The organism is Viridibacillus soli (assembly GCF_016612995.1).
GTDB lineage: Bacteria > Bacillota > Bacilli > Bacillales_A > Planococcaceae > Viridibacillus > Viridibacillus soli.
On the sequence record NZ_JAEOAH010000009.1, the window covers coordinates 1 to 57671 of the forward strand.

The window sequence follows — 57671 nt, forward strand, 5'->3', positions numbered from 1 at the left end:
TGAGTTTACAACAAACTAGTACGCGACCTAATACCACAAGTCATTGAAAACTCAGGCAGCAAATTCACTACACGCACCCTAGATCTTACAGAACACTTAACCGAAATAAAGAAAAAACATAAGAGGAAGTACAGGGATTTCAAGAAACATGATAATGACTTGTTGATTCTAAAACAACAGGTGGTTTCATCCCTGTTTGACGTGACGTTCTAAATCTAGTAAATAAGAGTGTAAGTCTTCAAGTCCATCCACCGTATGTTCAATCTTCACACTGTTTTTATAGGGCATCTTTTTATCCAAGAACATTTGAACCTGATTTTCACCTTTTGCGACAACCATGGATTGACCGGTATCCTCCATCTAGCTTGTTATTCATATCTTCGCGCTTTTTATACGGGATCTCTTTGTCCCAACCAACCTAATCATGCGTTAACAAGTAGAGGGCGGACTGTTTAGTTGTCGGGATCAAGTCCCACGGGCAGGTCCGTTCTACCCCGGCTACTATCAATCTATAAATTGAATAAAAAATAGTCAACCAGATTTCTGGCTGACCTTATAATACGAACGGAGCAGGTTTGTTGAAGAGTGCTGTTTGATCTTTATTCAACAATTGGGCATTTAATGGAGTAACACTTCTTATGAGATGGATATTTAAATTGTATGGTGAAGAACTGTAATTAAACAACTGGAGTTGAATAAGAAACGTGCTAAAAATAAAAAAACATACAAAGAGCTTATAAATTTAACTAGTGTGTTGATCCAAGGAGGATTAATGCGCTTTTTTGTTGAAAAACAGTTTAAATTTCTATAATGGTTCAAACTACTATTATATGACTTTAGCTTGTTAAGATTGCATGATAAACGATTTGAATATTACGGGGAAGAAGCATTTGAAAAAAACAAGAGAAAAACCGGATAGTTTTCCAGCGCCTACACTATTTTCTCCGTTCGCGCCATTTCTATTGCTTCTTCACGGTTGTTGACGTCGAGCTTCGAGTAGAGATTCGAGCAGTAATTTCGGATCGTTCCCTCCGATAAAAATAGCTTGGCGGCGATCGACTTGTAGCGCAACCCGTTTGACAGATGCTCCAGAATCTCCATCTCGCGTTTCGTAAGCCCGTACGGGTAGTTTTCCTTACTTGAGCCAATCTTCTCCAACTGCTCGCGTTGACGCCTCATCTCTTCGAAAACACGCGTAGCGACCGATTGGTCGATCCAGGTTCCTCCGTTATAAATAAGTTTCAAGGCTTCCTTCATCTCCCGCGGATGAATCGACTTCAGCATGTAGCCTTCCGCCCCGCGCTCCAATGCAGTTGCTGCCTGCAAGGTATCCTCAAACGTTGACATGAGCACAATCTTCATATCAGGCCATCGCTGTTTCATCTCAAGTAAAGCTTCAAGCCCGTCCATTCCCTGCATGCGAATATCCATTAGCACGATATCCGGCTGCGACAGCTCACAATGTTCTAATGCTTCGCACCCGTCCCCCGCCTTACCAACGACGGTAAAATCAGCATGCTGATCCAAAAGTTGCTCCAAACTGTCGGTAATGATCGCCTGGTCATCAACAATCAGCAGGCGGATCGTGTCATGTACTGGCTCTGTCCGCAACAGAATATTACATATGACGAAAGTTCCTTGCTCAGACCCGGAATGAACGGACAGCGTGCCGTGAAATAGTTCAAGCCGTTCCTTCACCCCATTGAGCCCGAATCCGAATTGGATTTCTTCCATTCCGATGCCGTTATCTTCAATCTGTAACCGGAGCTGCTGACTATCGAAATGCAGTTGAACGGATATCACGCTCGCCTGGCCGTGCCGAACCGCGTTGGTTAGAGACTCTTGAAGGCAGCGATACAGACAAAATTTTATTTTTTGCATAACGAAAGTCTCATTGCCGATCACACGAAATTTGACCGTTATACCTGTCGACTTCATAAACTTTTCGGTTAATTGCCGCAGCGATTCACTTAACGAATGGCTTAACGGAGTATGAGAAAGCTGGTGCAGATGCTTTCGGATATCATCCAGACTGTGCTGGGCAATACCAACAAGCGAATCAATCCTCTCGATCTGCGAATCCGGCACGGACGATCGTAGCGATTCGACGCCAACGATGAGCGAGGTAAGCGCATGGCCAATCGTGTCATGCAGCTCATGTGAAAGCCGGCTGCGCTCCTCTATCAGTGTAAGCTCCTCAATCCGCTTAATATGCTGCTCTAGCAACAGCTTCTGCTCTTGAATAATTCGGGCTTGCTTATGGGACTGAATTAATATACTGAACGCGATGCCGATAGCAAAACCAAGGCTGCAGCTAACGATAAACTCATACGGGAGACGATCAGCGATCCAACCGTTCAATGCAGGGAATACGATTCCACAGAGGATACCTGTCCAGATATAGGTTTTTCGACCGCTCTCCAAGCCGATAATCATCACGAGTAAAACGAAAGACCAAAGCAATTCCGGCGCTGCGTAGGCTAAATAAAGATGAAAAAAGCCCGCTGCCGTGACATCGACTGCAAGATACCGGTCTTCTTTCCTATAGCGGACGATTAATGGAACGAGGTAAACGACAAAAGTAAGAGAAAGAACAATCCAAAGCGACGCATCGATTAATGACGGATTGATAAAATCAGCGCTTGTGATTATGACCAGCCAAAGCGTTCGTATCGCCACAAATATCCAATCATACCAGAACCATTTTTTCATTATGGAGAACACGGATTATGAACACCTACTTGTAATTTTTTTCAAACCAATTGCCGAATGAATCAGAGCTATCATGCACCATTACTTCCCGATCCGTCAAGCTAATGAGGAGGGATGGTTAGAATTTAGCTTAGAAAGTACGTCATATATGACAGTTGACAGTTTGTCATGCGTTATAAGTGACAGGTCCAAATAAGATGTCATCAAAAGCTTAGCGGTTTTATCACTGTTCGATTTTACAATTCCGGAGGTAAGATGAGGGGGTAAATCAGAACAACATTCTAAAATAATAGGAGCGATGCATTATGAAATCATTCACCATTCAAAAAAGAGTTGCACTTACTTTAACAGCTATATTGGCGGGTCCACTGGCTTTCGATGCTTATGGAACTGTCCACGCAAAAGATCAGACGGCAACCTATCAAGCTATCGATAAAGTTGGCAATAACGAGAAAGAAAAGAAAAGAAAGCATCGGGAAGAAGTCAAACTCGTCATGGATCAAGTAGTTACCACCAAAGGAGTCCCAAGTGTCATAGCTGGCGGGCTACAGGACGGGAAAAGCTGGTCTTACGCTACAGGTACAGCAAGTTACGAAGTACCACGCCCGGTGGAGTCCGATTTCTCATTCCGTATTGGAAGCATTTCGAAGACGTTCACCGCCTCCGTTGTATTGCAGTTGGCTGACGAGAAAAAATTGAATCTGGATGATTCGGTCGAAAAATGGCTGCCAGGGGTCATAAAAGGTAAAGGGTATGACGGCAATAAAATTACGATACGTCAGTTATTGAATCATACAAGTGGGCTTGCTAGCTATACAGATTTGGATTTCCGAGATATTACTTTGCCTCAAAATCCATACCGTTACTATTCCGTCGATGAGCTTATCGGCATGGGACTTTCAAAGCCGCCTGTATTTGCGCCAGGGAAGGGCTGGGACTATTCCAACATGAATACTGTACTAGCCGGTCAAATTATTCAGAAGGTAACAGGAGAAACGTATGCGGAGCAGATCAGGAAACGTTTCATCATACCTCTTGGGATGACAGGAACATTTGTGATGGGAAATAGTCACGAAATTTCGGGTAAGCATGCCACAGGATATAATATGGACAGATCGGGTCATTTGTATGATCTTACAGAAATGAATCAATCATGGGCAAATGCAGCCGGAGATATAGTCTCAACAACCATAGATTTGACTACCTTCTTCAGTGCGCTGTTAGGCGGGGAGCTTCTATCTCAAGAGATGATGGACCAGATGCACACAACCGTAGATGGACCTTTTGGTAAAGTCGGACTAGGAATTTATGAATTTAAAACAGCGGACGGGCAATCCTACTGGGGGCATGCCGGCGGTACTTTCGGATATGAATCGAGAGCCGTTGGATCTCTAGACGGGAAGCATATTTTGGTAACGGCCATCAACGCGGTAGGCCCGGTAGTGTCGTCGGCTCACGATAAAATAATCAATAAGGAGTTTGGCCGTTAAGTTTAAAGCCGACATCGCTCCCTTTATTTGAGAGCGGTGTCGGTTTTCTTGCTGAGATTGCAGTCTCTTCATGTAAGGGGTACTGCCAACATTTCGGGAATTTTGTAAAGTAAGCAAATTTAACCTTAAAAAAAGCCGTTAAGGAATCAACCTTTTATTTTTCTTGTTGAAGCTTTCAATGTCTGTGGGGAATAGCCTTCCATTCGTTTGTCAGATTCAAATGCTTGAGGATTATTGCTAACTCTATCGAAATATAGACATATTGATATTTTACTAACGAGGCAAGTTAGTAAAATAAGAAGGAATATTTACAAGAATGTTGAAGTAGCAAATAGTATATCGTTCATCTAAGAAGAATTTAACTAACTTATTTAATAATAGGGAATGTCTAGTTGATAAGGGGGAGCAATATGAGGAACAAAATGATTATGTTGATTTCTTTGCTAATTTTAATGACACTTGTCGGCTGTAAAAATATTGATACGAATGAAACTCGGGAGGTAAGTTCTACTTTTTCATTACCCGTTACTTTTGGGTTGGGACAGAAGGTGAGTATTTGCTGATTGGTGAAGAAGGGAAAATTGGTTTTTTGGTCGGATCGGGTAAAAAGATGAGGCAGTAGAAGAAACGATTATTGCTAATAAAGCAGATAAGTATATGTGGTATTTTTGGGGAGCGAAAGATAGTATTATTGGTGATTTTAAAGTAGTTGGAACTGACAAAGAAGGGAAAGAACATCACGTGTTGGTATCTGGTAATGATACAGTATGGCAATATCCCAATATTTCCATTAGCCCTAATAAAGGTGCCGATTCCCATATCCCATCTTATATGGTGTTCCCTACAAGTGGATGATGGAAATTAGAAATATATTTTAATGAGAAATTGTTTGAGGAAATAGTTATAAACGTTGAAGATAGTTAAATTATCTTCAACAAACGAGGGCTTTACTTGAAGATAATTGTAGTTGCATATGCAGCTCTTTTTTTATTGTACTAACGGGGCTGTTTAATACAACAAAAGACAAAAAAAAATGATACCTAGATTGATACGTTAAAATTACTGAGGAATATTCATGTTATCTGATTTAGAATTGATGGAACATCATGTGAATGTTTTACATAAACACGATGCTGAAAATCGAGTAACAGTCGTGAATGAACCACCATACGATGTTGCACCAAGAATTTTCGTTGGTGGTACCCACCTGGGGAGTGTAGTAAGGTAGTCAAATACATTGGATGCGAGCCTTGTGGAGAAGTTAGAACAGGTTATAGGTACAAATCCTGGTGCTTATCTAGGAGAATTAATCAGTGTTTTAAGTATAGATCGTCAATTAATTAATTTATGGATAGGCCCAGCGTATGTGTTTCCAGATGTAAGGGATAGGGCTCATACACAAGCAAAACAAGTTACTCATGAAAACAAAGAGCTTTTAAAGCTTTATTTTCCATATACATTTGAGGATTTTGAGTATAAGCAACCTTGTTTTGTAATAGTTGAAGACAATATTCCTGTTTCGATTTGTTGCAGTGCAAGGAGTTCCACAAAAGCAGACGAAGCAAGTGTATTCACACATGAAGATTATCGTGGAAGAGGATACGGTATAGATGTTACAAATGCTTGGGCAGCGGAGGTACAAAAACAAGGACGAATTGCACTATATAGCACTTCGTGGGATAACTTTGCATCCCAATCTGTGGCAAGGAAACTAAAATTACTTCAGTATGGAACAGACATTCATATGAGTTAAAGTAACTGTAAAATACAAGACTCCCTCTTCAAAATCGGGGGAGTTACTTAAAGAAGATTACCGCTTTTACTTAGTGTAACCAATTCAACTGGTAGAGTATGAGGATCAAATTTTTAAAACATATAGAGTATACAATGAAATAGCTATAATGCTACGGGCGACGATTTATATAAATGGGGTGAGTATATTAATTGGTAAATAAAAACGGCTTGTGATTATTGTAGTAATCAACAAGCCGATTTTTATCTAAATTTTATTAGATATTATCAATTTTTCACAATACTTGATGTTAGTTTGTTAAATCAATTTACTTTCTTTGAGTAAATCATAGATTATTGTTTCCTTCGTTTTGTGAATACCAAATTTACCTATTTGTTTTAGGATAAATGGAGCATCTACATCTGTTAATTTTTTACCATCTAGTAAGCGAGCGGTTGAAGCTAATAAAGTACGAATATCATAAGTAGATGCAAATACTTCTGGAACACCTCGATCAATATCTAACAATTGATAAACAGCTTCCATCGCTGTTCTTACTGAATACTCAGTTGTAAATACTGTGTCTCTTTCAGTTTCACTAAAGTTCCCCATGAAGGCTAAGTTAACAGATCCATTAGGGACAACTAAAGGACGATCTCCCATTGCTCTAGGCATGAAGTAAGATGTTATATAAGGCATGTAACACGGAATTGTATTACAAGAATTCTGTGCTAAATCCGGTATTTCGTCTACAGGCACACCCATATGGTACAACCACTCTTGCGCGATCTCACTTCCAGAACATTCAGTAATACTTTTTTTAATAAAATCACCTGGTTTATTAGATAGTAAACCATAAATCCAAACGACTAATTGGTCTTTTGGTTGATCTTTAAAATGAGGTTGTCGGTTCAACGTATAGCTTAGCATCCAATTAGAATCTGTAGCAGTTACAATACCACCAGTAACTACCTTACCAGCGTATGGATCTCTTTTGCTTATTTTTTCAATATATGGAGCTACTTTAGCATCCAATGTAGTTAGTGTTGCTGAAACAAACCAACTTTCTTCCGGAAGATCATCGCAGAATTTTTCTGGTCTACCGAACTCAGAATCTTGGGAAGCGATGTTTTTCCAAAGTGACCAGCTTCCACCTAAATCAGTACTTATAGGGGCTGGCGTATTATTATCGCCGTATGTTGTACTCTCCGTAATACTACCATTTGTAACAAATACCAACTCATTTTCCGTTAGCTCTATATTTTTTTTCTCACCATTCTGTTTTAACACCAAAGTATGAGCTACCTTTTTGTCGCCAACTCTATCAACTAAAACATTCTCTACAACTGTATTATACTGAAAATCAACATTATGCTTTTCTAAATAGTTAATCATAGGAAGTACCAAAGATTCATATTGGTTATACTTTGTAAACTTCAAAGCAGATAAATCAGGTAATCCACCAATATGATGAATAAAACGTACAATGTAACGACGCATTTCCATTGCAGAATGCCATTTTTCAAAAGCAAACATCGTGGACCAATATAGCCAAAAATTCGATTCAAAGAATTCTTCAGAGAAAACATCCGTAATTTTTTTATCCTCTAATTTCTCTTCAGGAGTAAAAAATAATTTAATCATTTCTTCAGATGATTTATCAGATAATGTGAATTTTCCATCATCCTCAAGTCTTTGTCCTCTTTTTTCAATCAATCTACATTTAGAGTAATTAGGATCTTCTTTATTTAACCAATAAAACTCATCTAAAACAGAAGCATTTTCTATTTCTAAAGATGGGATTGAACGAAATAAATCCCATAAGCATTCAAAATGATCTTCCATTTCTCGACCACCACGAATAATAAAACCCCTTGTCGGATTTAGAATACCATCAAGACTACCTCCTGAGATATCTAACTCTTCGAGAATATGAATATTCTCTCCTTTCATTTGGCCATCACGAATTAAAAAACATGCGGCTGAAAGTGAGGCTAGTCCCGAACCAATAAGATATGCTGATTTCTCATCAACACCCTCAGGTTTTTTAGGACGTGCGAAAGCTTCATAATTACCATTACTGTAATACATAATACCGCCTCCATAAATTATTATTCCGATATAGAATACCATAAATTTACATGATAATGGTAAAACGGGGTAAGAATTAACAAAATATTCAATTTTAAAGTTAAACTGTAGATATACATATCCTTCTCATTTGACATAACAATTCATTGCATTTTTATTAATTATTTATCGATATCTTTTTCATCAATGGAATTATGCGATATCTGGAAATTAGGTTGCTCTTGTAGCGGTTAACCTGTACCAAACTAAAGAGCAGGAATTAATTGTATGATATCCATTTTACGGAATTAACCACAAGGCTTTTGGTTAAAGTATGCAATCTTATTGTACGAATGAAGGGTTATTGTTTTTATCGTATCAAAAATAAATGACTTTATTATTTCTCCACAGTTAAATTATTACTATAGATAGGGGGATTTACAACCAGCAACGGTATGTGTAACTGCAACAAAACGTGCTAATTTTGTTGTAAAACTTTTGAATAAAATTAAGACTTAAAATTGATATAGCTTTAAGTTGTAATAACGAATATACTTTATATTAGGAAAACTTTTTTTATTTGCACAAAAAATTACATATAGTATTGGAATAGGTGTGTTCGTTTAATAGCGAATACTTAAAAGGGAAGTCGGTGGAAATCCGACATGGTCCCGCCGCTGTAAAGGGGAGTCTTATGCAAAAAAGTCACTGGATATTATCTGGGAAGACGCATGGAGATGATGAACCTAAGTCAGAAGACCTGCCTGTTCTAGAAATGCTGATAAACCTACGGGAGATAGGGAGGTGTTAGAGTGCGAGGAGACAAATTTGTTTTTAAATTATAAGCATTGCTGACCTTTTTAATTGGGTTAGGAATGCTTTTTTGTATGCCAATATTTTATGCGTAGTGAAATTTTATAGTTGAAGGTGAGAAAAAATGTTATTCAAACGATCAAAATTATTAAGTCTTCTCTTTGTACTATTATTAATGTTCGTAACGGGTTGCAGCAATACGCCCAAAGGTTCAGAAAATACTTCACCTAAAGATAATGAGAAAGTAGTTACTTTTTCCATGACTGGAGATATAGGTGACTTAAATCCACATACATATTTTCCAAATGAGTTTTTTTCACAGGCTATGGTATACGAATCTCTTGTTAATTACGGTGAAGGCGGAGAAATTCAGCCATGGCTAGCAGAGAGTTGGGATGTATCGAAAGATGGTAAAGAATATGTATTCCATCTGAGAGAAGGCGTTAAATTTTCAGATGGTTCACAATTTAATGCTGCTATCGTCAAGAAAAACTTTGATACCATTTTAGATAATCGCAAACAACATGACTGGGTTGAATTAATTAACCAAATCAAAGGTACTGAAGTAGTGGATGACTATACATTTAAACTTACATTGCACAATTCGTATTATCCAACGCTTCAAGAATTAGCATACATCAGACCTTTGAGATTTGTAGGAGAAGCGGCTTTTCCTGCTAGTCAAGACACATTTAAGGATGGACTCAAGTCTCAGATTGGTACAGGCCCGTGGGTACTTAGTGAATATAAGAAAAATGAGTTTGCTGTATTTGAAAGAAATGAGCAGTATTGGGGCACTAAACCTCAAGTAGATAAGGTAATTGTTAAAGTCATTACTGACGGTGAATCTAGAGTATTAGCTTTTGAGAAAAAGGAACTTGATTTTATTTTTGGTAACGGGGTTATTAGCCAAGATTCATTCCAGTTTTTAAAGGATTCAGGGAAATATGAAACTAAGTTGTCAGAGCCTACAGCTACAAGAACGCTGCTTTTTAACACAAATAAAGAGGCAACTAAAGACCATAAAGTACGTTTAGCGCTCAACTATGCATTTAATAAAAAAGCTGTGATCGATAATATTTTTTATGGTATGGAACAAAAAGCTGATACTTTGTTTCCACCTGTTCTGGATTACACGAAGATTAATATAGATCCTTATGAATATGATACAGAAAAAGCAGAACAATTATTAGATGAAGCGGGATGGAAAAAAGTTGAGGGGAAACCGTTTAGAGAAAAAGACGGAAAAGAATTGCAACTGGAATTCCTATTTAATAGTACAGACAACATCCAAAAGTCAATTGCAGAATTTGTCCAAGGTGATTTTAGAAAACTAGGGATAGATATTAAGTTGACTAGTCAAGAAACAACTACTTTTTGGACAACGGCATTCCAAGGTAAGTATGATTTATTATTTACATCAACATGGGCTGTGCCTTTTGACCCGCATTCTTATTTAGCCTCTATTACGACAGATTCAGAAAATGGAGGTCCAGATTACACCGCGCTATTAGGTCTTCCAGAAAAGAAAGAAATAGACAAGAAGATTAAGAAAGTATTATTAACGACAGACGAAAAAGAAAGAAAAAAGCTGTATACAGATATATTAACGACGTTACATGATCAAGCTGTTTACTTACCAATATCCTTCCAGTCTAATATAGCTGTTTATCATAAAAATATTAGCGGCGTAGATTTTTTACCTCAAGAAGCTGAGGTGCCTTTAACTACAATTGATGTTAATTGAAGCAAGGAATATTAAAAACAACTTAGAGGAGTACTACATGGGTTGGTTTATTATTAAACGTCTCACAAGTTTAATTCCAATATTATTAGGAATATCCCTCATCACTTTTATCTTGTTGCACTTAATCCCTGGAGATCCAGCGGTAGCTTATTTAAGGATGTCACATATTCCACCTACGGATGAGGCTGTGGCAGCCCTTCGACTTGAGCTTGGATTAAATAAGCCTTTATATATCCAGTATTTTGAATGGTTAGGAAATGTGATGCAATTAGATTTAGGGATGTCTTATGTTTCCAAAAATGCCGTCTGGGACGAAATGTTGTTGCATTTGGTTCCTACAATCCAGCTCACATTTGCTGCGCTGATCTTTATTGTTGTTATTAGCTTACCTATGGGAATGATTTCTGCAATTTATAAGGGGAAATGGGTTGATCAGTTTAGCAGAGTAGTAGCTTTTGTCAGTGTTTCTATGCCTACATTCTGGTTTGGGTTTCTTTTGATTTATTTTTTATCTGTAAAATTAGATTTATTTCCTGTTTTGGGGAGGGGAACACTGGCTCATCTTGTGCTTCCTTCTTTAACACTTGCTTTTGGTTATATAGGTACGAATATGCGATTGCTTCGAGCTAGTATGCTGGAAAATTTAAATGAGCCATTTGTTGTATATGCTAGAGCGAGGGGGGTAAGCGAAAGAAGAATCGTTAGCAGACATGTGTTAAAAAAGTCCTTACTACCTGTTGTAACTGGGCTTGGTATGAGCCTCGGGAACATGTTAGGAGGAGCAGTTATTGTTGAGACCATTTTTGCTTGGCCTGGCATGGGACAATTATTCGTCTCCTCTATTATAAATCAAGATTATCCAATGATTCAGGGCTGTGTTTTGTTTATGAGTGTGATTTTTGTGGTCTGTAATCTCTTTGTAGATCTTACATATTCCTTCCTAGATCCCCGTATACGATTGGAGGGAGGGAAATGAGACAGATACAAAACATGAAACGAAAGCTATTGTCACATAAACTTATGATGATCAGCAGCAGCATTATTTTCTTCATGATAGTATTAGCTCTTTTTGCTTCTTTTTTTGCTCCTAATGATCCGAACTTGGTTGATATCGCTCAGAAGCTGCATGGGCCTTCTTCTCAGTTTCCTTTGGGGACGGATCATTTAGGGAGATGTATATTATCGCGATTAATCTTTGGAACACAGACCTCGCTCGGAACAGCTTTCCTTGTCATGGGCTTAATGATGATGATTAGTATCTCTCTTGGTATTTTTGCAGGCTATACAGGTGGTAAGGTTGATTATATTTTCATGAGAATCTGTGACATCCTTATGGCATTTCCCAGTTTTCTTCTTTCATTAGCGTTAGTTGGCATTTTAGGACCGGGTCTTGTTAATCTGATTTTGGCGATGGTGCTTGTCCAATGGGTTTTTTATGCTCGTGTTATTCGAGGAATGGTGCTTAGTGTAAAGGAACAAAATTTTGTGTTAGCAGCTAAAATATGTGGAACACCAAAGTTAGTCATTATTATCAAGCATATTTTACCTGCCATTATCTCTCAAGTTGTTGTATTAATTTTTATGGATATTGGAGGCATTATTTTAGCTATTTCCAGTCTCTCCTTTCTTGGTCTTGGCATACAGCCACCAGAAGCAGAGTGGGGAATGATGATTAATGATAGTAAGCCATTTTTTAGAAATTATCCTTCATTAATGCTGTACCCGGGGATGATAATCTTCATCGTTGTCATTGCCTTTAATTTGTTTGGCGAAGCTTTAAGAGATGCTCTTCATATAAAAAAGGAATAGAAGGGAGGACGTGAGATGCGACAACAACCCCTTCTAATTGTGGATAATTTAAATGTAGCCGTATCAACACCCCATGGAATGAATCACACGGTTCATAATGTCAATTTAAAGTTAGAGGCTGGGAAAGTACTGGGTCTTGTCGGTGAGAGTGGATCTGGGAAAACGATGACATGCATGTCTTTATTAAATCTTTTACCTGAAAAGGCAGAAGTGATGCAAGGGAACATCAAGTTTAAAGATATAGACCTTCTAAATTGTCCAACAGAAGACATGAGGAAAGTGCGGGGCAGTGAGATTGCATTGATTATGCAAAACCCGATGATTGCCTTTAATCCTGTCCGGACGATTGAGCGGCATTTTATTGAAACACTCAGAACTCATTTGACTGTCACTAAGCGGCAAGCGCGGAAAATAGCTGTGGATTTTTTAGGGGAAATGGACTTGCCTAATCCAGAGAGTGTACTGAAGCAATACCCATTTCAGTTAAGTGGCGGGATGTTGCAACGAGTAATGATCGCGATTACTATGTCTTTAAATCCTTCTGTTCTCATTGCTGATGAGCCGACAACTGCACTTGATGCGACAAATCAACTTCAAGTATTGAAACAGTTGGATAAGTTAAGAAAGGAATACAATACAGGCATTTTATTAGTATCCCATGATCTAGGCGTAATTGCTCAGCTAGCTGACGAAGTAGCTGTGATGTATGGCGGCTATATCGTCGAGCAGGCACCGGTGTTGGAGTTGTTCAATCACCCTAAGCACCCCTATACGCGAGTTTTGTTAGAATCCAGACTTGGATTAACAAGACGAAAGATGAAAAGTGAAAAACAGGTTAATGTTTCGCGTCCTAATTTAATACATAGTGAAAATGCTTGTCCATTTATAGAAAGATGTGGGGATGCAGATCACACTTGTTTAAGTTACAATCTTGAATTTATAGAGTATAAAAAAGATCATCTAGTACGATGTGTAAAATCACGATAAAGAGTAGGTGAATGAAAAGTGAGCTTACTTGAGTTGAGAGCTATAAAGAAAACATACTTGCTCGGGAACTCTATTTTTGGAAAGCGAAAAACTGTTGAAGCCGTTAAAAGTGTCACACTTACTTTGGAATCAGGAGTTTGTTTAGGCATCGTAGGAGAAAGTGGATCGGGCAAGAGTACACTTGGCAAAATTATTCTGGGACTGGAAAAGCCAGATCAGGGAGAGGTTTTGTTTCAGGGGAAGAATCTCCATAGTTTTAAAGCAAAAGAATTAAAGGAGTTACGGCGAAATCTACAGGTGGTTTTTCAAGATTGTTATAGCGCTGTTAACCCAAGACTAACGATCGGTGAAATTATTGCAGAGCCTTTAAGAAATTATGAAAGACTCACATCCTCTGAAGAGCAAAAGCAAGTACAGGGGCTCTTGGAGTTGGTCGGGTTAAATCCGGAAGATATGTATAGATACCCTTCTCAATTCAGCGGGGGACAGCTACAAAGAATCAATATTGCAAGAGCAATTGCTTTAAAGCCAAAACTAATAATTCTTGATGAAGCTGTCAGTGCTTTAGATGCTCTTGTTCAAGTACAAATTTTAAATCTTTTGGCACAATTAAAAGAAGAGTTTCAGCTATCGTATCTCTTTATTTCTCATGATTTACAGGCGGTCAATTATATAGCAGACCGTCTAGCTGTAATGTGCAAAGGTGAAGTAGTTGAATGGTTGGATGATATGGGACAACTTGAAAGATTAGAACATCCTGTTTCTAAAAAGTTATTGTCTTCCGTGTTACCTCAATATCCGGGATTTTTGTGACGTGGGAAATATAGTGCTAAATAATAAGCGGAACTTGAGTTGGAGCATTATGGTTAGTCTTTCAAGGGGAATATATAGAAGTATAAGAAGAACATGAGCAAAAAAGTTGTCTCAAAACGGTAAATAAGCTAAAAAAACCTGGTTAACTGATATATCACCGTTTCTGAAATTCAAAAGGGGCTTCTCTTAGTCGGACAATCGACTTATGAGATAGCTCCTTTTGTTGCTGTTTGAAAATGAAAGATCGCTTATACCCCTACATGTATTTTGCGATGGATAATTGGGAAGTTGCCAGTAAACAATGAAAAGTTGCCAGTAAAGTATCCAAAGTTGCCAGTAAGTTTCATTTTGAAGCGGCTCCTATTTGTTTAAATCTGATTTAATATTTAAAAATAGAGTAAAACTATCCTTATCTTTTACTTGCGCTCTTAAATCGTTGAATTTATCCGTTAACTTTTGGCCTGTAAAACCTGCCTTAGTCAGTTGCTCCAAAACTAGTGCTTTATATTCTGCGGAAAATAGATCCATTATGGGTGTAATAATTAGTGCGCCATTCACCTTAGAAATCTGAACCTCATCAATTAATGACAATTCTTCACAAAACTCTTCCGGAATTTTAATCTCACGTTCTTTAGAAATTTTCACCTTTCTTGACTGGGCTTCATATCCCATCTCATTCACCCCTCATAGTATGATATTCTAATAATAAGGTAAAATAGAATATTCTGTATAATTTTTTTAGGGAGGTATCATGCGACTTTTTCATGTAAGCGAGGAACAAAATATTGTATTCTTTGAGCCTAGAATTCCTTCCCGCCAGGATTTAAATCAATCAACAGGACTTGTTTGGGCGATCAATGAAAAATGCTTACCTAATTTTTTAACGCCAAGGAATTGCCCGAGAGTATGTTTTCATAGCAATGCAGAAACAACAAGAGAAGATGAAATTCGATATTTTTCATCCAGCTCCAATAATCATGTCGTAGTAGTTGAAAATCGATGGCTACAAAAAATGAGAGATACGAAGTTATATTTATATGAATTTGATACAACAGATTTCTTTCTACTAGATGAAAATGCAGGATACTATGTAAGTGAAAAAAAGCAAGTTCCGATTGACTGTATTGAAATAACAGATGTGTTTCAAGCACTGTCTAATCGAAATGTTGAAATAAGAGCTGAAGACAGCCTCTGGAAAATTCATGATGAGGTACAGCATTCATCGTTGGGTTGGTCAATGTGTCGGATGAAGTTCGCTATCCCTAGGGATGACTAAAACTAGCTGAATGGAGGAGAAGAATAATGAAACAAATTATTGCACTTGGTGGTGGGGGATTTTCAATGGAGCCTGAGAATCCTTTATTGGATAAATATATCCTTAGTCAGTCAAAAGAGAAAAACCCTAAAATTTGTTTTATTCCAACTGCGAGTGGCGATGCAGATAATTACATTGCAAGATTTTATAATTTCTTTGAATCTCAAAATTGCAGACCTTCCCATTTATCTTTATTTAATCCACCAACAAGGAACTTAGAAGATTTCATATTAGAAAAAGATATTATTTACGTAGGTGGGGGGAACACAAAAAATTTATTAGCTTTATGGAGAGAATGGGATTTAGATAAAGTGTTAAGAACAGCACTGAATAGAGGGATTATTTTAGCAGGTATTAGTGCCGGGGCTATCTGTTGGTTTGAAGAGGGAGTTACTGATTCGTACGGTGATAGCTTAGAGCCTATTCAATGTTTAGGATTTCTAAAAGGAAGTCATTGCCCACATTTTAACGGGGAAAAAGATAGAAGACCATCTTATCATCGGCTAATTGAGTCACAAAATATTAAAGAAGGTATTGCAGCTGATGACGGCGTTGCGATTCACTACATAGATGACGAGATTTTTAAGATTGTTAGTTCAAGACCAAAAGCGAAAGCATATCGAGTCTTTCTAGAAGCTACAGTTGTAGAGAAGCAACTTTCAACCGAATTTTTAGGCAAACTTTGATAACATATCAGATGTGTTTATGAACAAATTTAAACCATTACCATTAAAGTGGGAGGTTGATTGCCGCTTCGGGATGCTCGCTTTCCGCGGGCAAGCACCGAGCCGCTTCCTTTGCTACGCTCCGTCAGGGTCTCGGTTCGCTTGCATTTCCTGCAGGAGTCGAGCGCCCTCCGCTACAATCAACTAAAAAATGTAGTAACATACGTTAGTATTGAACATAAAAAACCATTTTAATGGTAAATAACGACCTAACATTTCCCTAATCAACACACCTAAAAACATATATTCACTATTAATTTGGAGGTTCCTATGAAGACAATCATAGATAATTGGAACGGTCATAGAGTGAAACTAACATGGATGCCAAAATTCCAACTAGGCGATTTGTGTATCGTAACTAGTGTTCATGCAATCTGTATACAAGATGACAAAGTATTACTTTGTAAAATTAGAGATCAAGGATTTAATTATCCAGGTGGTCATGTTGAAAAGGGTGAATCTGCTGAAGGGGCAATTCATCGTGAAGTGTATGAAGAAGCTTATGTTAAAGGCGATATTGCTTATTTAGGAGCAATTGAAGTCAGTCATGAAGAGAACCCATCATTTGATCCAGATGGAAAATATCCGATGATTGGATATCAATCTTTTTATAGAATGGATGTTAAAGCTTGTTATCCATATTTAAGAGAAAATGAAGCAATTACACGGATTTGGGTAGAACCATCTGAAGTTCCTTTAGTAATAGATGATCATGAATTAGCAACGCTGATTTTACGGGAGGAGGTTCAGTTACCTTGATATAAATTGTGACAATTCAACTTTCAGTTCAAGAATAAATTATTACATATCAAAAGTTGCTTTTTAAAAGGAGCTGAATGAAATAGAATCGAAAAAACTGATATTAAAACACTATGAAGAATCTATAAAATATATTGATAGTTTAAAAGGAATAGCTAATAATTGCTGGATTGCACCTATTGAAAAAAGTAAATGGTCTGTCTGTGAAATTGTAGGACATTTAATCCCATGGGACAAATTCATTTTGGAAAAAAGATTACCGTATTTACTAATTCCGAATTCGGTATTGGTAAAACCAAATGTTCAGCAGATGAATAGTCGTGCTGCGTTTGAGAGTCTAAATATGATGAAAGAGGAAGTCATTAAACAATTTTCACAGACAAGACTAAAGTTAGTAAATGAGATGAAAAAGATCCCAGCCGAAGAATTTAACAAAGTATTTTCTATTGGTGCAAGTGTACTTACGGTTGCAGAATACTTTAACGGCCTCATTGAACATGACTTACATCACTTTCAGCAAATAAATGTGTTCTTATATAAATTTGATGGGATGGAACATTAAAATCGGAGTTGGTTCTAGTAAAGGGGTAGTTTGGGCTAGATAATTTTTGTTATCATTGCGTACTTACCAATTATTTATAGAATTCATAAACGTCTTGACTATTTAGAAAAAGAAGTTGAAAGGTTTAAAGGTGGAAATGATAGATATTGAAGCCAATCAATATATTTTAGGGGTGTCGTTTAATGAGTGGACCGGATATAAAAAGTGTTTTCCCGATGAAGAATATTAGAAGCCTATGTTTTTTGAAAAATGTAGTGGTTAATCCAAATATTGAAATTGGTAATTACACATACTATGACGATAACAATGATCCATTAGGCTTTGAGAAAAACGTCCTTTATCATTTTGATTTTATAGGGGATAAACTAAAAATCGGGAAATTTTGTGCTATTGCTTCTAATGCCAAATTTATTATGAATGGTGCGAATCATAATACAACTGCTTTCACGACTTTTCCTTTTGGGGCATTTGGTGGAGATTGGGAAGCTGGTTTAGAAAATTTAAGTGGTGGATTCAAAGGTGATACGGTAATAGGAAATGATGTTTGGATAGGTTATAATGCTACGATTATGCCGGGGATTAATATAGGTGATGGTGCTATAATCGCAACAAATGCTATTGTGACCAAAGATGTTCCGCCTTATTCAATTGTAGGCGGGAATCCAGCAAAATTATTACGTTATAGATTTGATGAGGAAACGATAGATATTCATAAAACTATTAAGTGGTGGGACTGGGATATTGAAAAAATAACTGAATTAATTCCCGTTTTAACAAGTAATAATACGGATAATTTAAAGGAATTAATAAATTTATAGAAGCACTTGAAAGAATTTAGTGCATAATGGGTTGCTGGAGTAGTTAAATCTCAAATTGTCCAAAATAGACTGTATTGAATGTTTGAGCGTTATTAGAACAAAAGCATGAGTCCAGTGAAATTAGCGGAAATCACCAAGGATACAATTCGCACTTTATAAGAATATAAAAAATAATCTAATTGTAGGAGGTATAGTTTTGATAAGAAAAATTGATATTACTCGTCCAAAATGTGCTGAAGAAGTTTTAAACGTTCAAATCCCTTCGTATAAGGTAGAGGCAGAAATAACTGACTTTTATGATATCCCACCATTAAAAGATACTGTTGAAAAGTTGCAGCTATGTGGAGAAACCTTCTATGGATATTACATAAGTGATGAGTTATGCGGAGCCGTTTCTATAAAAGTAGAAAATGATGTAATGGATATACATCGGTTAATAGTGCATCCCAAATATTTTAGAAAAGGCATTGCCCAGATGTTACTGGATTTCATTGAGAGCAATTTAGAAGATATTGAAACAATAATAGTATCAACGGGTTCTAAAAATATACCCGCAGTAAATTTCTATGAAAAAAACGGATTTTCAAAAATAGGAGAAACAAGAGTGAATGATCGTTTATCTCTAACTGCTTTTAAAAAGGAAATTTAAGTTAAACCAGCTAATAGAAGTGATTATGATTTCCCGTAATCGGGCGCGATTGCGGAAGAACACTTAGATTTAAACGATTTTTTTGTTGTATTTTTAAGCGAAGTGAAGTGTTACATTTCAAAAATGAACAAGCATTTCTTTTATAATGGCATTAAAGATATCCAGGCTTTAATGAGTGAAGTACAAGTATAAATGATAAACCCAGAGAGACCGTCAAATATGAACGGTCTCCTTCTTTTTTATAAGTTTTTTAATTTCTTTCTATTAATAGTCTTTTGCTTTACCCCTATTTCTGATAAGGCTTAGCATAAGAATGCTTCATCAGAAATATACCCGTACCATTCTTCGCATTATGATGATAGCTTTCAATGATCTCATAGTCAAAGGTTAACTAGCCATAACGATTAGCGAAATAGACGACAGTGTATTAATTGTCATATGTACAAACATTCCGAGTCGGATAGATTGCTTTTGCCAAACGACCCATACCCAAGGAATAATTCCGAATAATCGACTAAAAAACTGCCATGGTGAAAATAAATGGTATAAAGAGAAACCAGCAACATTTAGGATAACAGCAATCTTTCCAAATCGGCTAATACGTGGAAGCAAATACCCTCTGAAATATAATTCCTCAACAAAAGGTGCAAGTAATCCATTGGTTAAGATGCCTATTATAGCAGTTATGACTAGAATGGAGTGAGACTCGCCCAATAAATGAATATCTGTAAAATTAAACTTTGTTTTCATAAATGAAAATACGGTATCGAATAGGAACTGATCAATAGGGGCACTTAGAGAAACGAGCACACCTGAGACAAGAAGTAAAATCGGAACATAAATAATATATTCTTTGATTGTTAATTTGTTCTTGAATGAAAGAATCGCACTTATTTTATAGGTGTTCGTTTGCTTTTTCGCGACAAACAGAAGTATGCAAAGCTGAATGGGAACGCCTCCGACCAAAGCTGCTAGATAAAGAGCCATAAAATTGGGGTAGCCGGCTTCTTGGACAATCGGTAAGAAGAGTAGATAGATAGGCAATAGGAATATTCCAGGCAGTACATGTAATAACATAGATTTTGCAAGTGAATGCTGCTTAATGATTTTTTTCATAGTAGAATCCCTCTCTTTGACTCTGTGACTTTAAAATATTTTTGAGTCATACATAATTTACGATATTATGGATCTGCTGTCAACACTTTTATATTAATGTGATTTTATGTTATATTGTTTTTGTGACTATTAAGGATTTTATAGTCATAGAGGGAGAAGAGTTATGGCTAAGAAATTTACAGAACAAGAAAGAGAAAAAATAAAACTACAGTTAATCATGGAATGTGATCAAATGTGGACAATATTTGGATATAAGAAAACGAATATCGATGAAATTTGCCGTAAAGTAGGGCTTTCTAAAGGGGCTTTCTATTTGTTTTTTGCATCCAAAGAGTTGTTATTCTGGGACGTTATTAAATATAAAATTGAAGGGTTTCATAAGAAGACAATGGATATTTTAGAAGCCGAGCCGAATAAGAATGGTTGGTTGCGAAGTATTAAATTGTTATTTCGTGAGTATGATCAAGGGAACTGGCTTAAAAATATCACAAGTTCAGAATTTCAACTACTTATTACGCGGTCACCTGAGAGGGCAATGGAGGAATTAAAAGAGCACGAAACATTTTTAAAAGAGGATATGCTTCAGACCTATGGAATTACACTTCGGGTTCCTGTGGAAGACATGATGTTAAGTATACAAGCTCTATTCCTTATGTTACTGCATAAAGAACAATTTCAAGGGAAGCATATTGAAATTTTTGATGGTTTAATCGAAGCGCTATTTGAAAAAAATGTTGTTTAGGCGATTTAATATGCTAAAGTCGTCACATGCCTGGCAACACAAATGAAGCCCTTCCTCATTGAAAGTGAAAGGGCTCAAAATACTTCCTTTTCTGTTATCTATCTTCGTCACACCCACAAACAATCGCTAACACACGGCTTGTAGTAGAGTTTAATACGCTTTTCGCATAGGAATGCCCTTTATGAAAAGCTAATTCTTATTCAGGAATATGAACAGCTTTTTTTCTTTCAATTATTCCTCTGCATTCTGATAAAACCGGCGATCTACCATGATATAGGGTAATTAGTATTCATGCGCCACCACGTAAATCGTGAAGCCCTGTGTTATACGTATGCCCTTTAATGCCCTTTACGAATGGCGAAATCATCGATGCCTAAAACCATTTTTCTGCTCGATTGCGCCTGTTGTTGGCACATCTTTTGAATGCGTACACATTCGTCGTTGAGCCATATTTTAAAGACCCGTTCAACCGTTGACGCAGGTGTCTTCGTGACACGAGCGGCCTGTATGATTGTGGCACCAACAACATGTGCAGGAAGAGTGGTTTCAAACGCTTTGGTATAGCGTTTCTTCGGTTTAGCACAAGCATACTGCCAAACAAAAGAAGCGTGACAGGCGGTACAAGACAGGCGAATCGTTTGATGAGAAGAACAAACAGGACAAACCTGTAGCCGATCTACTGGTTCGACTTGAATGAAATATCCCTCGTCCTTTTGATGAAATTGCGTCACGTTTAGTTCTGGTAAATTGAGTAGTTTATTGATAGAACGAGAGTTCATCTGCATACCTCGCTAGGTTGTTTGGTCGTACTCTCAACATTAGCGGATACAGATGTTTTTTATACTATTTTTTAATCAAGAACAGATTTTAGTGTTGAGCCAAAAATAAAGAGCAACAATCTATACGAAAACAGCCTTGTTCTATCATTTATCAATAGAGATAGACGTACGAGGGAAAATAATCAATACAAGTTAACATTAATTTCGGTGAACCGTATCATAAGTAAGTGAGGTTTTTTTACAATAGGAATTATAATACGGAAAATAGAAGGAACCAGCATAGAAGCTATTCTAAGCTGGTTCCTAACTAGGGTTATTGAACAGCGGTTTTTTTAGCGCTCGATGGCCATAGAAAACCGATAAACGCACCAACTAGAGCTGGTAAAATCCATCCAAGCCCAATATCGTAAAATGGTAAATAATCCATGTAGAATAATTTAATAGATTCGAATAAGGAGAGAGACGCGCCTGGTAAACTGTCGACTAACGCACTGTAACCGTCGAAGAAGCTTACACAAAAAGTAAAGAACATTGAGGTCGCGTAAACACTCTGCTTATGGCCGGATAACGATGAACAAAGGGCTAATAAGATCAGAACGATGGCTAAAGGATACAGTAACATTAATACGGGGACCGCATATTGAATGATGTTGTTTAGACCGAAGTTAGCAATGAAAAATGACATAAGACATAGTATTAGAACGTACAATTTATAGCTTATTTTTGGAAATGTTTGATTAAAAAACTCGCTGCAAGCCGTAATAAGTCCGATGCTCGTTTTTAAACAAGCCAGTACGATAATAATTGCTAATAAAATGGAACCGAATGATCCGAAATAATACTGAGCCACTGCAGCAAAGATTAAACCGCCATTATCATATGTCCCGATGGCCAACACGCTCGATGCCCCCATATAGGTAATGAGTCCGTAAATCAGCATCATCAGTACCATGGCGAAAATGCCTGATTTCCAAGTGGTTTTCGCGATCTCTTTCGGATTGGTAATGCCTTGTCCCTTAATCGCCTGGATGACAACAATCCCGAATGCGAGTGACGCAAGAGCATCCATCGTGTTATACCCTTCTTTAAAGCCTGTTATAAAGGCTAAGTCGCTATAGTCACCAATTGGCTTACCGAAGTGACCCATCGGTTTGACGATGGCAATGACAATTAAGATGAATAAAAACACTAAAAACGCAGGAGTTAAATATTTGCCGATATAGTCGATAATTTTTGCTGGATTCAAAGAGAAAAAATAGACAATGGCAAAAAACACAAAGCTAAAGAGCCAGAGATATAAACTGCTATGTGTTGGATTGATATACGGTTCAAAACCGACTACGAAAGGTACCGTTGCTGTCCGTGGAATCGCAAAAAACGGTCCAATGGTTAAGTAAAGTACCACTGCGAAGACGACTCCAAATAGTGGATGGACTCGACCTGCTAAATTACGCAATCCATTACTCCCAGATAAACCAAATGCTAAAATCCCCATAAAAGGCAGTCCGATTGCAGTTATGAGGAAGCCAATTAATGCCGGCCAAAAATTCGTGCCAGCGAGTTGCCCCATTTGAATCGGAAAAATTAAATTTCCCGCACCAAAGAACATGCCGAATAGCATTGTACCAATGATGGCATAGGTAGAAAATGATGTTTTTTGTTGCATATTTGTGCTCCTTTTAGAGAATTCTATCAATTTTAACACCTTTTTTAGGAGTTAGCTATAGCAATAAGAGAATATACTATCCATTAGAGCAGTATGGAAAGCAAAAGCTGTAAGAACTGTAGGGAGTAAATGGTCAAAATAAGTTAAGTATCATCATCCAATGTCACAGAGTAATTAGTTCAAATGGGAAAATAAGAGTTATGTAGGAGGTTCGTGGATAATAGTTGCTTCAACATGAGAAATCTTCTAAAAAAGAACAAAAGAAATAATATGATTTTTAAAAAGACTCATTTAGATACGTCGCGGAGAACCGTATCATAAGTAAATGAGGTTTTTTTTCCCATTAAGTTGTTCATGTTGTTCCAGTGTGCTGAAAGGTAAAGCTTCACCGCTTCGTCCATGTCGTCTTTGTTTGTGAAATAGGCGTAGTCAGTTAAGTAAGTAGTCATCTACCCTCAATATAGAGCAGAAATCTGGAAAGTGGACAAGTTTTAAAAATAAAAAATAGCCTCATGAAACATGAGGCTATACCGATTCAAAAGATGAATAAAGTTAACGTTTCTTCAGAAGGCGAAAACTCACAGTGCTGGCCAAGCTAAAGGATCAATCACATCTATATTTAAATTTAGGTTCTGTCTGAATGTAAAAGGCATTTCTTACTTGCGCACACCAATTGGCAAAGGCGGATCTCCATTCGGGCGTTTTAAAGAATTGTTCAACAGTTTCTGTTTCAGAATGCCACACGATAAATAGATTGAGTGGGGCAATTCCTCCTGCCCAAATTCCGTTATTTGCGTCGGTATCCTCTTCCCTGACTAATAATAAGGGTAGTCCAAATTGAAATGCCATTGAGGGTTCTACTTGCGAATAAACGGAACCTTCCCAGACCGGAGTGGGTGGTGGGAGGGGCCCGGTATTGACATCGACTGTTTCAACTTTAAACCGACGAAGGTTGACTGCCAACATTCCATAACTTGATGAAACTAACCGACGAATATCCGTTAAAATCGATTCGGGATAACTTTCGCTTAGAGGCAATGTACGCGGAAAAAGCAAAGCGTTCTCAATCTCCAAAATTAGACGGTTTAGAAACCGTTGTTGGTTGTCATTTAAATGCGTTGTCGTACTTAAAAATATGGGAATACGATAAGCGCGGTCAATGCATGCTTGATGTGCTGAATCTATATTTTCTTTATCTCTATCTCTGCGTGAAGAGTTATGTCCATCATGACTCATTTTCTCACCTGCTTTTTTTCTTAGCATATGAAAAAGGAATAAGGAGGATTGGACATAATAACCAAAATCTATTTAGAAGAGTCAATTTCATAATTACCTAATCCAATTGAAGCGTCTAACATTTGTCTAATTTTTTATTGATTCATAAGTATCGAGCCATTTAATCACGGTGAAGTGACTGTAGAAGAATATACTGGAATGTTTATCCAAATGTTTTGCTGAAGAAATGTTTATCTAAGTTAAATATGATATTCTCTGGTGTTACATCTTGATTGACAGGTTTCTATTTATCAACTAGCAATGATACGTTGAACAAAAGAAGTGGCATTGGATTTTTTGAACTGGTTAAAATTGTTATCATTAAAAAAACGTGCTACTATTTAGATACCAAAACACTGCGAATAATTGAATCTAATTTAACCTTAAACATAGTAGAAACTCACATAAACTTTACGTTTAGTAAACGAAGTTGATCATATCAACCGCGTACTGTATGACATTACGTCTAAGCCACCAGCAACTATTGAGTGGGAATAAAGAGATAATACAATTTGCTTTGTGAATGCTTATTTATCAATGTTTATAGTGTGTGTTAGTCACTAAATGCAGTATAAAAATAAATAGTTCCCCACCAAAAAACCCCCAAGAAAATTCTTGGGGGTTTTTTACTGTGAAAAAGTGAATTTTACATTAAGAGGTTCAAAAAAAAGTTTTATTTCTTTTCCTTTATTTTCGTAGGCTTGGAAAAGTTCGTTAATTTGAAGAGAGCTATAGGAATAATTTTTTTTGTTGCTTAAATTGGCGATAAGACTCATATCTTGGAAAACTTTGCTCATACGGGATTCTGCTAAATTTCGAAACTTCTCTTTTTTTGTTAGCGACTGATCTTCAATTTCGATGACACTTGAAAAATTAAATTCTGTTGTTAATGAAATATTAATGTCAGATAAAGACTCAAAAAAAAGTTTTATTTCTTTTCCTTTATTTTGATAGGCTTGAAAAAGTTCATCTATTTCATTGTCTGTATATGAATAATGCTTTTTACTACTTAAATTGGCGATAAGATTCATTTGTGAAAAAATTCTACTCATGCGTTTTTCAGCAATACGTATAAATTTTTCTTCTCTGGTTTCTTTTGTCATTATTATCTACTCCCTTTGGTTGGAATGCCTAAATCTTATTATTTGACTATATGTACCCATATGATAATGTAAAAAAGATTTTTTTGCAATTAATTGTTGACTGGTTTAAGTGTGTAAGTTATCATAACCTTAAATGCAACAAATAAGGTTCCTTATATTTTGTATTTTGATTTGAATGAAGGATTGGGAAGAGGTGAATTTAATTGTTCGAAGATGATTTGAAAAACATGTCGGTAGAGGAACGAGAGGAAGCTCTTGGTTACATGGAAGAACTCTTAGAGTCTGTATCAATCGGCAATGGTGATTATTGGATTGGTAACAATGGTGAAATTGTAATTGATAATTAATATGACAAGAGAAAGAAGGTAAATCGTATGAGAACAAAAAAAGAAAGATTCGTGGAATTAAAAGAGAAGCGATTAGCAAGGGCGATGACACATCTTGATTTACTCAGTAACCTTTCGACACATCGTTATGATTTTACGGAAGAGGAAGCTGATCAATTATTAGAAACACTAAATAATAAAGTGAAGTATGTTGAGGGATTGTTTAAAAGAAGATTAGAAGTAAAAGCAAAGAGAGTGAAAAAAGTAGTTGGAATTTCTCGACAAGCAGCTGAAGAGGAATCAAAAATTGCTACGTAACTTATTCAATAGTGTTAGAGACGTACGATTATTGATTACAAAACAATTAAAATCAATTGGGAATATTTCCACTCTGAAAAATGACGGGTGGAGAGAAGTTCAATATCCCAAACAAGCAAGTAGGCTTCTTTTCTACTTGCTTGTTTGTTCAATTGTTTTGGGTACTTGGATTTTAATTAAAATAAGAGAAGCTATTCCTTCTTTAGTTATTAACCTACCAATTATTTATCGTTCTATCAGTTTTAACTGGCTCATGGATATTCTATTTTTAGTGCTGTTGGGATATTTCATATATAGTTTTATAAAGTTTTATACAAGACAAAAAGCTAAGAGCAAATCTGTTATTGCTAATAATTTAGCTTATATGATTCATTCCTTGAAATTGTTTGATGAAACAGTGGTTGAAGTTGAGAATGATGGGGAGAACGTAAAAGAAAGAATTATTGAGAGAGTTATCCAAATATTTTTTAAAGAGGATAACGAAAAAGTGTATGTGCGAATAGCAAGAAATGGAGATAGATTTACGAAAGAAGCTATCTTATTAGGTGAAAATTTAGAATCGGCTCTAGGGTTAGAATTAGATACGTTTAATAAAACCATTAATTATGCTGAATATCCTTTTCTAAAAAGAAAAGATGAACGTATTCATTTGGCTTCAATAATTGGTAATTCAAGCTTATCAGATGAAATTAGAATTTCTGGAAATATATCTTACGAACTTCACAAAGTGCCCCATTCCTTGATTGTTGGTGGTACAGGTTCGGGAAAAAGTTTTTTCATATTAGGAAAGATAGTATCCTATTTGAGTTTAACTCCAAGAGCAGATTTATACATCATAGATCCGAAAAAAGCTGATCTGTCATTATTGCAATTTGTAGCAGGATTTGAGAACAAAGTTGCTACAGAGCCAAACCAAATATGCCGAATATTAAGAGAAGTTATTGAACTAATGGAGAATCGTTATAAGGAATACTTTTCTGATGTATCTGCTTTTGGGAAAACATATCGAGATTTTAATTTGCCTGTTGTCATTGTGATTTTTGATGAGTTTTCGGCTTTCATGCATTCTGTAGACAAAAAAATTGCTAAAGAAGCCTTAGATTACGTCTTTCAAATTGTTATGAAAGGCAGACAAGCAGGCGTCATGATAGAAATACTTATGCAGCGTCCTTCTGCTGACGATTTACCAACGAATATTCGTGCTCAAATGGGTTTTAAAGCGGGTTTGGGAGCTATGGACTCCATTGGCTATAATATGATATTTGATACTAATAATATTGAATATAAGACGGTTACAGAAAAAGGTGGAGGATACATTCAAATAGACGGTACACATATAGCCCCTGTTTATTTTGAAACTCCATTTATAGAAAAAGATTTTGACTTTATTGCTGAAATACAAAAATTAATGAAGCCTTAAAATGATAAGTGCTATTAATGACCGTTATTTTCATGAGGGTTTGAGGTGGTAGCTCTGCTATCCGAACGGAGTGTCCGAAAACTCTCATGAAAATAACAGATGAGCGTTTAAAAGACTAGGGCGAGTTCCGAGGGACGTAGTTGAGTCCATTTTAGGAGTTTCTCTAGTGTCAGAAATGATTATTTCAGATGGAAAATAAAACACAGAAAACAACGAAATATCCTGGTGTATATATTGATGATAAAGGCAACTACTTTTATCAATCAGAATTTGGTATTGATCGGATTACAGGAAAACGAATAAGAAAAAAAGGAAGAAAAGACGGAAATGGTAAGCCTTTTTCTTCCGCTTTCGAAGCAAACAAAGAGTTAACTCGATTAAAAAGAGAATATCATAAGGTTAACAGTTATGCTAACTACAAAATGACTTATGAGCAATTTATGAATGAAGTTTATATACCATATTACCAAACAGAAGTTGAAGAAAGTACATTCTCTGTTCGACAAAGAATTCTAGAAAGGATAAGGGATAGATTTGCAACTATCTCCCTTCGTTCTATTTCAGTTGAGGATGTACAAAATTTTCGTACGTGGCTATTAACAAGTCAAGAAAATGGTGGAGCTGGGTATGCACAATCCTATGCAAGTCTAGTTTTTGGAACATTCCGCCAAAGTTTAGATAAAGCTGTAGAAATGCAATATTTGGAACACAATATTTCTAAAAAGGTTCGGGCAATTCCAAAAGGGAAGGCAATAGTACCATATTGGACAAAACAAGAATTTGAAAAAGTGGTAAGCCAAATTTATATAGGTGATTTTTATGAGCATTTAAACTTTGTTATGTTATGGATTTATTATATGACAGGTGTTCGTGTAAATGAAGGTACAGCATTGCATTGGAATGACATTGATTTAACGAAGAAACATATACGTGTTCATCATATGCTTATTATGAAAAACAAAACGGATTGGAAACGAAATTCATATACGAAAACAGAGGATGGAAAGAGAATGATTGCACTGGATGATGACACTATAAAATTTTATATAATTGGAGAACTAGACATACAGAGATTGGATTAGGTAAGGAAAATGATTTTGTGTTTAGTTATGATGGACTACCGATGATTAAATCGACGATAGCCCGAATAATTGAGAGATATTCCAAACTTGCAGGAGTGAGAAAGATACAAGCAAAAGGATTGCGTCATTCTCATGCGTCATATCTTATCAATGAATTTAATGTGTCTGTACTTGTTCTATCTCAACGTATGGGGCATTCAAGTCCTGATATTACTTTAAAGCATTATGCTCATATGTGGAGTGGTGCTGATACTGCAATTGCTGATGCAATGACTGGAAATATTGAAATCAAAACTGCAGAACGGACAAAACTTAAATTTAACGGGAATCAAGCATTAAATAAGAGTAACGTAAGGGGTTTTTAAATGAGGAATGTGTTGCATTGAAAAAAGTTTGATAAAAAATATATTATAAATACGTATTTTACAGCCAAAAAGGATTCATTTTGAATAAAGTTTAATCAAAATGAATCCTTTCCTTTTAAATAATTTATATATATTATAAAAAAGTTTAATCCAAACTTGCTCGAAATATTGTTTTATGGTGATACACATTATCTGTTAATTCCGTAATTGTATATTTTATTATTCAATAACCCGGTTACTAGTTTGATCATATAGGACGGATAGTTCCAGCTTTAATACCAGAAATCATACTCCCATATTTCTTTCTCGTTCCTCTTTCGTTTTCTAATGCTTTTCTCCATTTGGACATAATATTATCTGCAAAATAATTAAAATGTCGGTCTACGTGTGCTTCCAAATATTCTTTATAACCATTAAAAGATTCATAAGAACTTATATATCTAAAATAAGTTTCAAATAGAAATGCATCATCAAAATACGTATCAACTATAAAACAATAGGTTGAATCATTAGGAAAAAAATATTTCTTCATCTTTTTCAATAAATCAAATTGCTTTTCATCTAGTTGAAACCAATCATTAGGCAGAAGTTTCCTTTTTTCTGGATTATCTTTATCATACCTGAGATCATTTGCTAATCTTGAAATATATTTTCCTGAAATTACGACCAAAACATCAGAAATTCGAAGTCCGACATGAGTAGTAGAATCTTCATCTTCTTTTATTGATGTAAAATTTAATTTCTTGAACGGTTCTAAGGGTATCCCTTCATCAAGAATCAGTTCTGCCGACTGCATATTAAATTTATTAGCAATGCACATTTCTGTAATCCACAAGTCAATGTCAAATGACACCTTGTTCCAATCAAATGAGACTTCAGTAAAAGGAGTGTCTTGAATTAAATGCTTTGTTTTTCTAATCGTTTGAATTAACTTCCTATACTCCTCTATTTGGACCTTCATTCTCTGAATATGCTTGTTCTTTTCAACAAAAGTTGCTATGTCTTTCTGAATTTCTGTAAGAACTTCTCTAGTTCCCTTATTTGAATCAAAAATAGATTGAATCACACTATCACTAGCTTCAATCTCCAAATATTTTACAAGGGAATATTTTAAAAGCAATGCCGATTCTATATATCTTTTTTCTTCTAATTCAAGAATCCAACCTGTCAATCTATTGTCTGCAACTAGAGACATTTTATTTATTGAAAATAATAAATTATCAACGTGATTTTCAAGGAGTAGGTCAAACAAGGAATTATAAAAATCTAGTTCACGACCTTTAAGACTAGCGATACCATATTTGAAATTCTTGCCCAAAATATCTTTTCCCTTTAATTCTTTATTGTCAGGAAACTTTCTAGAAGACATGTATTTTCTTTCTAACAATTCATATTTTTCTTCAATTTCATGGAGGCTTTCTTCCTTTATCTTGATTAAGTCAGCAACATAAACATACATGTTGTCATTTCCCAACTTAATTTTCTTCTCTTCATCATAGGGAGTCGTTATCCTAATTGTTTCTTGGGGCCCTTTTTCATCAATATATAAGTAATCCACTATATTCCTCCTATTTGATTGTTTAATGTAAAGATATATAAATATTATTATGTTTATTATATATGATTAAAAAGAAAAGATGGCATAGAATCGTAATTTAAACAATATTTGTAAATAATTATTTTGTGAATCCGTAATAAAATTATTTTCAAAATATGACTTTATTTCAAATTTACAAACTGACATTTTTGAAGAATTTATTGCTATTTTTCTCTTGCAATATTTTTAGAAGAAGTAGAAGGAAGTCCAATGAGATATATTGAATAAAACGGAGACCAAATGTAGAATGGCGTAGCGAACCATTGATAGTGAGCAGGGGCATGATAGCCTATTAGGTGCGAGCCAGTTGTTTTTTAAAAAGCTGGCTGTTGGCTCGTGGGAATCATGCCCCGAAAGGCTCGCTGTCAATGGCATTCGGAATGGAGCATACAGTTGTATCGAGGGTACGTTATTACTAATACTATTTGGAAAAGAATAATATCCCACCGGAAACCCCACCAAGTAAGCGTAGAAAGCTGAGAAACCTATTAATATTCAGGGTTTTCAACTACCGTATACTATTGAGTGGGGATAGATCATTGTGGAAGAACAAACAAGCTCTAGCTCATATAATATGTAAACGTGTATACGCAGTTTAAACAAAGTTGTCTTGGCACAGCGGTTCAATCCAACGAGTACCGATATGCCAAGTATAGCTATGACGAAAACGGAGGATGGGAATGATCGTGACGATGCGTGGACAAATCGGGCATACAGTATATTGTGGCAGCGCTTGTACTCGAAAACAGCAGGAAAAGATGGTGAAAGTAGAAAGGGTTTGATAAAATTAGAGTATAGTCAAAATATTTAAATATATTCTAATTTACGGTAACTTAAAATGGAAAGGAGGAAAACTAATGATGTTGTTACCTTTATTATATGGCATTATCGCTGGAGTAGTTCTAACACTTGTAGTATGGATATTAAAGAAACAAGGGTACTCCAAAGCTACAAATGTTTATACTTTGGCAACATTGGTTTTAGGAGTATTAATAGTTGCTTATGGATATACAGTAGTAAGAGGGTTTGAGGGATTCGCTTATTTTCTGTTAGGTACTCCAATTGTTTTGTTTTCTATCATAACAATTATAATAACAACTATCAGTAACGCAAAAAAACACCAATCAATTTAATAATGAATTTTTTAAAGCGTCAGTTAAACCAATAACTGACGCTTTTTGTTATTCACTTAGCATTTACAGCTATTTTTCATAGGGAAGATGACGTGGATAGCGGCCAAAAGTAAATGATATTCCACTTACAAAGATTGATGTAAATGAGACTAACCGTAAAAACATTCTTACAACATACTATGAAAGTCTATATATGAAACAAATTGAAGTACTCGATAGAAATTTAAATAACTTGAACTGTTTTTTTGTTATGTTAAAAAAGTTTCATACTAAATATGTGAAGAGCTTGTAGATGAGGTTCTGCTACAAGCTTTTCGACGTTTTTTTAGAACTTAAAATTTTTGTAAGAAATGAGTAAGAAAAAAGAGATTTTCATTTTTTACAATTAGGGTAATCCCTTGTTGAGAGGAGGATATAGCATGGGTTATATACTAACAACAAATAATTTTACAAAAGTATTTAATGGTAAAGAAGTGATTTATCAGGTGAATATGAGTGTGGAAATAGGGGAAATCTATGGGTTCCTTGGTCTGAATGGTGCAGGGAAAACGACCATAATGAGATGATGACTAATTTAATTAAACCGACGAGCGGAGCATTCATGTCTTTAACAAACATTTTGATTAGAATAACATTTCTCATTTTTTCCGCTGTCATTTTATCAGGTTTAGTAATTGATGAATATAAGAGTAAAACGATGCAATTATTATTTACATATCCGCTGCAACGGAAAAAATTAATGCAAGCTAAATAAAGATAAGCGCAAAGATGGAATAGTTAAACTTAAATGAAATGAGGAATAAAAATTGAAAAAAATTAAAGTAGCATTTGTTGTATTAATCGCAATTGGCGGATTAGCTTTTATCATCAAAGGAGCAGGGGGAAAGAGTTTTGAAAAAGATAATTCTTTTGAAGTAGATCGTATTGAAGAATTAGAAATCAACAATCAATCTTGGGATATCGAGTTCAGCTATTAATGAATTAACCCGACTATAAATGGACATAAACAGCATATCCGATAGAATCCTCTATTGTAGCTTTGGAATATAGTTTGATTAAAAAACCTTAACGAATCCTTTTTTAATAAGAAACGAAAAACACTCCATTTTGAAAAAAGATTGATCTAATCTTTGTTTATTTTGCCTTGGTGTTTATCAAGCATTTGGTTTAAAAATTCTTCTGATTTTCCTTTTGGAATACTGAGATTCTCCCATTTATTATCTTTTATTTGCTTACCAATAAAAACTATTTGCCCCACGTGATAAGCATAATGTGCCATTTGTCTTTCAATAGCCTCTAAAACTAAATGCCTTTCTCCACGAATGTATATATTTTTTAATAAATCTTGTTCACTTAAACCAGTTAATGTATCAATTAGGGTTGTCCAGCCTTTTTCCCAAACAATAGTTAGCTCGGATTTTGAAGATATATCTTCTATAAATTCTTCATCACGATTTCTATATTCCTTTTCTCCGTCTGAAGTTAAAAAGTCAGTCCACCTTGAAATCATATTTCCACTCAAATGCTTTACTATTACTGCAACACTATTTGACTCGATATTATAAGACCAAAGTATTTCCACTTCAGATAATTGATTTATCGTTTTATCTCCAAGGCTTTTTACACTTTTAAATCTTTCAATTACAATCTTTAAATATTTGTTTCCAATATTCATAATTATTCCCTCCTCAAAATACATAATCTCTTGAAATTAACTTTACTTAATTTTACCATTATAGTTAAAAAATGCAACAACCTTCAACTATCCAGCTCTTTTAATTCAACAAGAATAAAGAGCCGTCTAAGCAGCCCCGTAATCTTCAACTCAATCCTCCGTTACTTTGCTAAAAATCTACTTTTGAATTTAGTATTTCAAGAAATTCCTTTTGATGACTCTCATTTTTAATCCTAAAGGCTTCATTTTTAGTATATAAAATAATGAATGTACTATCACCAGACTTTTTCCATACATTTAAAACATCTGTAGTATCATCTTCAAATGTCAGAGTAACTCTGAAATCCTCTCTATAAGCCATTTCATATGATATATTTCTTTCGTGATTTGCTCCATTTAATATCTTTTTAAAAGTTTTTAATTTAGAACTGTCTCTAATAATTATTCCTTCATCAAATTGATTCGTCTCTCTATCTAATTTTTGCACTTTTATGCTCTCAGTATTTGAAAACCCATTAGATAATATTAAAAAAACACCAATGATAATTACTACAATTCCTATAAGCAGCAAAAACCATTTCTTCATAAATTCTCCCCTTTAGTTGAAGGTTATAATTTAAAAGTATATTAAGTAAGTATAGGTTTTATATTCAATAAACCCTTATCAACGGATGTCTCTATATAACCAACTATCTGATTAAACGTAAATACATTAAGTTTTTCATTTATAACTTCCATATCGTACTCCATATCGCCTAATACATAAGGAATGAATTCTTCAACATCTTTGGACTTAACCTCTTGCAAATCAAAGGTTGTAGGAAGATAACTGAGCCTTTTTCTTAATTCATCTGTAAAACCATAGTATTCTAATAATTTTCCATTCAGTAATCGGAAATCATTATGGTATAAATTAAATATTTCTTTATTAGCTTCCATTCTGTTTTTCAACCAAGGGAGATAAAAACCTTTCAGCCATATATCATCAGCGATTAAATGTGTAAAATATCCCAATATATAATGACTTTCTACTTGCGAACTATATTTATGTAAAAAACCTTTATAATCAATGCTTCTTGAATAATCTTGTACTTCCCCTTTAAAGAAATGTGATAAGTCTTTAGGTGAAACAGCATCTGGAGCAATGTCTCCAAGTAAAAATGGTGTTCTATCTTCTATCGATAGACACTCTGCAATTCTATTAGCAATAACCAAGTGCATTATTCTTGAACCCATAATTCCCCTCACCCTTCAATGATTTCTTTAACTATTCTGTCACGTTAGTGAAAGAGTGTCACTGCCAATTCCAGAAACGCCCCCGTTACTTGAGTAACATCTAAAGTGTCCCCTTAAATTTCTCTGGCTTTTTTACATAGCTTTCGATTATAAATCCACATTCAGTACAAATAATGTATTCAACAACTGCCCCAACAAAGTTCATCTTATTAACTGGGAACATAGCCCCATATCCACTACGCTTACCTTTACCCAATTCTTTTCCACCACATTTTGGGCATTCTGTTACTTTCGTAGAATGTTTCATTTGAAAACCTCCCCTTTAGATATATGTAAACCAATTCCAATTAAAGAAACTCCTTGTGTTATTACCTTTCAATTGATTGAATCATTAAATTGTGGTTTTTCTGATGTTCTTAATAAAATTGCGAATGAACGGTAAATTGGTTTCATCTTCTTCAACTAACTGGCTTCTTTAGTTTAATAACTTCAACAAAAAGGAGCGTTAATCCTTCCTGGATCAACGCCTCTGTTACTTGAATAAGAACGAGTATACCCAATATTATTTGAGTTCTCTTTCAAAGATAAGCTGTATTTTAAGTGCTTGTCCACCAGCACCGAATGGTAATGGTTCAAGCGTGTGTAAACGCCAACCTTCTTGTGCATGTTCTTTTACAATACCTTCATAATCTTATTTTGGTTTGCCACTTAATGCACCTACTTGAACTTGAATAAATTTATAATCATACATTTTCAGTACCTCCAAATATAAAAATTTGATAATTCTCTATTATACGATTTGGAAAATATTGGTTTCATTTTATTCTGTTAAATACATAAAAACTTTAATTCAACTAACCTTCCTCTATAAACATTGATGTATCAACGGAGGTTAGTTGAATAAGCATATTTGAAATTGAACGATATTTTTTCATATAAAGTCAGGTGTGTTGATTAGGGGAATATTATGTTGTTATTTACCGTTAAAATGGTTTTTATGTTCAATATTAACGTATGTTACTACATTTTTTAGTTGATAGTAGCGGAGGGGGTTCGACTCCCGCGGAAAGCGAGCATCCCGTAGCGGAAATACCTCCTATTTTAATGGTGATGGTTAAAATTGGTTAATTAACATACCTGATATAAAGTAGTAGATTACATTTAGTTATAATGTATAATATTGGGTAATAAACAAATATTTCAAAAGGAGTGGGAGAAGATGAAAAAATATTTATACGCAGGGATTTTACTTGGAACTGTCATGTTAGCAGGATGTAATGAAAATGAGGAAACAGAAAAACAAGGAGAGGTAGAGACTGCGGTTTTAGTTGATGAACAAACAGTTGAAGTTGAGCCTATATCTAATTCTGATAAAAATAAAGTGGATTCGGCAACTCCTTTAAAATTAACTAAAGAACAAAAGGCAGATTATCACAAGCAGTATGTGAAAATTGTGGAAGAAGTGAATCAAAGGAAATTAGGTATGGGTCTTGGAGTGCCACCAATTGAGCAGTTTCAATCAAAAGATTGGGAAGAACCGAAAGCATATGAAAAAATGGTTCAAAATATGGTCGATATATATTTGGCGGAAGAACGGGAAGCATTAAATGCTGTATCGTCAACTACGAATCAAGTCGTTACGTATGGAACTGAAGGTACGACAAAAATAACACATACTTATGTTATGGATCTTATACTTCCGATTGAAGTTACAGGTAGCTTTGAAACGCAATATAATGCAGGTGATGACCGTCAGCTGTTTGCAAAAGTAAATAATATAACAAGTATAGCAATTTCTAAAGGCAAGTGGGAGCAAACGTCTTACGAGGCTTCTTTAATCGATGGTGGTCGTACATATAGCATTCGAATTGAAGGTATCCATAGTTTTAATGGTTTATCAGCTGAGAAAGCGTTCACTATAGAGTTTAATTGTAATAAAGTAGGGGGAATATCTTAGTGCTTCAAGAGGGTATTTATGCCCCTTTCACCCGTTGATAAACAGTATGGATAAATTGGTTACATTGGTTTTGATATTGAGTATTGCTATCTATTCTCTTTTATTTTTACTATAGGGAATTATAAATGTTTAAAGCCCTTATTGGACGAACGGGTGCTTCAATAAGAACCTATGGAAATAATAAAACTTTTTTATAAAATTGCTATACAGATTAGTAAGAAAAAAATTCATTTTGATCAAACGTTATTACAAATCTATACTCGGTGTTATTGGAATGTTTATAATATCCAGTTATTTTAATCGTATAGTGAGAATCAAGAGCCTAGTAGAGTTAAATAAACACCTTTAAGTGAAATGTATAATAGGTTTTTAACGTAAAAATTATCAACATTATAATGAAATATTTATAGAACAAAGGAGCGAGAAAATTGATTATTATACCGTCAGATGAGATTTTACAACAATGGGTGGAGGACTTTGTACCGAAGAAAGATTTATTCTTCTTAACAGAAGGAGATGTTGAGAAGCTCCAAGGAGATTTGCGAAATGTACTTGTTATGCCAATAACAGAGTTTTACGGCCATACTTCATATACACAAACGGAGTTTAATAACAGCTATGAATATTGGAATATTAAAGGTGCAACACATGTAATCGCGGCAAATCCAGCTTGGATTGTCTCTGTTGCTGAAGATATTCGTGCATTCTTGCTACGCCGACAAGTAGAAGTAGAGCGTGGCATGGTGTTACCGGTAACATTCTTTTCAGATATATCAGTTGTGCCTGGGGCTTATATAATAGAGGATTCAGTAGTTTTGCAACGTAGAATGTGGGAAGAGCTGCCGCAAAGCAATAAGAAGATGATTATGAAAATGGTAGCAGAGTGGTGGGAGGATGGCGTATGTGAAGCGATTCCAGAAAAACTACCTCCGCATTTACTGACCATTGCGAATACATACGGAACGACGTCAGGTGCAAATTGCTTAGCAGCTGCTTTATTTGCTGTGAGTGGCAAGGGAAGCGAATGGTTATTACAAGAGTGGGTGCATCAGCAAGCATTTTTGAATGGTCTAAAGCAGTGTGGGTATGAAGCATTCGAAGAGGATACACAGCTTATGGCAGGCGATGTAGTCGCATGGTTGGATGACAATGAAGTAATCCAACATGCAGCATATTATATCGGTAATGGCCTATTCTTCAATAAACAAGGTCAAACTATTTTTAATGCTTGGAAAATCATGAAGCAGGAAGAATTGATCAAGAAGTGGCCGGGTATGAGAATGAACATCTATCGATATTTTGATAAATAAAATGTTATATAATTTGAAGCAAGTACTAAGCAAAGTAATCTGCTTCTTATTTAATTTTAGCTCATTTATAACAAGGATCGAGAGGGGAATATATGAAAACAATTGGATTAATAGGTGGCATGAGCTGGGAATCGTCAGCAGAATATTATAAGTTCATCAATGAAGAAGTAAAACATCAATTAGGTGGTTTGCATTCAGCCAAATGCATCTTATTTAGTGTGGATTTTGAGGAAATAGAACGCTATCAAACTGTAGGGGATTGGGAAAGTGCAGGGCGTGTCTTAGCAAATGCGGCAATTTCTTTAGAGAAAGCAGGGGTTGACTTTATTGTCATTTGTACAAATACAATGCATAAAGTAGTTGATGTGATAGAAGATCAGATACATATACCAATCCTACATATTGCGGATGCAACAGCTAATCAAATTAAAGCACAGGGTATTCAGAAAATCGGTTTACTCGGTACCAAATTTACGATGGAACAAGATTTTTATAAGTCCCGTGTGGAGACATACAATATTCAGGTCATTGTACCAGAAGAAGAGGAAAGGGCTATTGTACATCAAATTATTTATGATGAGTTGTGCTTAGGCATTATAAAAGAATCTTCTAAGAAAAAGTATATAGACATCATCGATCGACTTGTCGAAGCAGGAGCTGAAGGCATTATTCTTGGTTGTACAGAAATAGGTCTGCTCATAAAACAGCAGGATGCTAATATTACTTTGTTTGATACTACTAAAATCCATGCTATTGAGTCGGTAAAACAGGCATTACAATAAGAAGTCATCATGATGAACTTCCATGTAACATAGAGTCGCTCTAACATATTAATGGAATAAAATTCAATTAAGTAGAAATCGATTGGAAAATAAAGCAGTTATAAATGGTGGAGAGTCTTATACTAGAGCAGTTAGTAGAAGGATATTAGGAAATCAGGAGCATCCAATTTAAGTAGGATGCTCTTTTTAATTTTCATTTGCAATAAATTCAATCTTTTTCATTTGGTACATATTATCTTTAAATATATATGAAATGTGAAAATTGCCTATAAAGCCACCAACAGGAGATACTTGCGCCCCTATAATAGCTGTCAATTCATTATTCAAAACATCAAATTTAATTATATTTCCAGTACTTATGTCTGAAAACAGGTTTTCGGGTTTAATACCTAAATTCTCAATATTTATGACAGTTTCTTTATTTCCTATTTTTATGATAGCTTCAGACTTAGTTAAATTTGTTTTTACATTTTTCGAAATAATAGCCATTGGATTATCCACAAGTATTTCTTTGTAAACATATCCAAGATTAGATTTAGTTTTATGAAACACATGAACATTTTGTTCTATAATACCAGTCCCGGTACCTGTTGTTAATACAATAATTAATCCTTTTTCTCCATTAGAGTTTATATCATTAAAGTATATTTTCGGACTAAAAGCTTCCTCAGAAACATTCATCCAATAGGGAAATAATCGACTATTTCCATTTACCTCTAATCTGAATTTTTGTAAATATCCATCTCTTTCGGTAGCATATAAAGTGATATTCTCCTTTGGTAATGTTGCAACAGCCCTTTCCCTTGTCACACTTTGAACAGGATTTTTATTAAAATTATCATCATTAGCTATGTTCTGCAATGGATTAAGTAATATAACTAATATTGCGAATTTTATTAATAACCAATTCATAAATTCTCCTCTACCTAATTTTCAATAGTATGGATGGAATACGCCATTAAGATACCTCTATATAAGCTTTAAAATATATTCTTTTAAAAAAGGATTTTATAGTATTTAGTACAGATAAAAAAGTTATTTACTAGATCTTTATCGCCACTTTTGTTGATACATATTGAAAAATGATAATAAAGGTGTTTAATTTCGGAGTCAAGAACCCGTGTTATTATGTTGTAAATAACTCACTATTCTTCGCTTCAATTTTATAGCGCTTTTTCGCTAAGTCTTTGAATCTTTCCGTTTCTTGAAAAGCTGCTTGCTCTTCATGTTCGGTTGATTTTATGGAAACTGAATACGTTTTGCTTTTGGCACCGTCTTTATAACAGCCATCTTGTAATGACATCCGAATCGGTGGAATCGCATTCCGTCCATTATTCAAACAATATTTTATTTTAACTCCTCTAAAATAAAAGAAAAATCAACGAGTTCCTTGATTTCACGAAGCATATTCTCTTTAGGCACAATTAAATCGTAAAGCGCCATATAAGGGCTTAGAGTGAATGTTTCTTGTTTAGAAATCATGGACAGCACCACCTTGAATTAGTCTTTTATAATAAAGGGTTAGGTGTGAATCGGAAAGAATGAAAAACTCAAAAAAACGATAAAACTAGTTGATTGGAGTGCAGGCGGCGACTCCTTGGGGAACTAGCGAACATCTTGAGACCCCGCAGGAGCGTTAGCGACGAGGAGGCTCAAGGTTCGTCCCCAGGAAAGCGTCCGCCGGAACGGAAATTAACGGCATCGAAGAAAAAGCCAAGGCTAAAATTCATTTTATGGACTTTTTCAGTGCTCTCTTTGTAGATTAGGAGTTATTTTTTGATTGTATAAAAATATTTACTTAGTTATCACTTTTTGACAATGAATATGATATGATTGCAGTTCTCGGTAAAAGGGTCCTATCATTTGTAACGATAAAGATGAGACTCAAATACTTAGTAAAATAAGGATGTGGTTTGAAAGGACGTTTTTTTACATATGCAATTACATCATAGATTAAAGATTTTCAATTTTTTGTTTTTTGGTATGCTTGCTTTGTTTATACCATTTTTACCGGTTTATTTAGCTGAGCGTGGTTTATCTCCGAGTGAGATTGGACTTGTCGTAGGGACAGGTGGGTTCGTAACGATTATTACGCAACCGTTATGGGGTTTCATTAGTGATAAGACAAAAACAATTCGGAAAATATTATTATTGTTATTAGTAGTAGCTAGTTTATTTGGCTATTTTTTGTTTAGCGTTAATGACTTTGTTCTATTAGTCATTTTTGCGATGCTTGTCTATTTCTTCTTAATGCCGATTGACCCATTAATGGAAAGCTTGAATTTTACAGTAGCAGAAGCAGCGAAAATTAGTTACGGTTCGATTCGTACATACGGGGCATTAGGATATGCACTGTTGTCGCTTGTAACAGGCTATATCATGTCATACTTTGGTAACAACAGTGTTGGTATCCTTTTTGTAGTACTAGGTGTATTAGGGATTCTTATTATTTTGAAAATGCCCGATGCTCCGACATCTTCAAAACCAGTAACGATAGGTGGCTTGAAGAGCTTTTTGAGTAATAAGCAAACATTGGCTTTTTTAATACTCGTATTTATTTGCTCGGTGCCAGCACGTATGAATGATACGTTTTTAGGTGTCCATATACGTACACTAGGTGGTAGCACCGAGCTTGTTGGACAAGCATTTTTCTTCGCTGCATCTAGTGAAATTATCGTTTTTGCACTAAGCTTCTGGTGGCTTCGTCAAGGGAAGGAAATGCTAATTATTACGATTGCAGCCCTTTTCTTCTTTGTACGGTTTTTCATTTCAGCATGGATTACAGACCCGCAAATGCTAGTATTCGTCCAATTATTACAAATGCTCACATTCCCAATCTTCTATACTGCCGCGATTCAATACTTATATCGTATTGTACCCGTCGAATGGCGAGCAACAGGTCAAACTGTGCTAGCACTTCTATTCTTCGGCGTATCAAGTATCATCGCCTCATATGCAGGTGGATTTCTTTACAACGCATTAACTGGACAACAGTTCTATCTAGTTGTATCGGCAATATCGTTGGCAGGAACGGTATTTGGATTAGTATTGTTAGTTGTAAATCGAAGTAAGAAAACAGTTGAATAGTGAAATGAAAATCTCTCTTTATCTTTTGATAAAGGGAGATTTTTCATAGGGATATGTATAAATTAATAGATCAACTAAGAACTTCTCCAATCCGTTCGTATCACGGTTATTATTTGTGATTTCAAAGAAAAATAAATTCAGCATTTATTTATGTAGATCTTAATTTGGAAGTTATCTCGCAACAGAATAAAAAATGTCTATATCTGAATTTTATATACTTTTCGAGGTCTCCCACGTCCAGGTGGCTGTTCTTCTCCAGTAATCATTGCAAAGTTATATTGCTCTAATGTTTTTAAAATGCGACTAGCTGCTCTTAATGATATATCAAATGCTTCCGCTAAATGATGAACGGTTAATTCTTTTGTCGATGAATGTTCTAGTAATGACACTAGACGGGTGATCGTAACAGCACTTAAATTAGTTGTATTTGAAATTTCTATTAAGTGTTCCTCCTTTAATTTAGTTGAAAATGATAGAGGCGGAGTGTCATTTATTAATAATGGCCCTGTCAATTCTCCATATTCACTGCAAATATAACAGCATGATTTTTTCTTTGTATTTGAAAATTTCAAAGCTTTTTCAGCGTGAATTTCGGCTTTTGACGTATCGTCACCAATCCCAATCCCTACAGATATGTTACTACCAATTTGTTCTTCCAACTTATTTAACAAGGGAAAACGTTTAAATCTATCAGTTAGATTTTTTGCCATTTGTTTATTTGTGTATATATTAACTTGTGTGTCATTTATAAATGTCAATGACATCTGATTTTCTTCACAAAAGTCAATAATAATTTCTTCAAATGCAATTTTTGTTCTGAAGTATTGATATTTGTTTTGAGGCCTTCTATCTGTTTTATGCCATTGTATTAATATAGCCGTTGTTTGAAGCTCAGTATTTAGGAGTGCGGCTATATTTGCATTTAATATACTTATAGCTGATTTTATACTAGCGTGTGTAGCTTTTACTCTTTTTACTGGAATACCTCGATGCTCCAATTCTTTTGCAACACTTGTTAGACAAGTAATCGCGCATTTACTACTGCCGTTCATAAAATTACTTTCATGCTGATCTGCCCAGTCTTTCGTAGTATAGGTTACTTCATTTTGTAAGGGGATAAAAGAATGATCCTCTAACCCAATCTCTGAAATAGAATTAAGTACCTCTAGTTTACTAAGCACATCTATCGTGAAAGGAGTAAATTGAAAGAGTTGGCCTGCATTTTCAATTGCAAGTTCAAACAAAGTTTTATAAATTGCTGATCCATCATAATGTACGCAAATAGGTATCGGCCCTACGTAATTAATTAATTGACTACTCATATATATTTCGTATGCCATTTGTCCAGCAAAAAGTAATATATCACATTCGAATAATAAATCCTGCTCAATATTCCTCGTTTCTTCAACGTGTTTAATGATAAATAGTTTGTACTCAATATTTAATTCGTTTTCTATATTCATTTGATCCATGATTCTATTTACTAAATCGATAGGACCGACAATTCCTACTAATAATACTTCCATAATCTTCAAACCAATCCTTTCAGTACTATACTACCATTATATTAGTTTACTGCAATTCTCTAAAATTATAATCAATTAATAAAATATGACATTTGCAAATATAGGTTAAAAATGTTAATATTTAGATAATTATTTATTGACTATTTATCAACCTTGTCAAAAATAGGGACTTGCTACAGCATTATGAACTAATGATGTAGAAAAAGTGCATGATTTAGCGAGGAAATTCGAATCTTGTATTGTGTGGCTGAACACAGTACATACTCTTTCTCCAAGCTTAGGATACGGCGGTTATAGGGATAGCAGTATTGGTTTAGAAGAGGGAATTGAAGTTATGGAACAATATATGACAGTAAAAAAGATTAGGATTAACTACGGTGAATATACAGTACCATTTCAGAAACAATGAGGAGGACTTACGATGAACCCAGAAAATTTAAAAGCAGGATTTAAAGCAAGAGAAGAAGTTCTAGGTAAAGAAAATGTTGAGAAATTTATTGAAAACACAAATGAATTCAATCAACCATTTCATGAATTAGCAATGGAGTACTGTTGGGGAGATATTTGGAATCGTCCTGGTTTAGATAGAAGAACGAGAAGTTTAGTAAATTTGGGCATTCTAACGGCACTAAATTATCAAAATGAATTAAGTATTCATCTTAGTGGTGCTATTAGAAACGGCTGTACTAAAGAAGAAATACAAGAAGTTTTATTACAGTGCTCAATATACTGTGGTGTACCAGCAGCAGGAACTAGTATTGCTACTGCAAATGCATTTTTTCAAGAATTAGAGAAAGAGCAGCAAAGGGGAGATTGAATTGTTAAAAGTGGGCGTAATTGGTTGCGGAGCAATGGGGAAAGGAATTGTCAAAAACTTTGTAAAAGCAGGTTATGAGGTTTTTGTCTTTGATCCGAACCCTCAAGTGATTCCTTGGATTAAGGAAATAGGTGCTGTTTTTTCCGGAACTTTAAAAGATATTGCTGAAGCAGTGGATATTATGGTATCTTCATTACCTACGACTGACATTGTACGTCAATCATACATAGGAGAAAATGGTGTTTTTAATAGTTTGAAAAAAGGTTCTATTATTATTGATATGAGTACAACTGATGCTGAAACAGCAATCGATTTGGCAAAGGTAGCAGAAGAATTAGGTTTGTTATTTTATGATTGCCCAGTTAGTGGCGGTCCTGCAGGTGCTGATAGCGGTACACTTACGATTATGGTAGGTGGTAATATTCAAGAATACGAGAAAGTACTTCCAATATTAGAAGTGGTAGGCGAAGAAGTTTTTTACATTGGTGAAAGTGGAGCAGGGCAAATCACGAAACTTTGTCATAATATGGTGGTAGCTTCAACAATAGTTAGTTTAGGGGAAGCTCTTATTGTGGCAAAAAAAGCTGGAGTCGAACCAGAAAAAGTGGCAGAAGTATTTGCAAAAGGTACAGCTAACCGTGTATTAAATGTGTTCGGAGAAAATATTTTGAACAACCAATATGATAACGTTTTATTTAGTTTAAACCATATGCACAAGGATATTTGGTTATATACAAAAACGGCAATATCTGAGGAAGTACCATCGTTTATTGGATCAACTGTCTTTCAATTATATGAATCTGCTAAAGCAACAGGAAAAGGAAATCTAGATGCAACAGCCGTATGCCAAATACTTGAAGAATTAGCATCGACGGCGGTCAGTAGTGGATATTCTAAAGTGATACATGAGAAATAGAGGTGGATAACTTGAAAAAATTATTAAGTTGGAAAATACAGTTAATCGTATTAGCACTTGTAGTTGTAGCTGAATTTATAGGGATAAAGAATTTTGACCTTGGTATTGGAGTAGTTGCACTTTTCCCTATGCTCTATGCATTAATAATCGGTGCAGTTATTAGTTTACCTAAATTAAAGCTGTTAAGTGAGAAAGATATGAATATAGCAGCAAATATTTTAGGGATTTCATTTATGTTATTCGTGGCTAAGCTTGGAACTCTAATGGGACCATCATTGCCACAACTAATGGATGCGGGATTGTCATTAACTTTACAAGAAGTAGGACATTTCTTTGGGACAATCGTTTTTGGTTTGCCAATTGCATTGTTGCTAGGTATGAAACGCGAAGCAGTAGGAGCTACCTTCTCAATTGACCGTGAACCAAACCTTGCAATTATAGCTGAAAAATATGGTGCGGATTCTCCAGAAGGCCGTGGAGCATTAGGCGTTTATGTATGTGGGACATTATTTGGTGCAATCTATTTAACTATATTAGCTAGTATAATGGCAAATACCGGATGGTTCCACCCGATATCACTGGCGATGGGTGCAGGGGTAGGTTCAGGAAGTATGATGGCCGCAATGACTGGTGCACTCGCTATCATTTTCCCAGAATCAGCTAATGATATAGCGTTATTTGCTGGTGCTGCAAACTTAATTACAACAATTGTCGGAACTTATGTATGTATCTTCTTTTCACTGCCTGTTACCAATTATCTATATAGAAAATTGGAACCGGTTTTGGGTAGAAGATCTAGAAATTCAGAAACCAAAGCTTAAGTTCTTTAGAAGTGGAGGAACAAACGTTCATGTTAGATAAAATATATACATTTATACTTATTGGTGCAATTGCAATTATAGGAAACTGGATTGGCTATGACGTATCACCTATAGTTGCTTTGCCCGGTATGCTGATTATTGTTGCAATTACAGTATCTGGGTTTATAGTTGAAAAACTATTACCAGTAAAATTACCAGTAGTTATTTGGGTTTCATTTATTGCTTTATTAGTTACTTCGCCAATTTTCCCTGGAAATGAATCAATTTCAAAAGCAACAGGTCATATTAATTTTATGGCATTAGCAACACCAATTCTAGCTTATGCAGGACTATCTTTCGGTAAAGATTTGAAAGAGTTTAAAAAACTTGGCTGGAGAATCGTTGTTGTTTCCTTAATTGTCTATACAGGAACATTCCTTTTAGCTTCTTTAGTTGCAGAAATCGGCTTCAGAGTTACAGGGAAGTTTCACTAGTAGAAAGGGATCTTTCAGAATGTCGTTTAATCGATTTTTGGGAAGGTCTTTTTTTCTAAATGAAACAATAGAGCAATTCATTTGCATCGGTATAAGAAGACAGATGAATAGTGATATGGAAATCTCTTTGTCCTTTGGATAAGGAGATTTTTTATTAGAGTTAGATATTTCAAAAGGGTTTTGATTGCGTTTCTTTTGTAGTAATAAATACCAATTATTGATATTATTTGATTAGGAGGGGTGAGAATGAATATTCATTTAGAAAGATATAGTGATTTATATGAATCACAAATTAAGCATTATCAATTAACCAAAGAACAATTACAATTCACGGGAACACCAGTAGAGTCGGTTTTAGTCTCAAAAGACGATGAAGACTATTATCCGATATTAGTTTTAGATGATGAAGAATTAGTGGGTTACTTTGTTTTACATAAGAGAGAAGGGGTGGCGCCTTATTCTAATAATCAGAAAGCGTTATTACTTAGAACTTTTTCAACAGATTATCGCCATCAAGGTAAAGGCTATGCGAAACAGTCTTTATTAGTATTACCAACGTTTGTGAAAATACATTTTCCAGAAATAAATGAAATTGTTCTGGCCGTTAACGTAAAGAACGGTGCTGCTCAAAACTTATATCTAAAATGTGGATTTAATGATGAAGGGGTTCGAAAAATGGGCAGCCATGGAGAATTAATTATTATGAATTTAGATCTTGAGGAATCAAATGCAATTAAATAAAAGATTTATGGATAGTGTCCAATAGAAAGAGTCTACTAATTTTTTTGAATAAAACTGTTTGGAAAAATAGGTTAGTGAATTCTAGCAGTGAATAGATTCATATAGAACATAGTTGAGAAAATGTAATTTTGAGGAGGAAGAATTATTAGGAAAATCGTTTCAATGCTTATGCTCATCATAGCTGTTTGTATCTTTCCAATATCCATCTTAGCAGCAGAGAATAAGGAAGCCACACCATCTGGCATTGCTGTTTCGGAACTAAACCAACGGGTAGACGAATACGTAGCTAAGTATATCGGCACAACAACAGCGGGTGCGTCTGTCGTTATTGTAAAAGATGGTCAATTACTTGTTAATAATGCCTATGGATATGCAGATTTGGAAAAACAAAAGGAAGTCACAACGGGTACGGTTTTTGAATGGGGTTCAGCTACTAAGCTCCTTGTCTGGTCAAGTGTGATGCAACTTGTAGAGCAAGGGAAACTGGATTTAGACAAAGACATTCGAGAATATTTGCCAAAAGGATTTTTTACAAAACTACAATACAATCAACCTATTACGATGTTAAATCTCATGCACCATGATGCAGGATGGGAAGAAAAATATACTGATTTATTTTCCGTTTCAGCTGAAGCTGTAAAACCTTTAGATGAAATGCTGCACATTTCCGAACCGAAACAGGTGAAAGAGCCGGGAGAGATTGTTGCCTATTCTAACTATGGTGTTGCTCTGGCAGGTTATATTGTGGAAAAGATTGCTAATCAGCCGTTTTATGACTATGTGAACGAGAATATATTTTCTGTTCTCGATATGAAAGACACGGCAATTCATCCGTCACAAAAGGATAATAAAGAAGTTGCTGAGAAAAGGGAGTTTGTTCACGGGTATTTGGGGAATAACAAAGGTAAATTTAGCCGTTCCAAAAACGAACGTATCTATATTAGTTTGTATCCTGCTGGTAGTGCAATTGGTACAGCTGAGGATGCGGCGAAATTTATTAACGCATTAATGCCACTAGAAGGGGAAAATAGTCCACTGTTTCAAAGCAATAGAACATTAAATGATATGCTTACAACTAGTGATTTTTATGATAATGGATTACCTAGAAATGCACATGGATTTTGGCAAGGTATGTATGCTGTTGATGTGTTGGAACATGGAGGTAATACAGATAGCTTTTCTAGTAATATGACATTTTCAAAAAAAGAAAATTTAGGCGTTATTGTTATGACCAATCAAACGAGTGAATCAGGACTGAGCTATGGATTACCAGTACTAGTGTACGGTGATTATTCCGCTGCAGATGGTGAGGTGACGCTGCCAGATGCTCATGAGCTTGAAGGAACCTATAGTATGGCTAGACGTGTTTATGGAGGCTTTACCAAACTGATGGGGGCCATGATGACAGGGCAGGTAAAAGCAGTTGATAGCAATACAATTACTGGATTAGGTATGACGTTTAAACAAATTACTCCTTATATGTACCAATCTACGAATGACTATAATATATATCTTCATTTTACTATGAATAGCGGTCAAGTGGAAAAGGTGTCCATGATGACGAGTGATTTTTTACCGTTAGCTAACAGTATGAAATTGTTTATGATCTTCAGTTGTATTGCAGTGGTATTTTGTGTGTTGTATATCATTGTTTCGATAATAATGATTGTTATAAATTGTATTAGAAATAGAAAAAAGGCAGTTCTATTTACGCCAATGATGAAATACAATATGGCATTAAACTTGGCAGGAGTAGCTGTACTTATGAATGTTGCTCTTCTTGCATATAGAACGCTGAATTATGCATCCTACGCTTCATTAAGAATTCACTTTTGGATAAATTATACCTATATAGCTCTAATTGCCGTTTGTGTCATAATAATTTTCAAGCTGTGGGGTAAAACAACATCTACAAAAATGCAGAAGGTTAGTTATATACTTTCTTGCGTGACGGCTTTGCTACTGACTGTCTTAATCATTGGATGGGAACTGTACAAGTAAATATACAGTGTGTTTTATTTCTGATGTTGCAAGTTATTTCTTGTAAAGATAAAGAGCATCTTTCCTGGTGTAGGAGAGATGCTCTTTTTAAAATTGTGGTTAGCTATTACTCTATCATTGTCCCATTTTTAGCAAAATTGACGTACCAAGAAAATGCTTTTTCTAAATTATGTGGAGTATGGTGGCCTCCCGTTTTTTCTACAGCCTCATTGTAATAAGCCCATAGTTGTTCTTTGAAATCTGGATGGACACAGTTTTCAATAATTAAAGGCACTCGTTCTTTTGGCGCTAACCCACGTAAGTCAGCAACTCCCTGCTCAGTAATCAGGACTTCCACATCATGCTCTGTATGATCTACATGAGAGACCATTGGTACAATGGAGGAGATTGCGCCACTTTTCGCGTATGATTTCGTAACGAAGATCCCTAAACGTGCATTTCGAGCGAAGTCACCAGAACCCCCAATACCGTTCATCATACGAGTACCCGAGACATGTGTTGAGTTCACGTTACCGTAGATATCAGCTTCAAGAGCCGCATTTACAGAGATTAAGCCTAAACGGCGAATCACTTCGGGATGATTCGTAATTTCTTGTGGACGTAGACATAATTTGTCTGCGTATTTATCAAGATTATTAAACACCTCTTTGCCCAATTCCTCGGACAATGTAATAGAAGTACAAGAAGCAAAAGTAACTTTCCCTGCATCGATTAAATGGAAGACCGCATCTTGTAGTACTTCAGAGTATATTTGTAAATCTTCAAACTCAGAATCTAAGAAACCTTGTAACACAGCGTTCGCTACCGAACCAACACCAGATTGTATCGGAGCAAGCTTTGATGTTAATCTGCCTGCTTTAATTTCATCGCGTAAAAAATCAAGTAAATGATTAGCCATAACTGCTGTTTCTTCATCGGGCGGAACGATTAAAGAAGGAGCATCAGCATTTTCTGAGATAACGACCGCCTTGATTTTTTCAGGATCTATTTTAATTCCCATTTCGCCAATTCGATCGGCTGCACTCGTTATTGGAATGGGGTTACGATCACCTTGTTCAGCCGGAATATATATATCATGAATACCAATAAGAGATTCTGAGTGAGAAATATTCAGTTCGACAATAATATTCTCCGCATATTCAGCTAGAATAGGAGAGTTACCAACAGAATTAGTAGGTATTAAGTAACCGTCCGATGTAATTGCACAAGCCTCAATGATGGCATATTTAATAGGACCATAAATGTTTTGACGCACGGATTCTGCAACATGAGATAAATGACCGTCTACATATAGAACTTCACCTTTATTGATAAGGTTTCGTAACGCTGGTTCACCTTGATATGGACCGCGTTTACGAATGACACCTGCTTCTGCTAAATAATGATCTACTTCTGGCCCAAGAGAAGCACCAGTATAAACATCAATTTGGAATTTCTCGTTTTGCGCACGCTCTACAAGTGCCATAGGAACAACCTTTGCGTCACCAGCACGAGTAAATCCACTCATACCTACTACATCACCATCAGAAATGAGTGCAGCTGCTTCTTGTGCAGAAACTACTTTGTCCGTTAACTCTTTTAAACCTAAACGTTTTTCGACAGTCAACTTCATATAAACTCCTCCTAAATGCATCTTTATCTATCAATATTTATAACAAGGTTGATTCTCAAAATCACCTATATGATTCATATATTCGAAACATGCGGAAAATATGACTAAAATTTTAAAAATATATTTTGATTGTAATCTAGTAGGGAAAGTGCATCTGTAAGAGTAGTGTTAACGTAATGAGGACGTTACCTTCATCACTAAAGGGACATTCTTTGTCCAACGTTATTTCTCTAATTCATGTAATAGAGGATTTTTTTACCGATATAATACATATATTTATTTAATAGGAGTGTTTTGGGTGAAGATTGATATTACATATACAGGTGCGCTAAATAACAGAGCGAAAGAAATGAGAGAGGCACAAGAGGCTCCGTTGAATTCTTTTGAGGGGAAAACTATTGAAGTGATGAAAGATGGAAAAGCTGCTCAATTAACGTTTACAAATGAATTCATTCAATTCAAAAATGATACAGAAGAGTTTTTCTCAAAGGATATTAATGTGCAAAATGCTGATCCAAATGATATTTTTTCGTATAAGCCTAAAGATCAGTGGCTTGTGTTTAGTCAGTATTTAAATGGTCAAGATTATTTTGATGGTCTTAGTTCTGAAGAAGTGAATAAGATGGAGTCTATTTTGAAACAAATCACTGATGGACTTGATAGTTTAACTCAAACAGGAATTGACTTTTTTGGTGGTGTCAATACACAATTAGATTCATATGAAGCACAGGTAGAATTAGTGTCTTCTACACAAGCTTTACATTATTTTAGTGACAAATTTTTATCGGGTGAAACGAAAATAGGATTTGATCAGCTAATTGAACAATATTCGTCCCACAACACAAATAAAATAGAAAATTACCAATCCATTGAGGAGAAGTTTTATGCAGCGCGTGCTAAGGTACAATCTACGAATGCGACATTAACAGCAAATCAAGCACAGCAATTGTCAATAACAAATAAGTTAGGGAAGACAAAGTACTCTAGTGAAGATTTAGAAAAATTACTTAAATCATATACAGAATTATTCCAAAGTCTTGAGAATGCAGAAGAAATAACTACCATTTTGGACAAAGTGAAATCACAACTTCTTCAATTTGTAACAATAGGTATTTCCGAAAAGGACGCTGACTATAATCGCGCCAATCAATTTGTAAGTGATCGAGTTCAAGATACAATAGACCGAATCAACGGTTATTGGGGAATGCTATTAAAGTAATCAATACAGGAGACCAGTACATTTAGTTCTAAACCGGTTAAAAACAAGTACCTATTTGATTCATTAAATACAGAAAGAAAAAAGACAGGTTGTAAAAACCTGTCTCATATGGCGGTATTTTGTTTTATGCACAAAGATCAACATTGTAGTTACCTCAGCAGCCGCCGTAGCCACCGTAGTTTAAGAAACTTGCACCAATAATGATTAATAGAATAAATAGAACAATAAGTAAAGCGAATCCTGATCCGTTACCTGTTTCGTAACCATTACCCATTTTGTACACCTCCTATTTATGAGATAGTTTATTCTATGTCATTAATGAATGTATGTCTGAGTCATTTGTTTAGTTTTAAGAAAATTATTCTAAAATCACTGGAGGTAAAGTAAAGGGTTAGTTAGTTTTCAAGTCAGTTATTAAGTGGATCATTAAAATTTTAAAAAAGTGCAGGGGCATACCTGATAAAAATTAATTGAACCAGTTCTTTGAAGGCCGACAGCAAAGAATAATAATGTGTAATAAAGAAGGTGCGATAATGACCGGACTGTCAACACTAAACTGGACAACTTTTATGAGGGGTTTAGGTTGAATTCCGCCGGACTAAAATATCCTAATGTTTCGTGAATTCGGATGTTGTTGAACCAGATTACATAATCATCAAGTCCAAGTGAAGGCGGGTAAAGTGCACTCCATTATTAAATATTCTAGCATCTTAGATTTTTTAAAATAACACCAAATAAGTGGAGAGTTAAAAAAATTCTTTAGAACAAATAATAAGTAATGTGATTTTTTGGGAAAATAATTACATGAAAATCACATTTAAAGTGAAAAAAGATGAAATTTAACGAAATTAACTTTAATATAGATAGTGGGAAACCTTATAGATAAAGGGTTATCGAAAGTTTAAGAAAGAGGTTGAAAACATGAATGCATACGAGGAGTATATGTTAGGAATTGTAAAGCCAATGCGTGAGGAGCTTATGAATGTGGGGTTTAAAGAGCTATTAACTCCTGATGAAGTAGCGGATCACGTACAAGAATCGAAAGGAACTACACTTGTTGTCATTAACTCTGTTTGTGGTTGTGCTGCAGGTTTGGCTCGTCCTGCAGTTGCGGCGGCTCTTGCAGCGACTGGCAATAAACCAGATCATTTAGTGACTGTGTTTGCTGGACAAGATAAGGAAGCGACTGCTCAAATGCGTGGTTATTTTGAGGAAGTATTACCAAGTTCACCTTCGATTGCTCTTTTAAAAGACGGTCAATTAGCTTACTTTATTCCACGTGAACAAATTGAAGGATTTGCAATGGAGCAGGTCCGTGATCATTTAGCAGGCGTTTTAGATCAAGTATGCACGAAATAACAACAATAGTTACAACTGCAGCAAGACCGGATGCGTTGTCTAAGAAACTTGCCGAACAAGCATGTGACGCTTTAAATGTACATTTTGTTGAGCGGAAAAAGCGCGGGGTTGCAAAAATGGCAGCATTTCATAATGCGAACGTTATTGTCGCAGGAAAAAATCGTTATGAATATTATAAATTAGGGGCAGATGCTCCTTTCTTTTTCCATCCTAGCTCTGCAGCGTTTCGTTTGAAGCGTGCAGCAAGAGGGGAAATAGATACGTTTTTAGCTGCATGCCAGTTGAACGAGGGAGATACCTTTCTAGATTGTACATTAGGCATGGCGACAGATAGTATGATGGCGGCCTTTGCTGTCGGTGAATCGGGTAAAGTCATTGGCTGTGAGGGCAATGCCAATGTTGCTTTCATTGTAAGTGAGGGGATGAAGCGCTATGATATTACGAATTTACCGCTTCTTTCTTGTATGGAACAGATTGAGGTCGTGCATTCAGTGGCGCTCGATTATTTGAAACTACAGCCAGACAATAGTTTTGATGTGGTGTATATGGATCCCATGTTCGAAGAAACAATTGAGGAGTCGACTAACTTTCAACCGCTCCGACAAGCGGGACTCCATGAAGGCTTGTCTGATGAATGGATGGAACAAGCAAAACGCGTTGCAAAAAAGCGGATCGTTTTAAAAGCGCATTTCAAATCCGATTTATTTGAGCGCTATGGCTTTATCCATGATGTTCGTCTATCATCGAAATTCCACTATGGAGTATTAGAACTAACATAAAATAAAGCTGATGTTCACCGATTTTTTCGGTGAATATCAGCTTTTTTATTCATTTTGAATTCTAAAAACTACCTATATATCATGATTTAATTCAAGAGAATTTTTAATTGTTATATACTAAATTCCTATTAAATACTAAAATGGAATTAGGGAACAGCACTAAAATACTCTCTTTTGGTATATATTACGTCTTATTTCAAAAAACAATAATTCCTATGAAATGACTAAATCATTGTGAAGTGGGGGAGAAAGATTTGAAACTAGGCAATAGAATTAAAAGAATTAGACTTTTAAAAGGTTTAAAGCAGGCGGATATTTGTCACGGAATCATCTCGCCAACCCATTATAGCAATATTGAGAATTGCAGATATACCCCTTCTATTGATACACTCAAGTTACTTGCTAGTAGACTTGATGTGCCGGAAACATATTTTCAAAATGTTTATGAGGACACAAGTGAAATGCAAGATCTCTTATCTACACTGGAATTTAAAATTGAAAAGGAGCGTGTTGAAGAGGTCCAGGAATATTTGGACTCACATCAAAATCAATTACAATACATACCTTCCATCCGACAAGAATATTACTTTTTGTTACTTAAGTTTTTGGCGCTGGTGAAGATTGAGCGGGATGATCAAGCGATTAAATTATATGAAAATGAGATTGCAATGGTAGAGATAGATGAATCACAATTATTTGTATCAACAAGACATCAATATCTATATGTTACCGCAGTTTATCATTACTATGTTGGAGATTATAAGATAAGTGGAGAAGCGTTTAAAAGAATATTATTGATGAATGAAGATCCTTTATTTAAAGCGAAAATATCATTTAATATTGCAACAACTCACTATTATTTATGTCAATTTGAACGTGCATCTAAATATGCAATTGAAGCAAAGGACATATATTTGATGCTACATGAATGGGAGAAAGTTGGAGATTGTTATAACTTGATTGCATTATTGTGTAGAGAAATGAATGAGTTTGATGAAGCGGAAAAATATATTCAAAAAGGTTTTACTATTATTTTCAATGAATCTCATTATTTAAAGGCAATACTACATCATAACTATGCTTTAATTCTATTAGATAAAAAACATTATGAAGAAGCTTTTGAACAGATAGAGTATGCAATTGAATTCAAAAAGAATGTAAGTCATGCAGATATGTTTGTATCCTTAAATCTTAGGTTAGAATTATTACTAAAAATGGAAAGTCTAAGTTCAATTAAAAATGAAATGGCTATAGTAAAATCAAATATACGTACAAAAAATAATGAAGGCAATTATTCTTTGGTAGCTTCTTTAATTGAATTTAAATTAGAGCACTTCAAACAATATGAAGAGCTAATCACTACAAGTATTGAGATATTTAAAGAACATATTGATTTGAAACAAATGAAAATAGCAACGGAGCATTATGCAAATTATTTAGCAATGAATAAAAAATATAAAAAAGCATTTGAAATGCAGGTTCTCTGCACCAAATGTTTAAAAAAGTATAAGGGAGAGATTTAATATGAAAAAACTATCGTTTAAAATTATGGGACTATTATCATTTGCATTGTTTTTAGGTGCAATGATGTCTACTTATGCACAAGGAGAGACAGCTCGTTTGCACTTCATCACATTATTAAACAGTTTCTAATTTGAAAATCCGCCTTATTGTTTAGGCAGTAGGGCGGGAATTTCTATATTTATTTGAAGGAAGTGAGCACGGCAATGGTCAATGTATATATGTTTGAAGTGCAAAAAAATGGCCATAAAAGTAAGCCGACTGTTGGAGTTGTCTTTGAAGGGAATGCACTTACAGATTCAGAAATGCAAGAAGTGGCAATGAAAACAGGACTTGCTCAAACTATTTTTATCATTAAGTCGAAAATAGCCGACATGAAGCTCCGATACTTTACACCGATGGAAGAAGTTAAAGCAAGTATAGATAGTACAATGGCAATTGTTCATGCTTTAGAAAAGTCTCCAATGTCCGAAAATAAAGAAGCCATTTCGGTTGAGACTAATGTTGGAATATTTCCTTTGCAGCTATATAAGCAAGTAAAAAAAGCGGAGAAATCAAAACAAGTAGCTTCACATTCATTCAATGAATGTAAAAAAGCACCTTACCTGAATGGTGCAAGTCACGATTCAGTTTTACATGCATTGAATGGCTGTGCAGTAGAAGGCGTAAAAGAGCCATTACTTCCGATCCCGATGTGTAATGACAAAGCTCAGCCTATTGTGAATAAATCTATCTTTTATTTAAATTTGAAGGAGCAGGAAGTTGCTTCTAGCCTATTTGCATCATCATTTTTTCTTATAGCGGCTAATAATATTAATCGTTACAATAATGAGATGTTCAATGAAAAGCTTAATATTAAAGCGGTATGTCGACTAAAAAGAGAAAATATCTCAATTGTCCGCATCATAATGAATGCCCCCCACATTGCTAGTCCTATTGAAATAGAAGGAATGACATTTTATTTAGGACAGCGTTTTATACCTATATCAATATAAAAAACACGAGTGCTTATTTTTGCACTCGTGTTTTTTGTTATAAATTCATTTGAAAATGAAAAACCGCCTTGCTCATTAAGAGCAAGACGGCTTCTGAAAATATTAGTCCGTGAAATTAAGAGAAGTTAAGTATGCTAATAAACATAAAAAACCAATACCAATAGCAATTGAAGACATAATTTTTGTCCCTCCTTTATTACAAAAAGCGAACATGTTTATTCATTAATATTGTACAATGAATAAAGTAAAAAATCTATACAATTCCATATACATCAAGCATTTGTGAACAAATATGCACAAATACCCTCCTTTTTATTACAAGAGGAAACATATCAACCGCCTTGCTTGTTTATAATAGACGATCTAGAAGGAGTTTCACTTGGGATATTAAATATTTTTGTTATAAACACTAATAGTTCTTGTTCTAATTGGCTTTTCCCAAGAAATGTAGAAGAAATTGTTATAATAAATTTTTTAGAGTTCCTTTTTTATAACCAACTGCTATTTTTAATCTCCATTAACTTACTGCTCTGAAATACTTTAATGAATACATCTTGGAGTGCAACCTTATTATCTTAAGCATTTCTAAAAATATTATAACTGTGAATATAGATTTTCTGAGGGGAATCCGGAAATAACTTTTCAATTTCATTCTTTGCGGATTATTCCATTTATTCATATACTGAAACCTTATTAACTACTAAAAAACCAAAATGAAGATAATTTGAATAGTTTGTATGTTCTTAATAGTATCTTTATTAAAGTATTTTTTGTACAATTAAACTATGAAAGATGCAACTTTTACTTGTGAGATTCGTATATATAATACAGACATTGAAGATTTCAAAATGTTCGAAGGTAGGTGATGATTATGCAAAAATGGATTCAAAAGTTCCTTGTTGCATCCGTAGCTGTAATTAC

General features: G+C 35.1%; 59 protein-coding genes, 7 pseudogenes and 1 riboswitch (1 of these 67 running past the window's edge). Of the genes and pseudogenes, 44 read left to right on the forward strand and 22 right to left on the reverse strand.

All coding sequences use genetic code 11. The features are described from left to right. Positions 1–186: 186 nt before the first annotated feature. Together JFL43_RS09295 and JFL43_RS09300 are read right to left on the reverse strand one after the other, a co-directional pair. Positions 187–339, reverse strand: a complete 153-nt coding sequence (locus JFL43_RS09295) for a hypothetical protein (RefSeq protein ID WP_200748831.1) — start codon at positions 337–339, stop codon at positions 187–189. Between the two features lie 591 nt (positions 340–930). Then, entirely contained in the window at positions 931–2724 is a 1794-nt protein-coding gene (locus tag JFL43_RS09300) for a response regulator (RefSeq protein WP_200748832.1), read from the reverse strand. 293 nt (positions 2725–3017) lie between these two features. Here JFL43_RS09300 and JFL43_RS09305 point away from each other — a divergent pair, with 293 nt between their 5' ends. From JFL43_RS09305 to JFL43_RS09320, 5 genes are all read left to right on the forward strand, one after another. Further along, a complete protein-coding gene (locus tag JFL43_RS09305) occupies positions 3018–4202 on the forward strand; it encodes a serine hydrolase domain-containing protein (RefSeq protein ID WP_200748833.1) in 1185 nt (394 codons plus the stop codon). 410 nt (positions 4203–4612) lie between these two features. Then, positions 4613–4765, forward strand: a complete 153-nt coding sequence (locus JFL43_RS09310; RefSeq protein ID WP_200748834.1) for a hypothetical protein — start codon at positions 4613–4615, stop codon at positions 4763–4765. Positions 4766–4859: 94 nt separating this feature from the next. After that, the gene (locus JFL43_RS09315) at positions 4860–5057 is read left to right on the forward strand and encodes a hypothetical protein (protein WP_200748835.1); all 198 of its coding nucleotides are present in this window, start codon (positions 4860–4862) and stop codon (positions 5055–5057) included. Between the two features lie 220 nt (positions 5058–5277). Beyond that, positions 5278–5430, forward strand: a complete 153-nt coding sequence (locus JFL43_RS22465) for a hypothetical protein (RefSeq protein WP_234447695.1) — start codon at positions 5278–5280, stop codon at positions 5428–5430. Between the two features lie 24 nt (positions 5431–5454). Continuing rightward, positions 5455–5955: a GNAT family N-acetyltransferase gene (locus tag JFL43_RS09320; protein WP_325166656.1), complete on the forward strand. Its 501-nt coding sequence runs from the start codon at positions 5455–5457 to the stop codon at positions 5953–5955. A gap of 297 nt (positions 5956–6252) precedes the next feature. Here the strand turns inward: JFL43_RS09320 and JFL43_RS09325 are convergent, their stop codons facing one another. Then, on the reverse strand, positions 6253–8025 hold the full coding sequence (locus JFL43_RS09325) for an oleate hydratase (protein ID WP_200748836.1): 1773 nt from the start codon (positions 8023–8025) through the stop codon (positions 6253–6255). A 573-nt stretch (positions 8026–8598) separates the two neighbouring features. After that, positions 8599–8786: riboswitch (cobalamin riboswitch) on the forward strand. Positions 8787–8941: 155 nt separating this feature from the next. Between JFL43_RS09325 and nikA the strand changes: the two genes are divergently transcribed. The 5 genes from nikA to nikE are packed head-to-tail and all read left to right on the forward strand — an operon-like array spanning position 8942 to position 14173. Further along, entirely contained in the window at positions 8942–10564 is a 1623-nt protein-coding gene (gene nikA, locus JFL43_RS09330; RefSeq protein ID WP_200748837.1) for a nickel ABC transporter substrate-binding protein, read from the forward strand. 37 nt (positions 10565–10601) lie between these two features. After that, entirely contained in the window at positions 10602–11540 is a 939-nt protein-coding gene (gene nikB, locus JFL43_RS09335) for a nickel ABC transporter permease (protein ID WP_200748838.1), read from the forward strand. Beyond that, complete coding sequence (nikC, locus tag JFL43_RS09340; RefSeq protein ID WP_200748839.1) at positions 11537–12373, forward strand: nickel transporter permease; 837 nt, start codon at positions 11537–11539, stop codon at positions 12371–12373. The genes nikB and nikC overlap by 4 nt, the downstream gene beginning before the upstream one ends. A gap of 15 nt (positions 12374–12388) precedes the next feature. Continuing rightward, entirely contained in the window at positions 12389–13360 is a 972-nt protein-coding gene (locus JFL43_RS09345) for an ABC transporter ATP-binding protein (protein WP_200748840.1), read from the forward strand. 18 nt (positions 13361–13378) lie between these two features. After that, a complete protein-coding gene (gene nikE, locus JFL43_RS09350) occupies positions 13379–14173 on the forward strand; it encodes a nickel import ATP-binding protein NikE (RefSeq protein ID WP_200748841.1) in 795 nt (264 codons plus the stop codon). Between the two features lie 360 nt (positions 14174–14533). Here the strand turns inward: nikE and JFL43_RS09355 are convergent, their stop codons facing one another. Further along, a complete protein-coding gene (locus tag JFL43_RS09355; RefSeq protein ID WP_200748842.1) occupies positions 14534–14845 on the reverse strand; it encodes a hypothetical protein in 312 nt (103 codons plus the stop codon). 79 nt (positions 14846–14924) lie between these two features. Here JFL43_RS09355 and JFL43_RS09360 point away from each other — a divergent pair, with 79 nt between their 5' ends. The 6 genes from JFL43_RS09360 to JFL43_RS09385 all read left to right on the forward strand — a co-directional run bounded on the left by JFL43_RS09360 (position 14925) and on the right by JFL43_RS09385 (position 19001). After that, entirely contained in the window at positions 14925–15449 is a 525-nt protein-coding gene (locus JFL43_RS09360) for a DUF6886 family protein (RefSeq protein WP_200748843.1), read from the forward strand. 26 nt (positions 15450–15475) lie between these two features. Beyond that, positions 15476–16174 (forward strand): Type 1 glutamine amidotransferase-like domain-containing protein, encoded by a 699-nt coding sequence (locus tag JFL43_RS09365; RefSeq protein WP_200748844.1) that lies wholly within the window; start codon positions 15476–15478, stop codon positions 16172–16174. Between the two features lie 309 nt (positions 16175–16483). Continuing rightward, positions 16484–16972, forward strand: a complete 489-nt coding sequence (locus JFL43_RS09370) for an NUDIX hydrolase (RefSeq protein ID WP_200748845.1) — start codon at positions 16484–16486, stop codon at positions 16970–16972. Positions 16973–17150: 178 nt separating this feature from the next. Then, the gene (locus JFL43_RS09375; protein ID WP_325166657.1) at positions 17151–17534 is read left to right on the forward strand and encodes a DinB family protein; all 384 of its coding nucleotides are present in this window, start codon (positions 17151–17153) and stop codon (positions 17532–17534) included. A gap of 182 nt (positions 17535–17716) precedes the next feature. Continuing rightward, a complete protein-coding gene (locus JFL43_RS09380; RefSeq protein ID WP_200748846.1) occupies positions 17717–18352 on the forward strand; it encodes a CatB-related O-acetyltransferase in 636 nt (211 codons plus the stop codon). 196 nt (positions 18353–18548) lie between these two features. After that, positions 18549–19001, forward strand: a complete 453-nt coding sequence (locus JFL43_RS09385; RefSeq protein ID WP_200748847.1) for a GNAT family N-acetyltransferase — start codon at positions 18549–18551, stop codon at positions 18999–19001. Positions 19002–19388: 387 nt separating this feature from the next. On the opposite strand, the gene JFL43_RS09390 is transcribed toward JFL43_RS09385, so the two are convergent. Beyond that, complete coding sequence (locus JFL43_RS09390) at positions 19389–20117, reverse strand: CPBP family intramembrane glutamic endopeptidase (protein ID WP_200748848.1); 729 nt, start codon at positions 20115–20117, stop codon at positions 19389–19391. Between the two features lie 163 nt (positions 20118–20280). Between JFL43_RS09390 and JFL43_RS09395 the strand changes: the two genes are divergently transcribed. Then, positions 20281–20859 (forward strand): TetR/AcrR family transcriptional regulator, encoded by a 579-nt coding sequence (locus JFL43_RS09395; RefSeq protein ID WP_100796928.1) that lies wholly within the window; start codon positions 20281–20283, stop codon positions 20857–20859. A 338-nt stretch (positions 20860–21197) separates the two neighbouring features. Here JFL43_RS09395 and JFL43_RS09400 read toward each other — a convergent pair whose 3' ends face one another. From JFL43_RS09400 to JFL43_RS09415, 3 genes are all read right to left on the reverse strand, one after another. Beyond that, the gene (locus tag JFL43_RS09400; protein WP_200748849.1) at positions 21198–21638 is read right to left on the reverse strand and encodes a hypothetical protein; all 441 of its coding nucleotides are present in this window, start codon (positions 21636–21638) and stop codon (positions 21198–21200) included. 313 nt (positions 21639–21951) lie between these two features. After that, a complete protein-coding gene (gene brnQ, locus JFL43_RS09405; RefSeq protein WP_200748850.1) occupies positions 21952–23304 on the reverse strand; it encodes a branched-chain amino acid transport system II carrier protein in 1353 nt (450 codons plus the stop codon). Between the two features lie 603 nt (positions 23305–23907). Next, entirely contained in the window at positions 23908–24540 is a 633-nt protein-coding gene (locus JFL43_RS09415; RefSeq protein ID WP_200748851.1) for a hypothetical protein, read from the reverse strand. A gap of 447 nt (positions 24541–24987) precedes the next feature. Here JFL43_RS09415 and JFL43_RS09420 point away from each other — a divergent pair. Beyond that, a pseudogene (locus tag JFL43_RS09420) lies at positions 24988–25077 on the forward strand (GMP synthase (glutamine-hydrolyzing)); the annotation flags it as partial. A gap of 128 nt (positions 25078–25205) precedes the next feature. On the opposite strand, the gene JFL43_RS09425 reads toward JFL43_RS09420, so the two are convergent. Continuing rightward, complete coding sequence (locus JFL43_RS09425) at positions 25206–25682, reverse strand: hypothetical protein (RefSeq protein ID WP_200748852.1); 477 nt, start codon at positions 25680–25682, stop codon at positions 25206–25208. 203 nt (positions 25683–25885) lie between these two features. On the opposite strand from JFL43_RS09425, the gene JFL43_RS09430 reads away from it, so the two are divergent. The 4 genes and pseudogenes from JFL43_RS09430 to JFL43_RS09445 all read left to right on the forward strand — a co-directional run bounded on the left by JFL43_RS09430 (position 25886) and on the right by JFL43_RS09445 (position 29193). Continuing rightward, a complete protein-coding gene (locus tag JFL43_RS09430) occupies positions 25886–26029 on the forward strand; it encodes a hypothetical protein (protein WP_200748853.1) in 144 nt (47 codons plus the stop codon). 27 nt (positions 26030–26056) lie between these two features. Continuing rightward, entirely contained in the window at positions 26057–26326 is a 270-nt protein-coding gene (locus JFL43_RS09435; protein ID WP_234447698.1) for a hypothetical protein, read from the forward strand. Continuing rightward, a complete protein-coding gene (locus JFL43_RS09440; protein ID WP_234447699.1) occupies positions 26316–27746 on the forward strand; it encodes an FtsK/SpoIIIE domain-containing protein in 1431 nt (476 codons plus the stop codon). Before JFL43_RS09435 ends, JFL43_RS09440 begins: the two co-directional genes overlap by 11 nt. A gap of 188 nt (positions 27747–27934) precedes the next feature. Then, positions 27935–29193, forward strand: a pseudogene (locus JFL43_RS09445) (tyrosine-type recombinase/integrase). A gap of 247 nt (positions 29194–29440) precedes the next feature. Here JFL43_RS09445 and JFL43_RS09450 read toward each other — a convergent pair. Then, positions 29441–30751: a hypothetical protein gene (locus JFL43_RS09450; protein WP_200748854.1), complete on the reverse strand. Its 1311-nt coding sequence runs from the start codon at positions 30749–30751 to the stop codon at positions 29441–29443. Between the two features lie 682 nt (positions 30752–31433). Between JFL43_RS09450 and JFL43_RS09455 the strand changes: the two genes are divergently transcribed. From JFL43_RS09455 to JFL43_RS09470, 4 genes and pseudogenes are all read left to right on the forward strand, one after another. Beyond that, complete coding sequence (locus JFL43_RS09455) at positions 31434–31601, forward strand: hypothetical protein (RefSeq protein ID WP_200748855.1); 168 nt, start codon at positions 31434–31436, stop codon at positions 31599–31601. Positions 31602–31647: 46 nt separating this feature from the next. Continuing rightward, complete coding sequence (locus tag JFL43_RS09460; RefSeq protein ID WP_200748856.1) at positions 31648–31923, forward strand: YesK family protein; 276 nt, start codon at positions 31648–31650, stop codon at positions 31921–31923. A 419-nt stretch (positions 31924–32342) separates the two neighbouring features. Further along, positions 32343–32674: pseudogene (locus JFL43_RS23470) on the forward strand (ATP-binding cassette domain-containing protein); the annotation flags it as partial. Positions 32675–32729: 55 nt separating this feature from the next. After that, positions 32730–32900 (forward strand): hypothetical protein, encoded by a 171-nt coding sequence (locus JFL43_RS09470; protein ID WP_157812987.1) that lies wholly within the window; start codon positions 32730–32732, stop codon positions 32898–32900. 146 nt (positions 32901–33046) lie between these two features. Here JFL43_RS09470 and JFL43_RS09475 read toward each other — a convergent pair whose 3' ends face one another. The 5 genes from JFL43_RS09475 to JFL43_RS23475 form a co-directional block, all read right to left on the reverse strand. Then, the gene (locus tag JFL43_RS09475) at positions 33047–33598 is read right to left on the reverse strand and encodes a DUF1572 family protein (protein ID WP_200748857.1); all 552 of its coding nucleotides are present in this window, start codon (positions 33596–33598) and stop codon (positions 33047–33049) included. A gap of 169 nt (positions 33599–33767) precedes the next feature. Continuing rightward, positions 33768–34184: a hypothetical protein gene (locus JFL43_RS09480; protein WP_200748858.1), complete on the reverse strand. Its 417-nt coding sequence runs from the start codon at positions 34182–34184 to the stop codon at positions 33768–33770. Positions 34185–34225: 41 nt separating this feature from the next. Then, the gene (locus JFL43_RS09485; protein ID WP_200748859.1) at positions 34226–34834 is read right to left on the reverse strand and encodes a zinc dependent phospholipase C family protein; all 609 of its coding nucleotides are present in this window, start codon (positions 34832–34834) and stop codon (positions 34226–34228) included. 100 nt (positions 34835–34934) lie between these two features. Continuing rightward, the gene (locus JFL43_RS09490) at positions 34935–35141 is read right to left on the reverse strand and encodes a transcription initiation factor TFIIIB (protein ID WP_100796935.1); all 207 of its coding nucleotides are present in this window, start codon (positions 35139–35141) and stop codon (positions 34935–34937) included. A gap of 255 nt (positions 35142–35396) precedes the next feature. Continuing rightward, entirely contained in the window at positions 35397–35513 is a 117-nt protein-coding gene (locus tag JFL43_RS23475) for a DUF4177 domain-containing protein (RefSeq protein WP_200748892.1), read from the reverse strand. Positions 35514–36053: 540 nt separating this feature from the next. Between JFL43_RS23475 and JFL43_RS09500 the strand changes: the two genes are divergently transcribed. From JFL43_RS09500 to JFL43_RS09510, 3 genes are all read left to right on the forward strand, one after another. Continuing rightward, positions 36054–36791, forward strand: a complete 738-nt coding sequence (locus tag JFL43_RS09500) for a hypothetical protein (RefSeq protein WP_200748860.1) — start codon at positions 36054–36056, stop codon at positions 36789–36791. Between the two features lie 428 nt (positions 36792–37219). Then, the gene (locus JFL43_RS09505) at positions 37220–38101 is read left to right on the forward strand and encodes a hypothetical protein (protein WP_200748861.1); all 882 of its coding nucleotides are present in this window, start codon (positions 37220–37222) and stop codon (positions 38099–38101) included. Between the two features lie 92 nt (positions 38102–38193). Further along, entirely contained in the window at positions 38194–38883 is a 690-nt protein-coding gene (locus tag JFL43_RS09510; protein WP_200748862.1) for an aspartate/glutamate racemase family protein, read from the forward strand. A 186-nt stretch (positions 38884–39069) separates the two neighbouring features. Here JFL43_RS09510 and JFL43_RS09515 read toward each other — a convergent pair whose 3' ends face one another. From JFL43_RS09515 to JFL43_RS09520, 3 genes and pseudogenes are all read right to left on the reverse strand, one after another. Further along, the gene (locus JFL43_RS09515; RefSeq protein WP_200748863.1) at positions 39070–39795 is read right to left on the reverse strand and encodes a hypothetical protein; all 726 of its coding nucleotides are present in this window, start codon (positions 39793–39795) and stop codon (positions 39070–39072) included. A gap of 226 nt (positions 39796–40021) precedes the next feature. Next, positions 40022–40180: pseudogene (locus tag JFL43_RS23480) on the reverse strand (IS5/IS1182 family transposase); the annotation flags it as partial. Positions 40181–40183: 3 nt separating this feature from the next. After that, positions 40184–40365, reverse strand: a pseudogene (locus JFL43_RS09520) (IS5/IS1182 family transposase); the annotation flags it as partial. A 453-nt stretch (positions 40366–40818) separates the two neighbouring features. On the opposite strand from JFL43_RS09520, the gene JFL43_RS09525 reads away from it, so the two are divergent. Beyond that, positions 40819–41970 (forward strand): MFS transporter, encoded by a 1152-nt coding sequence (locus tag JFL43_RS09525; protein WP_200748864.1) that lies wholly within the window; start codon positions 40819–40821, stop codon positions 41968–41970. Positions 41971–42167: 197 nt separating this feature from the next. Here JFL43_RS09525 and JFL43_RS09530 read toward each other — a convergent pair whose 3' ends face one another. Continuing rightward, the gene (locus JFL43_RS09530; protein WP_200748865.1) at positions 42168–43496 is read right to left on the reverse strand and encodes a helix-turn-helix domain-containing protein; all 1329 of its coding nucleotides are present in this window, start codon (positions 43494–43496) and stop codon (positions 42168–42170) included. Positions 43497–43695: 199 nt separating this feature from the next. On the opposite strand from JFL43_RS09530, the pseudogene JFL43_RS09535 reads away from it, so the two are divergent. The 7 genes and pseudogenes from JFL43_RS09535 to JFL43_RS09565 all read left to right on the forward strand — a co-directional run. Further along, positions 43696–43905, forward strand: a pseudogene (locus tag JFL43_RS09535) (aldehyde dehydrogenase family protein); the annotation flags it as partial. 12 nt (positions 43906–43917) lie between these two features. Beyond that, positions 43918–44313, forward strand: coding sequence for a carboxymuconolactone decarboxylase family protein (locus JFL43_RS09540; RefSeq protein WP_100796943.1), 396 nt, complete (start codon positions 43918–43920; stop codon positions 44311–44313). A 10-nt stretch (positions 44314–44323) separates the two neighbouring features. Next, positions 44324–45229: an NAD(P)-dependent oxidoreductase gene (locus JFL43_RS09545; RefSeq protein WP_325166658.1), complete on the forward strand. Its 906-nt coding sequence runs from the start codon at positions 44324–44326 to the stop codon at positions 45227–45229. A gap of 11 nt (positions 45230–45240) precedes the next feature. Further along, on the forward strand, positions 45241–46050 hold the full coding sequence (locus tag JFL43_RS09550; RefSeq protein WP_100796945.1) for a DUF3100 domain-containing protein: 810 nt from the start codon (positions 45241–45243) through the stop codon (positions 46048–46050). A 29-nt stretch (positions 46051–46079) separates the two neighbouring features. Next, the gene (locus tag JFL43_RS09555) at positions 46080–46523 is read left to right on the forward strand and encodes a hypothetical protein (protein WP_200748868.1); all 444 of its coding nucleotides are present in this window, start codon (positions 46080–46082) and stop codon (positions 46521–46523) included. 246 nt (positions 46524–46769) lie between these two features. After that, on the forward strand, positions 46770–47264 hold the full coding sequence (locus JFL43_RS09560) for a GNAT family N-acetyltransferase (protein WP_234447700.1): 495 nt from the start codon (positions 46770–46772) through the stop codon (positions 47262–47264). A 162-nt stretch (positions 47265–47426) separates the two neighbouring features. Further along, positions 47427–49265 (forward strand): serine hydrolase domain-containing protein, encoded by a 1839-nt coding sequence (locus tag JFL43_RS09565; RefSeq protein WP_234447701.1) that lies wholly within the window; start codon positions 47427–47429, stop codon positions 49263–49265. A 106-nt stretch (positions 49266–49371) separates the two neighbouring features. Here the strand turns inward: JFL43_RS09565 and JFL43_RS09570 are convergent, their stop codons facing one another. Then, positions 49372–50877 (reverse strand): succinate CoA transferase, encoded by a 1506-nt coding sequence (locus JFL43_RS09570; protein WP_200748869.1) that lies wholly within the window; start codon positions 50875–50877, stop codon positions 49372–49374. Positions 50878–51175: 298 nt separating this feature from the next. On the opposite strand from JFL43_RS09570, the gene JFL43_RS09575 reads away from it, so the two are divergent. Further along, positions 51176–52096 (forward strand): hypothetical protein, encoded by a 921-nt coding sequence (locus tag JFL43_RS09575; RefSeq protein WP_200748870.1) that lies wholly within the window; start codon positions 51176–51178, stop codon positions 52094–52096. A gap of 154 nt (positions 52097–52250) precedes the next feature. Here JFL43_RS09575 and JFL43_RS09580 read toward each other — a convergent pair whose 3' ends face one another. Both JFL43_RS09580 and JFL43_RS23485 read right to left on the reverse strand, forming a co-directional pair. Continuing rightward, on the reverse strand, positions 52251–52370 hold the full coding sequence (locus JFL43_RS09580) for a YjcZ family sporulation protein (RefSeq protein WP_100796949.1): 120 nt from the start codon (positions 52368–52370) through the stop codon (positions 52251–52253). 293 nt (positions 52371–52663) lie between these two features. Beyond that, a pseudogene (locus JFL43_RS23485) lies at positions 52664–52747 on the reverse strand (IS3 family transposase); the annotation flags it as partial. Positions 52748–53017: 270 nt separating this feature from the next. On the opposite strand from JFL43_RS23485, the gene JFL43_RS09590 reads away from it, so the two are divergent. From JFL43_RS09590 to JFL43_RS09610, 6 genes are all read left to right on the forward strand, one after another. Next, on the forward strand, positions 53018–53455 hold the full coding sequence (locus JFL43_RS09590) for a BrxA/BrxB family bacilliredoxin (RefSeq protein ID WP_100796950.1): 438 nt from the start codon (positions 53018–53020) through the stop codon (positions 53453–53455). Next, positions 53443–54234, forward strand: a complete 792-nt coding sequence (locus JFL43_RS09595; RefSeq protein ID WP_200748871.1) for a class I SAM-dependent methyltransferase — start codon at positions 53443–53445, stop codon at positions 54232–54234. The genes JFL43_RS09590 and JFL43_RS09595 overlap by 13 nt, the downstream gene beginning before the upstream one ends. Before the next feature lie 254 nt (positions 54235–54488). Continuing rightward, complete coding sequence (locus JFL43_RS09600) at positions 54489–55757, forward strand: helix-turn-helix domain-containing protein (protein ID WP_200748872.1); 1269 nt, start codon at positions 54489–54491, stop codon at positions 55755–55757. A 1-nt stretch (position 55758) separates the two neighbouring features. Next, on the forward strand, positions 55759–55887 hold the full coding sequence (locus tag JFL43_RS23035; protein WP_267907775.1) for a hypothetical protein: 129 nt from the start codon (positions 55759–55761) through the stop codon (positions 55885–55887). A gap of 74 nt (positions 55888–55961) precedes the next feature. Further along, complete coding sequence (locus tag JFL43_RS09605) at positions 55962–56750, forward strand: PhzF family phenazine biosynthesis protein (protein ID WP_200748873.1); 789 nt, start codon at positions 55962–55964, stop codon at positions 56748–56750. Positions 56751–57621: 871 nt separating this feature from the next. Continuing rightward, on the forward strand, positions 57622–57671 hold the beginning of the coding sequence (locus JFL43_RS09610) for a YpjP family protein (RefSeq protein ID WP_200748874.1). It continues 553 nt past the right edge of the window; only the first 50 of its 603 coding nucleotides appear in the window; the start codon lies at positions 57622–57624; the stop codon falls past the right edge of the window.

Coding starts and splice junctions, on each gene's coding strand:
- JFL43_RS09295 (WP_200748831.1), bottom strand. CDS start 339: ATGGTTGTCGCAAAAGGTGAAAATCAGGTTCAAATGTTCTTGGATAAA.
- JFL43_RS09305 (WP_200748833.1), top strand. CDS start 3,018: ATGAAATCATTCACCATTCAAAAAAGAGTTGCACTTACTTTAACAGCT.
- JFL43_RS09310 (WP_200748834.1), top strand. CDS start 4,613: ATGAGGAACAAAATGATTATGTTGATTTCTTTGCTAATTTTAATGACA.
- JFL43_RS09315 (WP_200748835.1), top strand. CDS start 4,860: ATGTGGTATTTTTGGGGAGCGAAAGATAGTATTATTGGTGATTTTAAA.
- JFL43_RS22465 (WP_234447695.1), top strand. CDS start 5,278: ATGTTATCTGATTTAGAATTGATGGAACATCATGTGAATGTTTTACAT.
- JFL43_RS09325 (WP_200748836.1), bottom strand. CDS start 8,025: ATGTATTACAGTAATGGTAATTATGAAGCTTTCGCACGTCCTAAAAAA.
- nikA (WP_200748837.1), top strand. CDS start 8,942: ATGTTATTCAAACGATCAAAATTATTAAGTCTTCTCTTTGTACTATTA.
- nikB (WP_200748838.1), top strand. CDS start 10,602: ATGGGTTGGTTTATTATTAAACGTCTCACAAGTTTAATTCCAATATTA.
- nikC (WP_200748839.1), top strand. CDS start 11,537: ATGAGACAGATACAAAACATGAAACGAAAGCTATTGTCACATAAACTT.
- JFL43_RS09345 (WP_200748840.1), top strand. CDS start 12,389: ATGCGACAACAACCCCTTCTAATTGTGGATAATTTAAATGTAGCCGTA.
- JFL43_RS09355 (WP_200748842.1), bottom strand. CDS start 14,845: ATGGGATATGAAGCCCAGTCAAGAAAGGTGAAAATTTCTAAAGAACGT.
- JFL43_RS09360 (WP_200748843.1), top strand. CDS start 14,925: ATGCGACTTTTTCATGTAAGCGAGGAACAAAATATTGTATTCTTTGAG.
- JFL43_RS09365 (WP_200748844.1), top strand. CDS start 15,476: ATGAAACAAATTATTGCACTTGGTGGTGGGGGATTTTCAATGGAGCCT.
- JFL43_RS09370 (WP_200748845.1), top strand. CDS start 16,484: ATGAAGACAATCATAGATAATTGGAACGGTCATAGAGTGAAACTAACA.
- JFL43_RS09380 (WP_200748846.1), top strand. CDS start 17,717: ATGAGTGGACCGGATATAAAAAGTGTTTTCCCGATGAAGAATATTAGA.
- JFL43_RS09390 (WP_200748848.1), bottom strand. CDS start 20,117: ATGAAAAAAATCATTAAGCAGCATTCACTTGCAAAATCTATGTTATTA.
- JFL43_RS09395 (WP_100796928.1), top strand. CDS start 20,281: ATGGCTAAGAAATTTACAGAACAAGAAAGAGAAAAAATAAAACTACAG.
- JFL43_RS09400 (WP_200748849.1), bottom strand. CDS start 21,638: ATGAACTCTCGTTCTATCAATAAACTACTCAATTTACCAGAACTAAAC.
- brnQ (WP_200748850.1), bottom strand. CDS start 23,304: ATGCAACAAAAAACATCATTTTCTACCTATGCCATCATTGGTACAATG.
- JFL43_RS09415 (WP_200748851.1), bottom strand. CDS start 24,540: ATGAGTCATGATGGACATAACTCTTCACGCAGAGATAGAGATAAAGAA.
- JFL43_RS09425 (WP_200748852.1), bottom strand. CDS start 25,682: ATGACAAAAGAAACCAGAGAAGAAAAATTTATACGTATTGCTGAAAAA.
- JFL43_RS09435 (WP_234447698.1), top strand. CDS start 26,057: ATGAGAACAAAAAAAGAAAGATTCGTGGAATTAAAAGAGAAGCGATTA.
- JFL43_RS09455 (WP_200748855.1), top strand. CDS start 31,434: ATGCCAAGTATAGCTATGACGAAAACGGAGGATGGGAATGATCGTGAC.
- JFL43_RS09460 (WP_200748856.1), top strand. CDS start 31,648: ATGATGTTGTTACCTTTATTATATGGCATTATCGCTGGAGTAGTTCTA.
- JFL43_RS09475 (WP_200748857.1), bottom strand. CDS start 33,598: ATGAATATTGGAAACAAATATTTAAAGATTGTAATTGAAAGATTTAAA.
- JFL43_RS09480 (WP_200748858.1), bottom strand. CDS start 34,184: ATGAAGAAATGGTTTTTGCTGCTTATAGGAATTGTAGTAATTATCATT.
- JFL43_RS09485 (WP_200748859.1), bottom strand. CDS start 34,834: ATGGGTTCAAGAATAATGCACTTGGTTATTGCTAATAGAATTGCAGAG.
- JFL43_RS09490 (WP_100796935.1), bottom strand. CDS start 35,141: ATGAAACATTCTACGAAAGTAACAGAATGCCCAAAATGTGGTGGAAAA.
- JFL43_RS09500 (WP_200748860.1), top strand. CDS start 36,054: ATGAAAAAATATTTATACGCAGGGATTTTACTTGGAACTGTCATGTTA.
- JFL43_RS09510 (WP_200748862.1), top strand. CDS start 38,194: ATGAAAACAATTGGATTAATAGGTGGCATGAGCTGGGAATCGTCAGCA.
- JFL43_RS09515 (WP_200748863.1), bottom strand. CDS start 39,795: ATGAATTGGTTATTAATAAAATTCGCAATATTAGTTATATTACTTAAT.
- JFL43_RS09525 (WP_200748864.1), top strand. CDS start 40,819: ATGCAATTACATCATAGATTAAAGATTTTCAATTTTTTGTTTTTTGGT.
- JFL43_RS09530 (WP_200748865.1), bottom strand. CDS start 43,496: ATGGAAGTATTATTAGTAGGAATTGTCGGTCCTATCGATTTAGTAAAT.
- JFL43_RS09540 (WP_100796943.1), top strand. CDS start 43,918: ATGAACCCAGAAAATTTAAAAGCAGGATTTAAAGCAAGAGAAGAAGTT.
- JFL43_RS09555 (WP_200748868.1), top strand. CDS start 46,080: ATGTTAGATAAAATATATACATTTATACTTATTGGTGCAATTGCAATT.
- JFL43_RS09560 (WP_234447700.1), top strand. CDS start 46,770: ATGAATATTCATTTAGAAAGATATAGTGATTTATATGAATCACAAATT.
- JFL43_RS09565 (WP_234447701.1), top strand. CDS start 47,427: ATGCTTATGCTCATCATAGCTGTTTGTATCTTTCCAATATCCATCTTA.
- JFL43_RS09570 (WP_200748869.1), bottom strand. CDS start 50,877: ATGAAGTTGACTGTCGAAAAACGTTTAGGTTTAAAAGAGTTAACGGAC.
- JFL43_RS09580 (WP_100796949.1), bottom strand. CDS start 52,370: ATGGGTAATGGTTACGAAACAGGTAACGGATCAGGATTCGCTTTACTT.
- JFL43_RS09590 (WP_100796950.1), top strand. CDS start 53,018: ATGAATGCATACGAGGAGTATATGTTAGGAATTGTAAAGCCAATGCGT.
- JFL43_RS09595 (WP_200748871.1), top strand. CDS start 53,443: ATGCACGAAATAACAACAATAGTTACAACTGCAGCAAGACCGGATGCG.
- JFL43_RS23035 (WP_267907775.1), top strand. CDS start 55,759: ATGAAAAAACTATCGTTTAAAATTATGGGACTATTATCATTTGCATTG.
- JFL43_RS09605 (WP_200748873.1), top strand. CDS start 55,962: ATGGTCAATGTATATATGTTTGAAGTGCAAAAAAATGGCCATAAAAGT.